Annotated in this window: 62 protein-coding genes and 2 pseudogenes (1 of these 64 cut by a window edge); 15 read left to right on the top strand and 49 right to left on the bottom strand. The window is 61.1% G+C overall.

Annotation, left to right across the window (positions count from 1 at the left end; translation table 11 throughout):
- Together L8U60_RS05210 and eccCa are read right to left on the bottom strand one after the other, a co-directional pair.
- Positions 1–908 carry the 5' portion of a type VII secretion-associated protein gene (locus L8U60_RS05210; RefSeq protein ID WP_269965311.1) on the bottom strand. The gene continues 13 nt to the left of window position 1, outside the view, so only the first 908 of its 921 coding nucleotides appear in the window; the start codon lies at positions 906–908; its stop codon lies beyond the left edge, outside the window.
- Positions 905–4,495 carry a type VII secretion protein EccCa gene (gene eccCa, locus L8U60_RS05205; RefSeq protein WP_269965310.1) on the bottom strand — a complete coding sequence of 1,197 codons (3,591 nt, stop codon included), beginning with the start codon at positions 4,493–4,495 and terminating at the stop codon, positions 905–907. Before eccCa ends, L8U60_RS05210 begins: the two co-directional genes overlap by 4 nt.
- A 207-nt stretch (positions 4,496–4,702) precedes the next feature.
- Here eccCa and eccD point away from each other — a divergent pair, with 207 nt between their 5' ends.
- Complete coding sequence (gene eccD, locus L8U60_RS05200; RefSeq protein ID WP_269965309.1) at positions 4,703–6,064, top strand: type VII secretion integral membrane protein EccD; 1,362 nt, start codon at positions 4,703–4,705, stop codon at positions 6,062–6,064.
- A 2-nt stretch (positions 6,065–6,066) separates the two neighbouring features.
- Entirely contained in the window at positions 6,067–7,251 is a 1,185-nt protein-coding gene (locus L8U60_RS05195) for a S8 family serine peptidase (RefSeq protein WP_269965308.1), read from the top strand.
- 23 nt (positions 7,252–7,274) lie between these two features.
- Here the strand turns inward: L8U60_RS05195 and eccB are convergent, their stop codons facing one another.
- From eccB to L8U60_RS05095, 20 genes are all read right to left on the bottom strand, one after another.
- A complete protein-coding gene (eccB, locus tag L8U60_RS05190) occupies positions 7,275–8,561 on the bottom strand; it encodes a type VII secretion protein EccB (RefSeq protein WP_269965307.1) in 1,287 nt (428 codons plus the stop codon).
- A 112-nt stretch (positions 8,562–8,673) separates the two neighbouring features.
- Complete coding sequence (locus L8U60_RS05185) at positions 8,674–10,806, bottom strand: DUF6541 family protein (RefSeq protein ID WP_338026472.1); 2,133 nt, start codon at positions 10,804–10,806, stop codon at positions 8,674–8,676.
- 19 nt (positions 10,807–10,825) lie between these two features.
- Positions 10,826–11,707, bottom strand: a complete 882-nt coding sequence (gene truA / locus L8U60_RS05180; protein WP_420840154.1) for a tRNA pseudouridine(38-40) synthase TruA — start codon at positions 11,705–11,707, stop codon at positions 10,826–10,828.
- Positions 11,708–11,959: 252 nt separating this feature from the next.
- Positions 11,960–12,484 carry a 50S ribosomal protein L17 gene (gene rplQ, locus L8U60_RS05175; RefSeq protein WP_269965304.1) on the bottom strand — a complete coding sequence of 175 codons (525 nt, stop codon included), beginning with the start codon at positions 12,482–12,484 and terminating at the stop codon, positions 11,960–11,962.
- Between the two features lie 52 nt (positions 12,485–12,536).
- On the bottom strand, positions 12,537–13,550 hold the full coding sequence (locus tag L8U60_RS05170) for a DNA-directed RNA polymerase subunit alpha (protein ID WP_269965303.1): 1,014 nt from the start codon (positions 13,548–13,550) through the stop codon (positions 12,537–12,539).
- A gap of 109 nt (positions 13,551–13,659) precedes the next feature.
- Positions 13,660–14,265 carry a 30S ribosomal protein S4 gene (gene rpsD / locus L8U60_RS05165; protein ID WP_034664218.1) on the bottom strand — a complete coding sequence of 202 codons (606 nt, stop codon included), beginning with the start codon at positions 14,263–14,265 and terminating at the stop codon, positions 13,660–13,662.
- 30 nt (positions 14,266–14,295) lie between these two features.
- Positions 14,296–14,700, bottom strand: coding sequence for a 30S ribosomal protein S11 (gene rpsK, locus L8U60_RS05160; RefSeq protein ID WP_269965302.1), 405 nt, complete (start codon positions 14,698–14,700; stop codon positions 14,296–14,298).
- A gap of 3 nt (positions 14,701–14,703) precedes the next feature.
- On the bottom strand, positions 14,704–15,072 hold the full coding sequence (rpsM, locus tag L8U60_RS05155) for a 30S ribosomal protein S13 (RefSeq protein ID WP_034664222.1): 369 nt from the start codon (positions 15,070–15,072) through the stop codon (positions 14,704–14,706).
- A 181-nt stretch (positions 15,073–15,253) separates the two neighbouring features.
- Positions 15,254–15,472 carry a translation initiation factor IF-1 gene (infA, locus tag L8U60_RS05150; RefSeq protein ID WP_034664224.1) on the bottom strand — a complete coding sequence of 73 codons (219 nt, stop codon included), beginning with the start codon at positions 15,470–15,472 and terminating at the stop codon, positions 15,254–15,256.
- A 202-nt stretch (positions 15,473–15,674) separates the two neighbouring features.
- Complete coding sequence (locus L8U60_RS05145) at positions 15,675–16,454, bottom strand: L,D-transpeptidase (RefSeq protein ID WP_269965301.1); 780 nt, start codon at positions 16,452–16,454, stop codon at positions 15,675–15,677.
- Positions 16,455–16,495: 41 nt separating this feature from the next.
- A complete protein-coding gene (gene map / locus L8U60_RS05140) occupies positions 16,496–17,293 on the bottom strand; it encodes a type I methionyl aminopeptidase (protein WP_269965300.1) in 798 nt (265 codons plus the stop codon).
- A 70-nt stretch (positions 17,294–17,363) separates the two neighbouring features.
- Positions 17,364–17,909: an adenylate kinase gene (locus L8U60_RS05135; protein WP_269965299.1), complete on the bottom strand. Its 546-nt coding sequence runs from the start codon at positions 17,907–17,909 to the stop codon at positions 17,364–17,366.
- On the bottom strand, positions 17,909–19,237 hold the full coding sequence (secY, locus tag L8U60_RS05130) for a preprotein translocase subunit SecY (RefSeq protein ID WP_269965298.1): 1,329 nt from the start codon (positions 19,235–19,237) through the stop codon (positions 17,909–17,911). Before secY ends, L8U60_RS05135 begins: the two co-directional genes overlap by 1 nt.
- A gap of 271 nt (positions 19,238–19,508) precedes the next feature.
- A complete protein-coding gene (rplO, locus tag L8U60_RS05125; protein WP_269965297.1) occupies positions 19,509–19,979 on the bottom strand; it encodes a 50S ribosomal protein L15 in 471 nt (156 codons plus the stop codon).
- Between the two features lie 7 nt (positions 19,980–19,986).
- Positions 19,987–20,172: a 50S ribosomal protein L30 gene (rpmD, locus tag L8U60_RS05120; RefSeq protein ID WP_269965296.1), complete on the bottom strand. Its 186-nt coding sequence runs from the start codon at positions 20,170–20,172 to the stop codon at positions 19,987–19,989.
- A 5-nt stretch (positions 20,173–20,177) separates the two neighbouring features.
- The gene (rpsE, locus tag L8U60_RS05115; RefSeq protein WP_269965295.1) at positions 20,178–20,867 is read right to left on the bottom strand and encodes a 30S ribosomal protein S5; all 690 of its coding nucleotides are present in this window, start codon (positions 20,865–20,867) and stop codon (positions 20,178–20,180) included.
- 46 nt (positions 20,868–20,913) lie between these two features.
- On the bottom strand, positions 20,914–21,315 hold the full coding sequence (rplR, locus tag L8U60_RS05110; RefSeq protein WP_269965294.1) for a 50S ribosomal protein L18: 402 nt from the start codon (positions 21,313–21,315) through the stop codon (positions 20,914–20,916).
- A 3-nt stretch (positions 21,316–21,318) separates the two neighbouring features.
- Positions 21,319–21,855, bottom strand: a complete 537-nt coding sequence (gene rplF, locus L8U60_RS05105; RefSeq protein ID WP_269965293.1) for a 50S ribosomal protein L6 — start codon at positions 21,853–21,855, stop codon at positions 21,319–21,321.
- Between the two features lie 14 nt (positions 21,856–21,869).
- A complete protein-coding gene (gene rpsH / locus L8U60_RS05100; protein WP_269965292.1) occupies positions 21,870–22,268 on the bottom strand; it encodes a 30S ribosomal protein S8 in 399 nt (132 codons plus the stop codon).
- Between the two features lie 347 nt (positions 22,269–22,615).
- Positions 22,616–24,202 carry a lipase family protein gene (locus L8U60_RS05095; protein WP_269965291.1) on the bottom strand — a complete coding sequence of 529 codons (1,587 nt, stop codon included), beginning with the start codon at positions 24,200–24,202 and terminating at the stop codon, positions 22,616–22,618.
- Positions 24,203–24,398: 196 nt separating this feature from the next.
- Here L8U60_RS05095 and L8U60_RS05090 point away from each other — a divergent pair, with 196 nt between their 5' ends.
- Positions 24,399–25,784, top strand: coding sequence for a family 1 glycosylhydrolase (locus tag L8U60_RS05090; protein WP_269965290.1), 1,386 nt, complete (start codon positions 24,399–24,401; stop codon positions 25,782–25,784).
- A complete protein-coding gene (locus L8U60_RS05085; RefSeq protein ID WP_269965289.1) occupies positions 25,781–27,091 on the top strand; it encodes an MFS transporter in 1,311 nt (436 codons plus the stop codon). Before L8U60_RS05090 ends, L8U60_RS05085 begins: the two co-directional genes overlap by 4 nt.
- Before the next feature lie 7 nt (positions 27,092–27,098).
- Here L8U60_RS05085 and L8U60_RS05080 read toward each other — a convergent pair whose 3' ends face one another.
- Positions 27,099–27,842, bottom strand: coding sequence for a DUF2786 domain-containing protein (locus tag L8U60_RS05080; protein ID WP_269965288.1), 744 nt, complete (start codon positions 27,840–27,842; stop codon positions 27,099–27,101).
- 166 nt (positions 27,843–28,008) lie between these two features.
- Here L8U60_RS05080 and L8U60_RS05075 point away from each other — a divergent pair, with 166 nt between their 5' ends.
- A complete protein-coding gene (locus L8U60_RS05075; protein ID WP_269965287.1) occupies positions 28,009–28,494 on the top strand; it encodes a carboxymuconolactone decarboxylase family protein in 486 nt (161 codons plus the stop codon).
- A 26-nt stretch (positions 28,495–28,520) separates the two neighbouring features.
- A complete protein-coding gene (locus tag L8U60_RS05070; protein ID WP_269965286.1) occupies positions 28,521–29,501 on the top strand; it encodes an L-lactate dehydrogenase in 981 nt (326 codons plus the stop codon).
- Here the strand turns inward: L8U60_RS05070 and L8U60_RS05065 are convergent, their stop codons facing one another.
- The 8 genes from L8U60_RS05065 to L8U60_RS05030 form a co-directional block, all read right to left on the bottom strand.
- A complete protein-coding gene (locus tag L8U60_RS05065; RefSeq protein ID WP_269965285.1) occupies positions 29,502–29,900 on the bottom strand; it encodes a type II toxin-antitoxin system VapC family toxin in 399 nt (132 codons plus the stop codon).
- Positions 29,900–30,154, bottom strand: a complete 255-nt coding sequence (locus tag L8U60_RS05060; RefSeq protein WP_269965284.1) for an antitoxin — start codon at positions 30,152–30,154, stop codon at positions 29,900–29,902. The genes L8U60_RS05065 and L8U60_RS05060 overlap by 1 nt, the downstream gene beginning before the upstream one ends.
- Positions 30,155–30,434: 280 nt before the next feature.
- The gene (gene rplE, locus L8U60_RS05055; protein ID WP_269965283.1) at positions 30,435–31,016 is read right to left on the bottom strand and encodes a 50S ribosomal protein L5; all 582 of its coding nucleotides are present in this window, start codon (positions 31,014–31,016) and stop codon (positions 30,435–30,437) included.
- Complete coding sequence (rplX, locus tag L8U60_RS05050) at positions 31,016–31,330, bottom strand: 50S ribosomal protein L24 (protein WP_269965282.1); 315 nt, start codon at positions 31,328–31,330, stop codon at positions 31,016–31,018. The genes rplE and rplX overlap by 1 nt, the downstream gene beginning before the upstream one ends.
- Complete coding sequence (gene rplN, locus L8U60_RS05045) at positions 31,331–31,699, bottom strand: 50S ribosomal protein L14 (protein ID WP_269965281.1); 369 nt, start codon at positions 31,697–31,699, stop codon at positions 31,331–31,333.
- Between the two features lie 380 nt (positions 31,700–32,079).
- Positions 32,080–32,763, bottom strand: a complete 684-nt coding sequence (locus L8U60_RS05040; protein WP_269965280.1) for a DNA methyltransferase — start codon at positions 32,761–32,763, stop codon at positions 32,080–32,082.
- Between the two features lie 10 nt (positions 32,764–32,773).
- On the bottom strand, positions 32,774–33,730 hold the full coding sequence (locus tag L8U60_RS05035; protein ID WP_269965279.1) for a hypothetical protein: 957 nt from the start codon (positions 33,728–33,730) through the stop codon (positions 32,774–32,776).
- A 10-nt stretch (positions 33,731–33,740) separates the two neighbouring features.
- Positions 33,741–34,559, bottom strand: a complete 819-nt coding sequence (locus L8U60_RS05030) for a hypothetical protein (protein ID WP_269965278.1) — start codon at positions 34,557–34,559, stop codon at positions 33,741–33,743.
- A 264-nt stretch (positions 34,560–34,823) separates the two neighbouring features.
- Here L8U60_RS05030 and L8U60_RS05025 point away from each other — a divergent pair.
- A pseudogene (locus tag L8U60_RS05025) lies at positions 34,824–35,867 on the top strand (IS1249 family transposase); the annotation flags it as partial.
- A 28-nt stretch (positions 35,868–35,895) separates the two neighbouring features.
- Here the strand turns inward: L8U60_RS05025 and L8U60_RS05020 are convergent.
- A protein-coding gene (locus L8U60_RS05020) for an IS3 family transposase (RefSeq protein ID WP_269965277.1) occupies positions 35,896–37,112 on the bottom strand; the annotation gives its coding sequence in 2 pieces (ribosomal slippage) (positions 35,896–36,851 and positions 36,851–37,112; 1,218 coding nt in all).
- Between the two features lie 61 nt (positions 37,113–37,173).
- Here L8U60_RS05020 and L8U60_RS05015 point away from each other — a divergent pair.
- Positions 37,174–37,341: pseudogene (locus L8U60_RS05015) on the top strand (IS1249 family transposase); the annotation flags it as partial.
- A 200-nt stretch (positions 37,342–37,541) separates the two neighbouring features.
- Here L8U60_RS05015 and rpsQ read toward each other — a convergent pair.
- Genes rpsQ through rpsJ form a run of 11 tightly spaced genes read right to left on the bottom strand, consistent with a single transcriptional unit; the run spans position 37,542 to position 42,702 of the window.
- Entirely contained in the window at positions 37,542–37,823 is a 282-nt protein-coding gene (gene rpsQ, locus L8U60_RS05010) for a 30S ribosomal protein S17 (RefSeq protein ID WP_269965276.1), read from the bottom strand.
- Positions 37,823–38,059, bottom strand: a complete 237-nt coding sequence (gene rpmC / locus L8U60_RS05005) for a 50S ribosomal protein L29 (protein ID WP_034664262.1) — start codon at positions 38,057–38,059, stop codon at positions 37,823–37,825. Before rpmC ends, rpsQ begins: the two co-directional genes overlap by 1 nt.
- Entirely contained in the window at positions 38,059–38,475 is a 417-nt protein-coding gene (rplP, locus tag L8U60_RS05000) for a 50S ribosomal protein L16 (RefSeq protein WP_034664264.1), read from the bottom strand. The genes rpmC and rplP overlap by 1 nt, the downstream gene beginning before the upstream one ends.
- Before the next feature lie 5 nt (positions 38,476–38,480).
- A complete protein-coding gene (gene rpsC, locus L8U60_RS04995; RefSeq protein WP_269965275.1) occupies positions 38,481–39,233 on the bottom strand; it encodes a 30S ribosomal protein S3 in 753 nt (250 codons plus the stop codon).
- 3 nt (positions 39,234–39,236) lie between these two features.
- Positions 39,237–39,593: a 50S ribosomal protein L22 gene (gene rplV / locus L8U60_RS04990; RefSeq protein ID WP_269965274.1), complete on the bottom strand. Its 357-nt coding sequence runs from the start codon at positions 39,591–39,593 to the stop codon at positions 39,237–39,239.
- A gap of 3 nt (positions 39,594–39,596) precedes the next feature.
- Positions 39,597–39,872 (bottom strand): 30S ribosomal protein S19, encoded by a 276-nt coding sequence (gene rpsS, locus L8U60_RS04985; RefSeq protein ID WP_034664270.1) that lies wholly within the window; start codon positions 39,870–39,872, stop codon positions 39,597–39,599.
- A gap of 16 nt (positions 39,873–39,888) precedes the next feature.
- Positions 39,889–40,725 carry a 50S ribosomal protein L2 gene (rplB, locus tag L8U60_RS04980; RefSeq protein ID WP_269965273.1) on the bottom strand — a complete coding sequence of 279 codons (837 nt, stop codon included), beginning with the start codon at positions 40,723–40,725 and terminating at the stop codon, positions 39,889–39,891.
- A gap of 42 nt (positions 40,726–40,767) precedes the next feature.
- On the bottom strand, positions 40,768–41,070 hold the full coding sequence (gene rplW / locus L8U60_RS04975) for a 50S ribosomal protein L23 (RefSeq protein ID WP_034664273.1): 303 nt from the start codon (positions 41,068–41,070) through the stop codon (positions 40,768–40,770).
- Positions 41,070–41,723, bottom strand: a complete 654-nt coding sequence (rplD, locus tag L8U60_RS04970; RefSeq protein ID WP_269965272.1) for a 50S ribosomal protein L4 — start codon at positions 41,721–41,723, stop codon at positions 41,070–41,072. Before rplD ends, rplW begins: the two co-directional genes overlap by 1 nt.
- Positions 41,720–42,373, bottom strand: coding sequence for a 50S ribosomal protein L3 (rplC, locus tag L8U60_RS04965; RefSeq protein WP_269965271.1), 654 nt, complete (start codon positions 42,371–42,373; stop codon positions 41,720–41,722). The genes rplD and rplC overlap by 4 nt, the downstream gene beginning before the upstream one ends.
- 23 nt (positions 42,374–42,396) lie before the next feature.
- Positions 42,397–42,702 carry a 30S ribosomal protein S10 gene (gene rpsJ, locus L8U60_RS04960; RefSeq protein WP_003848085.1) on the bottom strand — a complete coding sequence of 102 codons (306 nt, stop codon included), beginning with the start codon at positions 42,700–42,702 and terminating at the stop codon, positions 42,397–42,399.
- A 614-nt stretch (positions 42,703–43,316) separates the two neighbouring features.
- Between rpsJ and L8U60_RS04955 the strand changes: the two genes are divergently transcribed.
- From L8U60_RS04955 to L8U60_RS04930, 6 genes are read left to right on the top strand one after another with little or no spacing between them, the layout of a single operon-like run.
- Positions 43,317–43,817 (top strand): Asp23/Gls24 family envelope stress response protein, encoded by a 501-nt coding sequence (locus L8U60_RS04955; protein WP_269965270.1) that lies wholly within the window; start codon positions 43,317–43,319, stop codon positions 43,815–43,817.
- Entirely contained in the window at positions 43,818–44,159 is a 342-nt protein-coding gene (locus L8U60_RS04950; protein WP_269965269.1) for a hypothetical protein, read from the top strand.
- 15 nt (positions 44,160–44,174) lie between these two features.
- Positions 44,175–44,375, top strand: coding sequence for a hypothetical protein (locus L8U60_RS04945; RefSeq protein ID WP_269965268.1), 201 nt, complete (start codon positions 44,175–44,177; stop codon positions 44,373–44,375).
- Positions 44,375–45,259, top strand: a complete 885-nt coding sequence (locus L8U60_RS04940) for an Asp23/Gls24 family envelope stress response protein (protein ID WP_269965267.1) — start codon at positions 44,375–44,377, stop codon at positions 45,257–45,259. Before L8U60_RS04945 ends, L8U60_RS04940 begins: the two co-directional genes overlap by 1 nt.
- Positions 45,260–45,826 carry a DUF6286 domain-containing protein gene (locus L8U60_RS04935; protein WP_269965266.1) on the top strand — a complete coding sequence of 189 codons (567 nt, stop codon included), beginning with the start codon at positions 45,260–45,262 and terminating at the stop codon, positions 45,824–45,826.
- Positions 45,823–46,386, top strand: coding sequence for an Asp23/Gls24 family envelope stress response protein (locus L8U60_RS04930; RefSeq protein WP_269965265.1), 564 nt, complete (start codon positions 45,823–45,825; stop codon positions 46,384–46,386). The genes L8U60_RS04935 and L8U60_RS04930 overlap by 4 nt, the downstream gene beginning before the upstream one ends.
- On the opposite strand, the gene L8U60_RS04925 is transcribed toward L8U60_RS04930, so the two are convergent.
- The 6 genes from L8U60_RS04925 to rpsL all read right to left on the bottom strand — a co-directional run bounded on the left by L8U60_RS04925 (position 46,383) and on the right by rpsL (position 53,391).
- Positions 46,383–47,078, bottom strand: coding sequence for a hypothetical protein (locus L8U60_RS04925; protein WP_269965264.1), 696 nt, complete (start codon positions 47,076–47,078; stop codon positions 46,383–46,385). The genes L8U60_RS04930 and L8U60_RS04925 overlap by 4 nt on opposite strands.
- 220 nt (positions 47,079–47,298) lie before the next feature.
- Positions 47,299–48,390, bottom strand: coding sequence for an HNH endonuclease signature motif containing protein (locus L8U60_RS04920; protein WP_269965263.1), 1,092 nt, complete (start codon positions 48,388–48,390; stop codon positions 47,299–47,301).
- A gap of 321 nt (positions 48,391–48,711) precedes the next feature.
- The gene (gene tuf, locus L8U60_RS04915) at positions 48,712–49,902 is read right to left on the bottom strand and encodes an elongation factor Tu (RefSeq protein ID WP_269965262.1); all 1,191 of its coding nucleotides are present in this window, start codon (positions 49,900–49,902) and stop codon (positions 48,712–48,714) included.
- Positions 49,903–50,246: 344 nt separating this feature from the next.
- Positions 50,247–52,370, bottom strand: coding sequence for an elongation factor G (fusA, locus tag L8U60_RS04910; protein ID WP_269965261.1), 2,124 nt, complete (start codon positions 52,368–52,370; stop codon positions 50,247–50,249).
- A gap of 175 nt (positions 52,371–52,545) precedes the next feature.
- Positions 52,546–53,013 (bottom strand): 30S ribosomal protein S7, encoded by a 468-nt coding sequence (gene rpsG, locus L8U60_RS04905; protein WP_269965260.1) that lies wholly within the window; start codon positions 53,011–53,013, stop codon positions 52,546–52,548.
- A gap of 6 nt (positions 53,014–53,019) precedes the next feature.
- The gene (rpsL, locus tag L8U60_RS04900) at positions 53,020–53,391 is read right to left on the bottom strand and encodes a 30S ribosomal protein S12 (RefSeq protein WP_034665197.1); all 372 of its coding nucleotides are present in this window, start codon (positions 53,389–53,391) and stop codon (positions 53,020–53,022) included.
- A gap of 338 nt (positions 53,392–53,729) precedes the next feature.
- Here rpsL and L8U60_RS04895 point away from each other — a divergent pair, with 338 nt between their 5' ends.
- Positions 53,730–54,650 carry a hypothetical protein gene (locus L8U60_RS04895; protein WP_269965259.1) on the top strand — a complete coding sequence of 307 codons (921 nt, stop codon included), beginning with the start codon at positions 53,730–53,732 and terminating at the stop codon, positions 54,648–54,650.
- Positions 54,651–54,931: the final 281 nt, after the last annotated feature.

The raw sequence follows: 54,931 nt of genomic DNA, 5'->3' as shown, positions 1-54,931 counted from the left end.
AACCGCGCGGTGTTGTTAGCCATCGTGCAGGCGGTCAATTGAATGGTTGTTGGGGCTGTGCGTGTGTGGCAGCCGAGTGAAATCTGGTGGCCGTGTTCCGCCCACGCAGCCCAAAGGGCCTCCGACCCGTCGGGCAGCATGTGCCGGTAGCGGATCTTCCCGTCGGCGCGTTCCAGCAAAGTGAGTTCCGGGTCTTCGCTGATTTCCCTTTCCACTTGGTCCAAGACAGCGTCCGCCGGCACCCCATATAGAGGGTCAACGGCAAATTGGATGCGCAGGTCTGGGTCGGGGCCGGTAGCGCGCCACATGTCCTCATCCGGGGCGAGCGCAAAGCCCGCGGGCAGCTCAACGCTCAAGCCCGCTTGGCTCAACGTCACGGTCTCCGGCTCTGGCGCAGGAGCAGTCGGTGATGGTGCGCTGGTGCGCGTCGTCGAAGGAGTGCTTATCGACGTCTCCTGCACCGCCGCCACCTCCGGCTGCCCCGCCACGCGCCCCATGACAAACCAGATCGCCGCAGCACACAGCAGAATCACTGCACCGACAACACCGATGAGCATGAGGTTGATCTGCCGGCCTTTGTCCTCCACATCCAGGGTGGGCCGGGGCACCGTGATGGTCTCCCATTCGGAGGTGGGAGGGGCGGGCGGAGGGACGTCGATAAGCGAGGACGCCTCTACCGTGTACTCGGTGAGCAGCGCGCGAAGCTCAGCCACGAGCTCATCGTCGGCGGCGACCTCGATGTGCACGGAGGTGGGCTGATCAGCCAGCAGGCCGCGGACGGTGGTGGCGATGTCGGCAGCGGTCGGCTCATCGAAACGATGCAAACTCGCGGCTCCACTGAAGATCGCGCAGCCTTCGGACACATCGATGCGCAGCACCTGGCGCGGCTGGTGAAGCGTGTGGGTCATGGCGCCTCCTTACGTGTGGCAATTTGGATCGGGCCAGCATTGCTCCCGGCGCGGACAAGGATGCCGCGGCCCGGATCCAGTGGAATTGGCCGCACGCCGAAGAGTTCGCCTTCTTCGCGCGTGCCCGAGAAGATGACGGCATCCGGCAATTGATCGCGCAGGCTGGACATGAATTGGGACAGCATCGCCCGCGCAGCGCCACCGAATTTGCGCGCAACAACGATGTGCAGACCGATGTCGTGGGCGTGCGGCAACAAGGGCAGAAGGGGCTGGAGGTGTTCGGGCGGGAGGAGCTCGAGGTCGTCGATAAGCAGGTAAATATCCGGGCCACTCCACCAAGAGCGCGCGGCGAGCTGCTCCGCGGTGACCTCCGCGCCGGGCAGACGCGCGGTGAGCGTGGCCGCGGCATCCGCAATCGCGGTGCGCATCGCGTCGGTGGAACTGCCGTACGCCGCAACCATCGCATGCTCCGCATGAGCCAGGTGCGCGCGCCGCGGATCAAGCAGAACAATGCGCGCCTCCTCCCGCGGAAGCCCAGCGACCTGCACGAAGATCGTGTCGATGAGAGTGGTTTTGCCGGAGCCCGCCGCACCAATTGCCACGAGGTGCTGCGCTTCAAGGTGGATCGGGCCAAGATCGCGCCCGCCGAGACCGAGCAGAATGCTTGTCGACGTCTCCCCCAACCCCACAAACCTCGGCAACACCTTCAGCTTCGGCACCGGCACTTGGCCTGCCGCCTGCGCGGCAACGTGGGCGATGTCCTCTTTCGCGGTGGCTGCCACGAGCATGCTTTGCCCCTGCGGTGTGATGCCGCGGCCGGGCAGCGCGGGCAGTTTTTCTTGTGCTTTGCGGTCAATGACGGAATCCATCGGCTCCGTAAGCTTGAGCTCCAAACGCGTGCCCACGAGATCGCGCACATTCGGCCGGATCGCGTTCCAGCGCTGGGTAGTGATCACCAGGTGAATCCCGGCGGCAGGCCCATCAGAAGCGATACGCGCGAGGGAGTCCCGGAGATCCTCCAGCTTGGAATCGGGTGCGGTCAGCGAATGCCAGCCATCAATGACAAGGACGGTGTGGGCGGACCTATTGTCTGCGCCCGGATTATCGATGAAGCCTTCAATCTCATCGATGATCCTGCGCACCTTTTCTTCATCAGCGCGCTCAGCGACACCGGCTACGTGTGGCAAGGATTCAAGAGCTTCGTGCTCCCCGCTACCGGCATCAATGATGTAGAAGCCGATCTGGTTCGTCGTGTGCGTGGCCGCGAGTGCCGTGACCAGGGTGCGCACCGCCATCGATTTCCCGGTCTGCGGGCCACCCGCAATGGCAAGATGCCCACCCGCAGTGTTGAGATCGCAGATGAACGGATCCTGGCGTTGGCGGTACGGGTCATCCACCAGCCCAATTGATGCCGCAAGTTCCCCTACCGGCTCACACACCGCGGGCAGACTCACCCGCGCGGGCAGCGGTGGCAACCAGATCTTCCGGGCTTCTTCCCCACGAAGATCAGCGGCAACGCGGGCGGCGCTGACCACGGCGTCGAGCAGAGTGGTCGAATCATCCGCGGTCATCTCCGGGGCCACGTCTGCTTCCCACCCAGTGAACACCCGCACGCCGGTAGGTGCCGGGGCGTCGTGCATGCGCCGCATCAACGGACCAGAAACGTAGGCCGCCTTGAAGCGCATGACCTCACTCGATGCGGTTTTGAGGTAGCCCGAGCCTGGATCCGCTGGCAGCTCATAGGCATCCGGGACCCCCAGAACCTGGCGGGATTCCGCAGAAGAGAACGTGCGCAAACCAATCCGGTAGGACAGGTGCGAATCAAGGCCACGGAGCTTTCCTTCCTCCAGGCGCTGAGAGGCAAGCAGAAGATGCACGCCCAGCGAGCGCCCCAACCGACCCACCGCGACGAACAGCTCCGCAAAATTCGGGTGCTGCCCCAACAGTTCAGAAAACTCATCCACCACGATGAGCAGTGCCGGCAACGGCTCCAACTCCGGGCGCGTGCTCATCCGTGCGGCGTTGTAATCAGTGACATTGGCAAAATTACCGGCCGCACGCAGCAGCTCTTGGCGGCGGTTCATCTCACCGGAGATCGCATCAAACATGCGCTCCACCAGCACCGCTTCGTTTTCCAGGTTGGTGATCACGGCGGAGGTATGCGGCAAATCCTCACACCCCAAAAACGTCGCGCCACCTTTGAAATCCACCAGCACCAAGTTCAGTTCGTCCGGCGAATGAGTTGCGGCGAGTGCGGCAACGAGAGTCTTGAGTAATTCCGATTTTCCACTGCCCGTCGCCCCAATGCACAGCCCATGCGGACCCATCCCGCCGTGAGCGGATTCTTTGAGGTCAAGGTACACAGGAGCACCGCTGGCACCCGGCCCGTCCGTCCCAATCGGCACCATGAGTTTCAGGCGCGTCCCCTCCCGGCCCGGCCACATCGCGGCTGGTGTCAGGGAGTCCACATCACCCAGGCCCAACAGTTCCAACAGGTCGCCGTTGCCATGACCGGCTGCGGAATCGGGGCGGCGGTAAAAAGAGAGGTTGCGGGCGATGAATTCGGCGGCGGGGGTGGGCAGAACGTCGATAAGCCCCAGCTTTTCTTTTCCTGCGGCCGTGACGGCGTGCAGCTCCCCATCGCACACGAGGTGCAGCGAATCGTCCTGGATGAGCGAGGTTTCACCGTCGTGAACAGCGATAACGCAGTTATGTGAGGCGGCGATGGCCTCCGGCGAGCCTGCCTCCACCACGGCCACGGTGAACGCGGCGGATTCAGGGTCCTTGGTGTGCGGCAACCACTTCGCCCACTCGCAACCCTCCGCCGCGATGTGCAGCCCCACGAGCTCCGGCCCATGGAAGAACGCGAGCTGCGCGATGATGGATCGCGCCACGTTTCGCGCATCCGGCCCGGTCAACGTCACCGTGGGGAAGGCTTCTAGCTGCACGATCACCGGCACATGCGGCACGGTGCTCACGGCGGCGATCGTGCGGCGTAGACTCACCGCGCACACTGGGTCGAGGTCTTCGGGAGAGCCGGGATCAGGGACGTCGATAGGCGTGCTCATCCGCGTCATCCCCACTCCCACCCGGACCTCTAATGCCCGCGGGTGTTCGCGGCCACGCTCCCACACGCGCTGCGCATCCACCCCGTTGACCAGCGTCGTTGGGTGCGGGTGAAAGAACTCGATGTGTTCACGCTGCTGCGCACCATTTTCCCGGGCACGCGCCGCCAACGCGTCAAGGTGACGCAGATAGACCCGGCGCGATTCATCAATATCCCCCGCCTTCTCCGGCGGGTTCAGCATGGTCAGTAGCCCCATGACCATCATGAGTGGAAACACCATCATCATGGGGCTCACGCCACGGCCAGACAGCGCCATGATGGCCACCATCGCGCCGATCGCCGCAACCATGACGATGGGCATGACCACCTTCATCAACGGTTCCGGTGGCCGGCGCACTGCCTGTGGCACGGTCTCTGCCTCGAGCTTTCCCGACGGCAACGGTGGCGCTGCATCCAGCGCATACTCCGCGTGCTCCCCTGCGGGCACAACACGGATTGGGTCATTATCGAGCCCAAGCATGAAAGAATCCCCCCTTGCTTCACGATCCCCCCGGATCGTCTGGCAACAAGAAGATCACAGATCGCGCCGAAGCGCTAGTGCTTCGGGAAAATTCTTTTACCCCGGTGCGCGTGTCCGCCGCGTGCGGTACATTGTCCGCAACACAGTTTCTTATGGTTCTTACCTGCGCGCGGGGGTGCGCTTGTAGGACAGCACCAAGGGGGGTCTATGACTGCGCCAGCATTGCAGCAAGCTACAACACCAGCCACAACATCAACGCAGGTCGTGCGCGTATCTATCCGCGCGAATGCGCGTGAATTTTCGCGGGTTATCGACGTATCGGTGCCCACGTCCTCCACGTTCAGCGACGTCTTGCCGGAGATCGCCCGGCTCATTGATCTGCCTCACATTAATCGCCCGTGGGAGTTCACCACTGCCGCGGGTGCCCCGCTTGATCCGCACACAGCGCTCATGCACATGCGGCTGCGGGATGGCGCTGTGCTGACGCTTCGCCCACATGAACCGGTTGCGCCGCCGGTGGTGCGCGATGCCGCGGAATCACTCGCGGCCGACTCGGCGCACTCCACCCCGCGCGGGGGTATTGACGTCTTGTTCTCCCTCACCGGCGCCACCGGTGCGGGGCTCCTCGTGGGCGCACTCATCACACCGCTGGCCGGTGCCGCAATCGCATCATTGTTGCTGGTTACAGTGGGAATTGTTGCGCGTTCACGCGTGCTGTTCCCCATCGCTGCCACACTGGCCGGCCTCGCGTGTGGCGCGTGGGTCGCCGGCCTAGGCGCTGAGCAAGCATCCATACAGCCGCTCGATCCTGCCGCGGCGCTGGGGGCACTCTCCGCGGCGGCTGTCACGTGCGTTCTCCTTTCAGGTGGTGCCACACTCGGGGTTGTCGGCCCGCGTTCCGGGGCCGGCTTGGTCACGGCTAGTTTCCTCGTGATGGTTGGCGCGCTCGGCGCGTGGATGCCCTCACCGCATGCACCCGCCGCGCTCATTGTCCTCGCCGGTCTCGCTGCAGTGATGGGCACGCCGGCTGCCGCCACGCGCGCTGCCGGCCTGCGGATTCCTCGCGTGCCCACCGCTGGCCAGGAATTCTCCATCGCCGATGACTACCAGGATGATGTGGATGAGCGCACCACCCGTGCCCGCTTCGTCGCCGACGGCATCAGCATCGGTGTTGCTGTATGCACGATCCCCGCGCTCATCTCGCTCGCCTTCGCCGCCTCCGCATGGGTCTTCGCGCTGGGCATCACGCTCGCAGGAGCACTGCTTGTCCACGCTTCGCGCCACCATTCCAGCGCCCCACGCCTCAGCCTCGCGCTCACCGCCGCCGTGGCTGCAGGTGGTGCGATTCTCACTGTGTCGCTTGTCGACGTCCCCCATCCCGCCCTCATCACCCTAGCCACCCTCACCACCCTTGCCTGCGCCTCCGCTGCTCTGTGGGCCCGACGCGTCCCGGAGCTAGAACCCACAACATTGGTGTGGATTGAGCGCGCTGAGGCCGCCGCCATCATCGGTGTTATCCCAGTGGCTGTGTATCTCACCGGTATCTTTGACCTGATCCGGGGGCTGTAATCATGCGGCGCACTACTTATGCCGCTGGCGCGGTCGCGCTGTTTGTCGGCTGCCTCACGTACCAGCCGGCTGTTGCGCACGCCCAGGACATCGCCTGCGCGGTGCCTGCTCCAGCCACATCGGGGCCAGAGGATGTGCCGGGGGCGGAGGAGCGGACGGAGCTTCGTCGATTAGCAACGGGTGCTGGCGTCAAAGTAGCCGTCATCGATACAGGCGTAGCCACGAACCCGCAGCTCGATCAACTCGTGCCCGGCGCGGATTTTGTCACCCCGGAAGACCCCCAGCCGTTTCTTGACTGCGACGTCCACGGCACCGTCGTCGCCGGCATCATCGCTGGCACCGACATCGGCATCGCCCCTGATGCAGAGATCATGTCTATCCGGCAGTCCTCCGCGCACTACCGCACCCCGCGGGAACCTGGGGCTGACGGCGCAGAATTCACCGCGGCTGGATCGGTGGAGACCCTGACAGCCGCCATCCACAACGCCCTGGATGAAGGCGCGCGGGTGATCAACATGTCCGTCGTATCCTGCTTAGAACCTGCCATCGCACCGCGCGTGGATACCCGCGGGCTCGTCGAGGCTCTCAATCGTGCTGAGCATGACGGCGCTGTCGTCGTCGCTGCTGCCGGCAACGCGAATCCGGACTGCCCGCCCGGGTCCACTGTTTTTCCCGCGCACTTTCCCACGGTGCTCGCCGTGGGTGCGCGCGCTGATTCCCACACGCTGACGGACTACTCCTTGCCCGTCCCGGAGGGGCATCGTCTCCTGTCTGCGCCTGGCCGGCCAGCTCTTGGCTTATCCGCGGGCCACGACGTCTGGTCCGCCGGCATCACCGCCGACCGCGGCGCCGTCCGCCCTTTCGAGGGCACGAGTTTTGCAGCGCCCGTCCTCAGTGGCACCGCTGCCCTGCTGAAACAGCGCTATCCGGACGCCACTGCCGCGCAGATCCGCGACATCATCGCGGCTGCCGCTGAACCGTCCGGTGGTTTTGTGGATCCATTGCGGACGCTGACCTTCCTTGGCACCACACACGTGTTGCCCCAGTCTGAGCCGCTCACGCTCACGCCTGAGGTGAAAACCCACTCCCTAGCGCCATCGCGCGCCGCTGTGCTGCTCAGCGTGCTGGCAGTGGTGGGCCTGCTTACCGCCGCGGTTGCTTCGGTGGTTGCGATGCGGCGGCGCTAGTACGTCTAGTACGTCTAGTACGTCTAGTACGTCGCTGTGAGCGCCGCCTCCCGGTTCAGCTCTGGGCCCGCGGGCAGCAGCCGGACAATCGCCCAGGGCACTGTTTCCGTGTGGGTGGCCCCGACGATGTCCAACAGCTCCTTGGCCTTCACCTCATGGCGCTGGCCTTGCGCCGAAATGACGTGGTAACCGGCCCCGGTATCCACCGCGACAGCACCGGAATCCAATCCCTTAAACCATGCCGCGGGAGCATCACCGGATAGTTCCACGGCCCCGGCGGTATCCATCGCACCTGTCGTGGCCACACGGCCGTTTTCTGTTGCACACACTGACATGTCCGCCAGGTTCATCCACTGCGGGGTGGCTTCTGGGACGTCCAGTGGCATGGGAGGATTGGCGTCCGGATAGGTTGCGATAGCCGCAGCCGTCATCCGCTTCACCTGCGCACCCGCCTCCACGAGGACAGCACGCTGAGTGTCTGTCACCTGTTGGATTCCGCCGTGAGGTGTGAGGATCCATGCCTCCGTATCTGTCTCCAGCACCTCAGGCAATGGGTGTGGCAGTCGGATCGGCGGCAGTTCCCGCATCGCATTCAGTACGCCATCAGCGCTGCCGACCTCCCACCTAGGTGTGCCGGCATCAATACCGAGCGTGCGGCGCAGAACACGGGAAGCCGGATCGGTGGCAGCGGGCAGCTTGGCGCGCCCCGCACTGGTCAGCAGCCATTCTTCGCTCTCATAGTGCGCAACGATCCCCTGCCCCTTCTTGAGGTCGTGGGCGGGTGCACCGGCGGTGACCACCACTGCGCGCTCATCCGCACCGCTGTCCACGCACGCTGACCACGCCACATCGTCACTGTCGCCCGGCGCGAACATCGCTGGTGCGGTTGACAGTCCGACGGGGACGCCGCGGGGCATGGCGGCCAGGCGGTCGTCGCCAATGCGCTGCGGCTCTTCAGGCACACCGGCGATAAGCCGCGCTGACGTCAAATTGGTCACCGGGTGTACGGTTTCCCCGACGCGCACGTACAGCGCGCCATCCGTTGCCCGCAGAATCGCCGCAGCACCCGGATCAGGGTTTGGGCGCAACCAAGCAAAAAGACCGCATCCAGCAGCAATAAGAGCCACGGCGATCACACCAAAGATCGCAGACCGGCGCCGCGAGGCCAACGGATCATGAATCATCCGGATGTCCCCGTAGATCAGGCCATGCTCCACGCGCCGCCGCATGAAACGGTGGCCAGAGACCTGTGACCGTGTGGTGGGAAGCAGCCGTTGCGCTCCCGATTGTTTGTCATTGTTCGTGCCCACAGGCACATCCCCCCTTGCGGTGATATTCCCCCAGTACGCACCCACCCCGTGCGGGTGCGTATCTGGCCTGAAATTCTAAGGGCTGCGGGGTGCCACCACAACTGGTTTCCCCTTACTGGATTGGTTCCAGCTCCGGCAGGGTACTCGACCCGCCCTTAGCCACAGCATCACGCTGCAGCGCCTTCAGTTCGGCGGTGCTGAACTGCGAGTTGACCGCAAAGATGGTTACGTTGTGGCGCTGGTACACGGGAGTCACGCCGGGGCTTGTCCACAGCGCTTTGTGGACTTGCCAGTTAACAGGCGTGTTCCAGAAGGTGTTGCCGGAGGAGATGATGAAGCGGACGTCGATGTTCTTTGCCGCTGCGTCGATGGGGTTTTCGGCGCCAGGCTTGCCGTGTTCACCAGTGCCAAGGAGAGCGGCGTGGTCAACGAGCATGATCGAGTTCGAACCAATGCCGCCGCTCGGCCACAGGTAGTGGCGGGAGACGGTGGGTACGCCGTGGATCGCGTATATCCAGGAGTAGCCTTCAGTGGATTCACCAAGGACGAGGCCTTCCCGGGCTTCCGGGCGTGAGGCAAGCCAGGAGAAGGCGGTGAGGTGGTCGCGGTCGATCATGCGGTCGTCGTTACGCGAGCTATCGAACGCTACTTTCGCACCGCCGTCCGCGCGCGCGATGGCCCACGCACCGGTGCCCCACGCGAGAAGCACCGCCGCGATGGCTGAGGCCGCAGTTGTGCCCCAGATCCAGGGGGTTGAGCCATATCGCTTACCGACGGGCCCCAAACACAACACCCGCACCACCACCGCAGCCCCCACTGCCGCGGCACCATAGACGACAAGGGCGACGATGGTGACAATGCGATGCGCCGAGTTGTAATGCGCCGATCCGATGAACGTGAGCAGCGGCTCAAACACCCCGCCGAGCGGCTGAAGCGCGTTCGCGGTGGCAGCCACCAAGATTCCGTAGAAGATCGGTGCCCACGTTTGGCCACGCCACACCAGCATGGCCACGGCGCCGAAGCCAGCGAGCCACAGGAGGATCGTCGGGTCCTGGTCCGGGAAGAACTCGCTGACGTGGCGGGTGTCCATCATGAAGGCCTTCTGCCACGCCTCGGCAGTGGTCACGTCCTCGCGCGCGTCCCAGGTCTGCACTTCTTCGGCCTGGCTTGAACCCGCGAGCAGTTGCGGCACGAACGCGGCCGTCGCACCGAAGGCGGGGATAGCCATCCAGAACACGTCGCCGATCCGTGAACGATCCGGACGCCACACCAGATACGTCACCCAGTAGAGCGCCACGGCGAGCACCACCACGGTGACCGCCGCCGGATGCACCTGCATCACTCCGAGGAACGCGAACAAGGTAGGTAGCGCCAGCGCGCGGTACCGCGGAACCTGTATGAACAGGGCCACCACGATGCCCGACAGCCCAATGGACACGATGTAGGGGCGCATGCCCACGAAGTCGCTCACCCACACCACCGTCGGTGCGGCGAGAATGGCAATCGGGGCGAGGCCAGTAGCGATCTGCGCCACCATGCCCTGACCACGCGCGATCGCCCATGCGAAGCCCGCAGCACCGCCCGGCAACGCGAGGCCATAAAGAACGATGGTGGCCAGGTTCACCGCCGCGACCGGCTCCAGCGATGCGGCCGAGGCAAACAGTGCTGTCGCCGCGTGGAAGGCCGACGGATAGAACAAAGGCGTGTGGGTCTCAGGGCTTTGCAGCTCCCCCATCCTGGTCGGCGAAGCCACACCGGTCTCCATGATGAAGCGCACAGAGTTGGCATGCCACTGCATGTCCCAGCCTTGAACAATGTTGTCCATCTGCCCCGGCACGCCAGCCTGCAGACGCAGCAGCATGGAGATCAGCAGCCAAACTCCAGCCACGATGCCAGCCCCCGGCAGAAGCCACGACGGATCGAGGATGCTGCCCCGGCGCCACTGCCCTGGCCACAAGGAACGCCACCAGGACTCTTTACTGATCCGCCGGTGACGCCGCGCAAAGAGGTAGCGCCACAGGCCAGCCACAGCCAGCAACAGCAGCCCAATAACCACGAAGGACAACCACCCAAAACGGATGTCCATCGCGCCGAGCAACCAGCTGGTCAAGCCCACCATTCCGAAGGTGGTTGGCAATGCCGCGGCCACAGCAGCCGGGAACTTCGCCCCCGCCACCCACGAAAAGACGAAGCCCGGCACCATGAACACGGCTATCGCGAGCCACACTGCCACACCAACGTCCATGAAATTCACTCCGCAAAGTTTAGGCGCTCGCCCCGCCGTTGCGGAACTGCACCTCCGATGCGTCACGACGATCTCTCGTCACCGCAGCACGATCCGCTAACTCATCGTCCGCCGGGTAGTCCACGCGGACCAAGGTGAGGCCGCAGGCGGGGGCGAGGCGGACGTGGGGCGAGCGGGCGCGCATAAGCAAAAGGCCCTCGATCCAGTCGGCGGGCTGCTGACCCGCACCCACGTCGAGACAGCTGGCTACGAGCGCGCGCACCATGTGCCAGCAGAATGCGTCCGCGGTGATCGTGGCCTCGAAGAGCTCTGGCTCTTCCGGCGTGGACACATCGGACCAGGTGAACGAGTGGACGTCGCGGATCGTCGTCGCGTGCGGGCGCGGCTTGCAGAACGCCGCGAAGTCGTGGAGGCCCACCAGCGCCGTCGCAGCTTCTTGCACCGCGTCCAGGTCGACCTTCTTCGGCCACACCGCGGTATCGCGCACCCGCAGCGGCGACGCGCCCGCCTCCGCCGTGGTCACGCGGTAGCGATACGTGCGGGTCAGCGCCGAAAAACGCGCATCGAAACCGTCCGGGGCCTCCGTCACGCGAGTCACGCGCACATCAGGGTCCAGCAGCTTTGCTAATCGACGCACCAACCTCCCCGCATCCCCCTCAATCGACCGCTGCTCCAAGCTCGCGCGGGGGACGTCCGCGTGCGCAACCTGCCCGGCCGCATGCACGCCTGCATCCGTGCGCCCTGCGACCGTGAGCTCCACCGGATGGCGCAGGATCAAGCTCAGCGCATCCTCCAAGACACCCTGGACAGTGCGCACCTCCTGGCCATCGACCTGCTTCTGGCGGGCCCAACCATGAAAATCGGTGCCGTCATAGGCAACGTCAAACCGGAGTCGCACCATCTCGCCCGCCTGCTCCGAGGGCACACCAGGTTCTTGATCACCTGCAGATGCACCTGTCCCTGTGTTCATGGCTTCCACCATAAAGCCCCCGGTTAGTCGCGTTTGACATCGCCCGATAAACCTGCAGGTCGCGTGTTAACTATGTGGCGTATGTGTTCAGGAACTCATACGCGACTAACCCCACACACACACAAAAGCACCCGCTCCCCCATGAAAGGGAACGGGTGATTGGCGCTGAAAAGTACGGGAACTTTAGTTCTCGTCCTCAGCCTTCTCTTCAGCCGGGGTCTCCTCAACCGGAGTCTCCTCGACCTTCTCCTCGGACTCAGCCTCAGCCTTAGCTTCCTCAGCCTTAGCCTCTTCAGCCTTCTCCTTGGATGCAGCAGCGCGGGTAGCGCGAGTTGCCTCGGCGGTCACCGTCTCCTCGAGAACGAGGGAGATGTTGGCCATCGGGGCGTTGTCGCCCTTGCGGTTCTCCAGCTTGATGATGCGGGTGTAGCCACCATCGCGGTTCTCAAACTTCGGTGCGAGCTCGTTGAACAGGTAGGCAACGACGTCCTTGTTCGGGATGTCAGCAGCCACTGCACGACGGTCGTTGACCGAGCCGGACTTAGCCTTGGTGATCAGCTTCTCTGCGTACGGGCGCAGAACCTTCGCCTTAGCGTGGGTGGTGTTGATGGAGCCGTGCGTGAACAGCTGGCTAGCCAGGTTGGACAGAATGTGCTTCTGGTGCCCAGCCGAGCCGCCGAGACGCGGGCCCTTCTTCGGGGTAGGCATTGTTACTCCTCGTGTGGTTTAAAAGTGTGTGCTCGAGCGATTGCTCAGCGCTTTACTCGGCGTCATCCATTCCGCCGTCGACAAAGTCGCCGGTTTCTGCGTCGTAGCCTTCAATCTGCGTCGGATCAAAGTCTTCCGGTGCATCCTTGAGGGTGAGCCCCAGGGAAGCCAGCTTGATCTTGACCTCGTTGATGGACTTCTGACCGAAGTTGCGGATATCCAGCAGATCCGACTCGGAGCACTCAGCGAGCTCACCGACGGTGTGGATTTCCTGGCGCTTCAGGCAGTTGTAGGAGCGCACGGAGAAGTTCAGGTCCTCGATCGGCATGTTGTATGCCGCGATGAACTCCGTCTCCTGCGGGGACGGGCCGATCTCAATGCCCTCGGCCGCGGTGTTCAGCTCGCGTGCGAGGCCGAACAGCTCAACCAGGGTGGAGCCAGCGGACGCGAGAGCGTCGCGGGCGGTCATGGAGTTCTTGGTCTCCACATCGATGATCAGCTTGTCAAAGTCGGTGCGCTGCTCAACACGCGTTGCCTCAACCTTGTAGGACACCTTCAGCACCGGCGAGTAGATCTGGTCAACCGGGATACGGCCGATCTCGCCGCCAGAGTTGGGCATTGCCGGAACGTAGCCGCGGCCACGCTCAACGACGAGTTCCATCTCCAGACGTGCGTTCTCGTTCAGAGACGCGATGTGCAGGTCCGGGTTGTGCACGGTGACATCTGCCGGCAGATCGATGTCTGCTGCAGTGACGTCAGCCGGGCCTTCCTTGGACAGGTACATGACAACCGGCTCGTCAGAGTCGGAGGACAGAACCAGGTCCTTGACGTTAAGGATGATCTCCGAAACGTTCTCCTTCACACCATTGATCGTGGTGAACTCGTGGAGCACACCGTCAATCTTGATGGAGGTCACTGCTGCGCCCGGGATGGACGACAGCAGCGTACGACGAAGCGAGTTGCCCAGGGTGTAGCCGAAACCAGGCTCGAGAGGCTCGATGACGAACTTCGAACGGTTGGTATCGATGTACTCCTCGGACAGTTGAGGACGCTGTGAGATGAGCATTGAACTTCTCCTTTATCGGCGACCGCTATATGACGCCGGTAGGTTCTGGCGGCATACACCGCCAAAACGGGAAAGTGGATGGATGCGCCGGGTAGCGAATCCTGTTGTTTTACTTCGAGTAAAGCTCGACGATGAGCTGCTCCTGCAGCGGAACGTCGATCTGAGCGCGCTCGGGCAGCTGGTGCACGAGGATGCGCAGGGTCTCAGGGACGACCTGCAGCCACGCCGGGACGACAGCATCGACCAGGTTGTCCTGTGCCTCTTCGAACCACAGCATGTTGCGGGACTTCTCACGGACATCGATGATGTCGTACTGGGTCACGCGGTAAGAAGGCACGTTGGTCTTCTTGCCGTTCACGGTGAAGTGACCGTGGGAGACCAGCTGGCGAGCCTGGCGGCGGGTGCGTGCCAGACCAGCGCGGTACACAACGTTGTCCAGACGGGACTCCAGGAGAACCAGCAGGTTGTCACCAGTCTTACCCGGAAGGCGGTTAGCCTCCTCGTAGTAACGACGGAACTGCTTCTCCATCACGCCGTAGGTGAAGCGAGCCTTCTGCTTCTCCTGCAGCTGGAGCAGGTACTCGGATTCCTTGATGCGAGCGCGGCCAGCCTGCCCCGGAGGGTACGGGCGACGCTCGAAGGACATGTCGCCGCCGACGAGGTCGACGCGGAGGCGACGGGACTTACGGGTAGCAGGGCCGGTATAACGAGCCATGATGTGTTACCTCTATTCCTTTCTGCCTAGTTAAACGCGACGACGCTTCGGCGGACGGCAACCGTTGAACGGCTGCGGCGTCACGTCGGAGATCGAGGACACCTCCAGGCCGGCGGCCTGAAGGGAACGGATTGCGGTCTCGCGGCCGGAGCCCGGACCCTTGACAAAGATGTCAACCTTCTTCATGCCGTGATCCATTGCCTTGCGTGCAGCATTCTCAGCAGCCATCTGCGCAGCGAACGGAGTGGACTTACGGGAACCCTTGAAGCCGACGTGGCCGGAGGATGCCCAGGAGATAACAGCACCGTTCGGATCCGTGATGGTCACGATGGTGTTGTTGAAGGTGGACTTGATGTACGCGTGGCCGTTGGCCACGTTCTTCTTTACGACGCGACGACCAGTGCGGCGCGCGCCGGAACGAGTCTTAGGAGCCATGAATTACTTCTTCTTTCCTGCGATGGTCTTCTTCGGTCCCTTACGGGTGCGCGCATTGGTCTTGGTGCGCTGGCCACGGACGGGGAGGCCGCGACGGTGGCGCAGGCCCTGGTAAGAGCCAATTTCGATCTTGCGACGGATGTCAGCCTGAACTTCACGGCGGAGGTCACCCTCTACCTTCCAGGAGCTCTCGATGACATCACGAAGAGCAGCAACCTGATCATCGGTCAGGTTGTCGGTGCGCAGGTCAGGAGAAATACCAGTCTTCTCCAGCAGTTCCTTGGAACGGGCAGGGCCGATTCCGTAAATGTAGGTGAGTGCGACCTCCATGCGCTTGTTGCGCGGCAGGTCAACACCAGCTAGACGTGCCATGTGGTACGTACCTTTCAGGTTGTTTCGGTGGTTTTCTCCCTACTCGTCCGCGCCACGCGACGCTTGTGTCCGGACCGTACCGGACTATTGGGTCGTGATTCACGCGGCTCCAGCCACCGCAGCCGGAGGTGAAAAGACATACCCACCTTGGGGTATGCCGTGAATAAGGAGGCTTAAAGGTTTACTTGTAGCGGTAGACGATACGCCCGCGTTCCAGGTCGTACGGGGAAAGTTCCACGACGACTCGGTCCTCAGGGAGGATGCGGATGTAGTGCTGGCGCATCTTGCCGCTGATGTGAGCGAGAACCTCGTGCCCGTTGTCGAGCTCGACACGGAACATCGCGTTCTTCAAGGGCTCGACAATACGGCCCTCAACCTCGATTGCGCCTTCTTTAGCCATACACTCCGCTTTCCCGGCACCATTTTTATGCGGCAAAACCGCTGGTACCTCACGTATTTGGTCAACTACTAACAGTGTGCAGCATGAATGCAACACACCGTTTGACAACTATAGCCATCTACCTGCGGTAAGGCAAAACCAAAGACCCGGGAACGACCAATCTGATTGGTCGCTCACCGGGCCTAAAAGTCAGTGGGTGCGTTTAGAAAACGTGCACCTGGTCGCCGATGCGCAAGTTGTTGAAGTAGTGCTGCGCATCATTCCGGTACATACGGATGCAGCCGGCGGACTTGATCGACGGATCACCCTGGTGGAACGCAATGCCGTTGTAGGTGAAGTAGGTAGCAAACGGCATGGGTGCGTTGTTGAATTCGTAGGAGATCTCGTCCTTCACCTTGCGGTTGACGCGGTGGAAGCCCTTCGGGGTCTCCTGCCCCGGCTTGCCGGAGGACATACGGACCGGGCCGTAGGTGACCTTGCCGTTTTCCTGCAGCCAGGTGCGCTGGTTGGCAATGTCCACGCATGCGCGGGCGGTCGGTGCACAGCCAGCCGGCTGGTTCGGTGCCGGAGCGGGCTTCGGCGCAGGCGCAGGAGCAGGAGCCGGCTTCGGGGTGCGCTCTGCAATCAGGCCGGGAGCCATGCCCTCAACCATGCGGTCAATGCTGTCGTGAAACTGCTTCTCCTGAGCCTTGTTGCCGCCGGACAGTGCGGTGGCCTGGGCACGCAGTGCGTTGCGAGCATCCCACACGGCGTTGCGTGCGTTGTTGTTCAGCGTCATCGACGCAGCCTGGAGGCTGCGCTCAGCCTGCTGCAGGAACGGGCTGCTGCTGCTCACGTTGGAGGAGAGGTTCGGCTGCGCGTTAGCAACAGCCGGTGCAGCGATGAGGCCCACGGCCAGGCCAGCGGCCGCTACGAAGGAGCCGAATCGGCGGGTAGTGCGGTGGGCGCGCGTGTGCTTCGGGGGCAGGTTGTTTCCAAACATGCGGAAAGTATAACTGCCCAATGCCAAAATGCTGGTTTCGACTACTCAGCGCGAGGCGTAAGAATGCGCGGACCATCCTCCGTTGCCGCGACGGTGTGTTCCCAGTGGGAGGCCGGTGAACCGTCAGCAGTCACGACAGTCCAGTCATCTTCGAGCACGTAGGAATCGGTTTCTCCACCCAGGATGAGCATCGGTTCGATCGCCAGCACAGAACCGGCCTGGATGTACGGGCCACGGCCCGGGCGCCCCTCATTTTCCAGATACGGGTCCTCATGCATCGTGCGACCAATGCCATGCCCGCCGTAGCCAGCCAGAATGCCGAGCTTCACGCCATACGTTGCCTCAGCCGCGCGGGTGGCCTGCTCGAGGGCGTGGGAGACGTCGGTAAGCCGGTTACCGGGGATCATTGCCTGGAGCCCGTCGAGAAGCACGGCGCGTGTTGCGCGATTGAGCTTATCGACGCCCTCTGCAATCTCCCCCACCCCAAAACTCCACGCCGAGTCCCCCACCCAGCCGTCAAGCGTCGCACCACAGTCAATGGAGACGAGATCGCCTTCCTTGAGCACCACATCGGTAGACGGGATGCCGTGAACGACAACCTCATTGACGGAGGCGCACACGGAACCCGGGAAGCCTTGGTAGCCCTTGAAGGTCGGGATAGCGCCGTGATCGCGGATGACCTGTTCGCCGATCTCATCAAGTTCCAGCGTGGTCACCCCCGGGGCGGCGGCATCGCGCACAGCTTTGAGCGCAAGGCCAACGATTCGGCCTGCGGCCTCCATCGCATCGAGTTCGCCGGGGGTTTTCGCGGCAATGGTCTTCTTACGTCCGAACAGCATCTTCTGGTCCCTTCCTTCAAAAAGAGAAGCGCTGGCCTGATTGCGGCCAGCGCTCATGCATGGGGCACGTTTACTTACCCAGCTTCTCCATCGTGCGGGCGTTAACCTGCTCGACTTCACCGTCAGCGTCAATGTTGATCAGTGCCTCGCCGTAGTGGTCAATCAGCGGAGCAGTCTCATCGCGGTAAACCTGCAGGCGGGTGCGGATCGTGTCCTCATTGTCATCAGCACGGCCGCGGGCCAGCATGCGGCCGACAACCGTGTCCTCGTCCACCTGGAAGTTGATCACGCCGTCGAGCTTCTGGCCCTTCGAGTTGAGCAGCGCCTCAAGGATCTCTGCCTGCTCGACGGTGCGCGGGAAGCCGTCGAGAAGCCAGCCGTTTGCAGCATCAGCTTCAGCCAGACGCTCCTCCACCATGCGAGCGGTCACCGAGGTGGGCACCAGCTTGCCGGCGTCGATGTACTCCTTCGCCTCTACACCCAGCGGGGTTCCCTCACCAATGTTGGCGCGGAACAGGTCACCGGTGGAGATGTGCGGAATACCGAGCTTCTCCGAAATGATCGCTGCCTGGGTGCCCTTACCGGCACCGGGAGGGCCGAGGAGTACAAGTCGCATTATTTCAACAGTCCTTCGTAGTTGGATTGCAGGAGTTGGGATTCAATTTGCTTCACCGTGGTCAGGGCCACGGACACCATAATCAGGATAGCCGTACCACCGAACGCGGACATACCGCCACCACCGGCACCGCCAACACCCAAGTCAAGGGCAATGTTCGGCAGGATGGCAATGAGGCCAAGGTAGATCGCACCGACGAACAGCAGACGGTTCATCACAAAAGCGAGGTACTGCGCAGTCGGACGGCCCGGGCGAATACCCGGGATGAAGCCGCCGTACTTCTTCATGTTGTCTGCCTGCTCATACGGGTCGTACTGAATGGACACGTAGAAGTACGCGAAGAAGATGATCAGCGTGAAGTAGGTCAGGATGTACTGCCACGAAGCCGGGTTCTGCAGCCACGCCATGACTGTGGACATCCACCAGTTGTCCGGCGGGGTGGCCTTGTTGGAGTTCACAATCTGAGTGATCAGAACCGGAACATACATGAGGGAGGACGCGAAGATCACCGGAATAACGCCGGCCTGGTTGACCTTCAGCGGCAGGTAGGTGGACGTGCCACCGTACTGGCGGCGGCCCACCATGCGCTTGGCGTACTGGACCGGGATACGGCGCTGGCCCTGCTCAATGAACACGATGCCCACGACCAGCAGGATCACTGCAGCAGCAACCACAGCGAACACCAGCGGGCCGGACTGGCGGAAGATGTTCGCACCATCCGTTGGCAGACGAGTAGCAATACCGGCGAAGATGAGCAGGGACATACCGTTGCCCACACCCTTCTCCGTGATGATCTCACCGAGCCACATGATGAGCACGGCACCAGAGGTCATCACAATGACCATCATCACGAGGGTCCAGATCGTGCGGTCCTCCACGAGCACCGGCACACCCTGGCCGAGGAGCTGCTCACGGTCAGCCAGCGCCACAATGCCAGCGGACTGCAGCAGTGCCAGCGCAACCGTCAGATAACGCGTGTACTGCGTCATCTTGTTTTGGCCGGCTTGGCCCTCCTTCTTCAATTCCTCAAAACGAGGAATCACCACGGTGAGCAGCTGCGTAATAATGGACGCCGTAATGTACGGCATGATGCCGATGGCAAACACCGACAACTGCAGCAAGGCACCGCCTGAGAACAGGCTGATCACCGAGAAGATATTGCCCTGATCACCCTGGGTCAGTGCGCGAAGACGCTCGGCAATGATGCCGTAATCAACTCCCGGCGTGGGGATCTGAGCGCCAATGCGGTAGAGGATGACAAGAGCTAGCGTGATCAGGATCTTCTTGCGAAGATCGGCATCCTTGAACGCCTGGACAATGGTGGACACGTGGCCTCCTGGCTCATCGCCGCAAGGTAGTCACCCCGCGGTGATAGCGGACAGTAGATAACGTTTATGCCGTTTCATAAATGCTTGACGCAAACACGAAACGTAAATGACTCGTCTACCCTAGCAGGTTCGCCTGAGAAACCATGATTCCGGTGGCAGTTCAAACGAGCGTCGAAAAGCATGCTTTGGCATGGAATGCGAAAACTCCCCGTATGAGAAGAGCAGATGCCCTCTCACGCGGGGAGTTCTCAAGAAAACTAGGAGTGAGAAATTACTTCTCCTCGCCAGCCTTCACAGTTGCCTCCGTGGTGGAACCACCAGCTGCGGCGATCTTCTCAGCCGCAGACTTGGAGAACTTCTCGGCGGTGATGTCCAGCTTGACGCTGATCTCGCCATCGCCCAGGACCTTCACCGGCTGGTTCTTGCGAACAAGGCCAGCAGCGACGAGGTCTGCAACGGCGACGGTGCCACCCTCCGGGAACGCCTTTGCCAGGTCGGAAACGTTGACCACCTGGTAGACGATCTTGTTCGGGTTCTTGAAGCCCTTGAGCTTCGGCAGACGCATGTGCAGCGGCATCTGGCCACCCTCGAAAGCAGCGGAAACCTGCTTACGAGCCTTGGTGCCCTTCGTACCGCGACCTGCGGTCTTACCCTTGGAAGCCTCACCGCGGCCGACGCGGGTCTTGGCCTTGTTAGCGCCCTCAGCCGGGCGCAGATCATGGAGCTTGATTACTTCAGCCATGGTTTATCTACTCCCCTGCTACTTCTTCGACGGTGACCAGGTGGGCCACCTTGAGGATCTGACCGCGCGTAGCATCGTTGTCCTTCTTAATGACGGACTGGCCGATCTTGCGCAGGCCCAGAGCCTCGAGGTTCTTACGGGTGACCGGCTTCTCGCCGACCTTGCCGTGGTGCAGCGTAATCTTCAGAGCCATTGTGCTTAAGCCTCCTGTCCTGCGCGTGCGCGCAGCATACGGGCCGGTGCCACTTCCTCGATGGACTTGCCGCGACGTGCAGCAACTTCCTCGGGGCGGACGAGCTCCTTCAGGCCAGCAACGGTGGCCTGAACCACGTTGAGGGCGTTGTCGGAGCCAAGGGACTTCGCCAGGATGTCCTGGACACCAGCGCACTCAAGCACCGGACGGACTGCGCCACCGGCGATGACACCGGTACCAGGAGCAGCCGGACGGAGCATAACGATGCCCGCTGCAGCTTCAGCCTGAACCGGGTGAGGGATGGTGCCGCCGATCATCGGGACGCGGAAGAAGTTCTTGCGAGCTTCCTCTGCACCCTTCTGAATAGCAGCCGGGACTTCCTTTGCCTTGCCGTAGCCGACGCCAACCATGCCCTGGCCATCGCCAACCACAACGAGTGCGGTGAAGGACATGTTGCGGCCGCCCTTAACGGTCTTGGCAACACGGTTGATGGTGACGACGCGCTCGATGTACTTATCGCGCTCGTCCTGTGCACCGCCACGGCGGTCGTCGCGGCGGCCGCGGCCACCACGCTCATTGCGGTCGCCTCGGCCACCACGTTCGTTGCGGCCACCGCGCTCGCCACGCTGCTCGGTGCTGTTGTTCTTCTGGTCTTCGGCGGATGCTCCGCCGTCACGCCGTTCACGCTCGGCCATTACGCGATCCTTCCGTTGATGTTTACGTACTTAGCTGCGATGGTCATTAGAACTTCAGACCACCTTCACGTGCGGCGTCAGCCAGAGCGGCGACGCGGCCGTGGTACTTGTATCCGCCGCGGTCAAAGACGATCTCTTCGATGCCAGCAGCCTTGGCGCGCTCAGCGATGAGCTGGCCAACCTTGGCTGCCTTGGCCTTCTTGTCGCCCTCGAGGGTGCGCACTGCGTCTTCCATGGAGGAAGCGGAGACCAGGGTGTGGCCTGCCAGGTCGTCGATGACCTGAACGTGCACGTGGCGGGAGCTGCGGTGGACAACGAGACGCGGGGTCTCCGGGGTGCCACGCAGCGTCTTGCGGATGCGGTTGTGGCGGCGGACGCGTGCTTCGCGGCGGCGGGTTGCAATGTCCCGGCCGACCGGGGTGCGCTTCTGCTTTGCTTCAGTGCTCATTGTTTACTTACCCGTCTTTCCGACCTTGCGGCGAACCTGCTCGCCCGCGTAACGGATGCCCTTACCCTTGTACGGGTCATCCTTGCGGAGGCGGCGGATGTTCGCAGCGATCTGGCCAACCTGCTGCTTGTTGATACCTTCGATGGACAGCTTCGTGTTGCCGTCAACGGCGAACGTGACGCCCTCCGGAGCCTCAATGAGGATCGGGTGGGAGTAGCCGAGGGAGAACTCGAGGTCCTTGCCCTTGAGCTGAACACGGTAGCCAACACCGAAGATCTCCATGTTGATCTTGTAACCCTCGGTCACACCAACAACGCAGTTGTTGATCAGCGAGCGGCTCAGACCGTGCAGGGAGCGGTTGTCACGGTGGTCATCCGGACGGGAGACCACAATCTGGTTGTCCTCAACGACAGCGGAGATCGGTGCCGGAACGTCGACGGAGAGGGTGCCCTTCGGGCCCTTCACCTCAACGTGCTGGCCGTCGATCTTGGTCTCTACACCGTTGGGGATAGCGATGGGTGCGTTTCCTACGCGAGACATGTACTACTCCTCCCTTACCAGACGTAGGCGAGGACTTCCCCACCTACACCCTTCTCTTGGGCCTGGCGGTCCGTGAGCAGACCCTGGGACGTGGAGATGATTGCCACACCCAGGCCGCCGAGAACCTGCGGCAGGTCAGTCGACTTGGCGTACACACGCAGGCCCGGCTTGGACACGCGGCGCAGGCCAGCGATGGAAGTCTGACGGGACGGGCCGTACTTCAGGTCGAGGGAGAGGGTCTTGCCGACCTTTGCATCCTCAACCTTGTAGTCAGCGATGTAGCCCTCCTGCTTGAGGATCTCCGCGATGTTGACCTTCAACTTCGAGGAGGGCATGGACACGGTCTCGTGGTGCGCGTTGTTTGCGTTGCGCACGCGAGACAGCATGTCCGCAATGGGATCTGTCATGGTCATAGTTGACCGCTTACCTTTCTCGTTGCGGTTCCTCTCCACCCATATGTCCGCCGCATTAAAGCGGCTGACTGCGTTTTCCGTGTGATGTGTCGGGGGCTACTTTTGCCCGCACACGCTGTGTGAACGAGCAGTTGGGGCGCTCCCCAGCGCTTAGTAACGCCAGGTGCTCGCCGCCACCCTCCATACGGTCCGCATTGAGGCGGGGGGCCTGCAACAAAGTTGGATTCTTACGTTCTTACGGCTCTGACGCGCACGAAATGCACACTACGTGCCATGCGCGCAGGTCCGTCGGTCAACCCTACAGGTCAGCGCAGATAATGCACAAATCGCTTATTCGCGCTGCCCCGCTAGAACTTGAGCATCTGGCTCAGCATCGGCCATCCCGCACCGATGCCGGCGCCAATAATGCCCAACACCGCCAAGATGATCGTGGCCAGAATGCCTTCTTGGTTGGAGATACCGGAGCCGTCCACACCGGAGCTCGGGCCACTTTCAGGCGCGTTATTCGGCACAAGCTTGCTGCTCAGCGGCATGGAGGACAGGTGCGAACTCATGGACACCCCGGAGCCGTACTTGTCCGTTTCCTTATTGCCACCGAAGTTCTTGCACACCTGGTCTTCCGGCAGCGGCTTGCCGTTGAAGCGGTCAAGCATGAAGCCGAAGCCGTACAGCGGACCACTCATCGCCTGGACGAGGTGGTTCGGCATGCCGTCCTCAATCTCCGGAACAATGTCATCGCGGTAGATCACCTGGGCACCATCGACCGTGCACCACTTCATAGCCAGGTTGCGTGCCTGCTTGAATTCCACCTGACGGTCGTAGCGGCCACTGATCACCATGACGGGCGCAACGGGAGAACCCTGGCCAATCTCCTGCTCATCCATACGCTCGAGCGCCTTGGCCATGTCCGGTTCTTTGAGGATTTCTTCCAGGGAGCGCCCATCCTTCGTCCACTCACGCGTGGTCATGAAAGCATAGGGCTCCTCAGTGATGTCGTTGGTGCAGGTGTTCTTGAACGACTCCAGTACCTCTTTACCCTTTTCACTCAGGTACTTATCCAGGACATCTTCGAATCCGTCATAGCGCTCAACCATGCCGTTGATGGTGTAGCCGATCGCGCCGGAGAGATCCGAGCCATCAATATTGCGCTGAACCTCGCGCAGGTTCGCCGGCGGTGCCGACGCGTAGGCGCCAGCAATGTTCGCCTGCTCATCAGCGCTGTAGTAATTGCGCGCCTCCTCGACGGCTGCCGCCGATGCGCCACCGCCCTGGGAGTGGCCATAGAAGCCGATCTTGCCAAAGTTCTCCTCACCCACGAGGTGCTTCACAGCACGTGCCGCATCGAGCATCGCGTGCGCCTGGTCCAAGCGGTTCATGTAGGTATGCACACCCTCGGTGCCCATTCCCACCAGGTCAGTCACAACGACGCGCACGCCGTACCGAGACATGGCGAAGTCATAGAGACCCTCAAGGTTCACAGTGCGTTTCGACGAAATCGGGTCCGGCTGCCCATCCAGCGGCCAGTTCCGCGACGGCGCACAGTGGTCACCCTGCCCCACCGTGCCACGGCCAACCACCAGCGTGGGGCGCGGACCCTTGCCACGCCACGGCACGGTCGGCTCCACCATGTAGCCCGTCACCGGGACGAGCTGACCATTCGCGTCGGTGGTGGTGTACATGATCTTCGTGGCTTCCGGCGGGAGCTCAGAATCCGTAGAGCCAAGGATGTTTGAGTAGGACGTCTTCATCTGCTTGAGAATTTCACCCGGCGTGGACGGGGCAACGTCTGCCGTGTTGTAGAACCCATCTGCAGTCGCAGCCACTTCACCTGCCACTTCATCTGCCGCAGCAAACCCCACTCCACCTGGCGCAACAACCGTGGAGGTCACTGCCAGTGTCGCCGCGAGAAGCACCCCGCTCAGTTTCTTGGCCATAAGGATTATCCTTTCCCCTCAAAAAACAATGTGTCCCGCGTCACGTTAAAACGCGATTATGGCGTTCGCTGCAAAATCATTATTTGCCCCAAAAGTTCCACTTGTTTTACCCCCAAAAGCAGGTGCTGGAACGCGTCGATAAGCGAACATGCGCAAACCGCAACATCAAGACCACATGACCTTTAGGGTGACTTTCATGTCCAAAAACACCACCGATATCCCACTGAACGGAATGCGCATCGGCACAGCTTCGGCTGGCCTGCAGATCGAGGGCTCCCCCTGCCCCAGCAACTGGTCTGAATGGGCCGATGGCGGAAACATTACCGACGGCACAACGCTTGAGCCGACCACCGGCCACTGGTTGAAGTGGCGCGAGGACAACGAGCTCATGGCGGAATTGGAATTCCCCATCGCCCGCGTGGGTGTGGAGTGGTCCCGCATTGAGCCTGCCCCCGGCCAGTACGACACCGCTGCGCTGGAGCGCTACGCCGAGGAGTACCGCGACCTGAAGGCCAAGGGCATCGAACCGCTGGTGACCTTGCACCACTTCGGACAGCCGCTCTGGCTAGAGCGTCGCGGCGGGTGGACGAACCCGGAGATCGTACCGGCTTTCCTGGATTTTGTTGACGTGGTGCTCGACCACCTCGGGGACTTCATCGACGACTGGATCACCATCAACGAACCCAACGTCTACGCCTCCGAAGCTTTCCTCTTCGGCTCCCAGCCACCCGGAAAGGGTGGCTACCTGCCCGTACGCAAGGTGCTGCAGAACATGGCTGCTGCTCACCTGCTCGCCTACGAGCGCATCCACGCCCGCCTGGACGCACCCGACCGGGAGATCAAGGTCACCTTCGCCCACCACAAGCGCGTGTTTGATCCGATGAATCCTTCCAACCCAATTCACCGGGCGCTGACTCCGCTGGTGGAATACCTCTTCCAGGGCGCCATGGAAAAGGCCTTCTACCGCGGGAAATTCGATCCCGTCCTTGGCCGCCCTGAGTCTCTGCCGCGTGGTTTCGGCAACGGTGCGGGCTCCAAAACCTACTACGCCGATGCGATTGCGATTAATTACTACTCCCGCACCGCCGTCAAGGGTTTTGATGACGCCACCTTCCCCGGCCGCCCCACCAACGACCTGGGCTGGGAGATCTACCCGCGCGGAATCGTGGAGGTCTCCGCTCCCCTGGCCAAGGAATATGACCTGCCCATCTGGATCACGGAAAATGGCACCGCCGACAACACCGAGTCCTTCCGCTGCGGCTTCGTCTACGACCACTTGGAGGAGCTCGCCCGCCTTAACGCTGGCATGCCTGCTCCCGATGGCACCCCGCAGGAAGCCATCCCGGTGGAGCGCTATTACCACTGGTGCTTCGTGGATAACTGGGAGTGGTCCGAGGGCATGGCCCAGCACTTCGGCGTGGTGGCCCTTGACGACGACCTTGGCCGCGACCCGAAGCCCGCGGCCTACATGCTGCGCGATATCAACCGCGCTGGTGCGTTGACCACCGCGATCGACGAACAGTACCGCGAGCCCACCGCCAAGGACGCCCGCATCAGCACTCCCGGCAGAGGTCTGAAGTGACACACGCACAGCACCACACCCCAGCGACCGCCGACACAACGGCCGGCACAACGATCGCGGAGCGCCAACCGCGCGCGTTCTTCTGGAAGTTCGCACTGGCCTACATTGGCACCTGCCTTGTCTGGGCCGGACCATCGCAGCTCCTGCTGGCCAACCAGATGATTGCGGTGCGGCCGGATAGCTATGAAAACGCGCTCGCACTGCTCATGATGTGCGGTGGCGCCACCGCCGTAGCAAGCAGCCTCATCGTGGGAGTGATCTCTGACCGCTCCCGCCTATCCAATCATTCGGCGTGGGCGCGGCGTTGGGGCAAGCGCTTCCCGTGGATCATGCTGGCGGTCCCACTGGCATCGTTGGGCATGTTGGCGTTGTCCTTCACGCCTCCTTACTGGTCGCTCGTGGTGCTGTGGTGTCTCATCCAATGCTTCGTCGCGTTCATGACGAACAACCTGTTCACCATCACCGCTGATGTTGTGCCCCAAAAACGCTTCGGGGCGATCTCCAGTGTCCTCGGCGTCACGTACGTCCTTGGTCTTGTGGGCGGCACCGCGATTGCGAGCTTGTTCCCACTGAACTGGGCCTACATCATCATCGCCGGCTTGGCTTTGGGCTTGGTCATCCAGCTGGGCTTCGGTCCTGGCGCGATTGACCCGGCGGTCAACCAATCAACCGTGGACGAGCAGGCAGAGTTCGGGGCCATCGTCCTCGGCAGTGACAGCGAGACTGAGAAACTGCCTCTGTCGGCCTACCGCAATTACTGGACTGTCTTCCTGGCGCGCTTTGTCATGCACGCCACCCAGTACACCGCGTTGTTCTACCTCCTCTACTACTTGCGCGATTACATCGGTGTGGGCGATCCGGACACGTGGGTGCTCATCCTCACCGTCGTGTTTGCGGTGGTCACTATGGTCACAGCTGCGGTGTCTGGCACCTTGTCCGACAAACTGGAACGCCGCCGCATCTTCCTCATCCTGGCGGCACTGACCATGGCTGGGGCGACCGTCATCATGACCTTCGTGGACGCCGTGACCTTCGTCGTTGTCGCCGCGGTATTCCTCGGTGCTGCGTGGGGTATGTTCTCCGCCGTCGAACAAGCCATGATCAACGAGTCACTCCCCTCGAAGATCAACCGCGCCCGGGACGTGTCCATCATGACCTTGGCGCAAGGCACAGCGAACATGGTCGCCGGGCTGTTCGCCGCCGCGGGTTTGAAGTACCTCGGCGGCTACCCGGGGCTGTACCAAGCCTGCGCGATCGCGTGCATTGTCGCTGCAGTCTTGGCCTTCACCATCCGGTCTTCCCGCTAGGCGCTGTCTAACACGGCAGCGCTGGCCGGGCTCTCACGCGGGTTTGACCGAGGTCGCTGTTCTCCCCATCGCTCATGCCTTGCCAGTACGAAGCCACATCCGTTTGGCGCTTGGTCTTCGACGAGACCAAGTACAGGCCTTGGGCGCGGATGAAGTCGTCGCGGGCGGATTCGGCCTTCCCCACATCGTCAATAAGCGCGAGTGCATATCTTTCTTGTCCAGTGGCTACGTTGGTCTCCGCGGCGCTGAGGCGTTCATAGATAGTGGCGGCGAAACCGTGCATATATGAGCGGCGCGCCACCACCGTAGACACCCCGCGCAGGCTATCGCCCTTCACCCGGCGCGCACCCGCGGCCATCTGTGGGTTGAGGATGGCAAAGAGTAATTCCACGCGCTCCACGTGTCTGCGCACACCGAAGACCATGGTTGATTCCACTTTGGTGGAGTTCCTTTTGCCGTGCCTAAATGCCACGCAGTGGAGTGCGGCGACGAGATAACTGAGCAACTGTGACTGCATGTCCGTATATGCACCGGCAAAGCGGAACTCGCGCGTAACCACCTCATCATCCGCACCCGGACTATCTAAGTCACGCTCTTCAAAACCGTACGTGGCCATGAGGTCAAAGGCCTTGCGATAAAAAGCATCACCCTCAGCCGTGCCGGCTTGATCCGCAGCTTGATTGAGGAGTTTCTGCACGCGTTCTTTAATTTTGTCGATGTTTCCGTAAGTCCCGATTGTTCCTGTACCCATGTTGTCCCCCTTGTGGTGTGTTGTTGAAAGGTACGAACCCACATCTATCGCGCCACCAGGACACGCCCTCACCACTCCGCGCGCCAGCCTGTGGATAACCGTTCGAATGTGCAGCTCAGGAACTTTTACCAAGCACGATCCGCGGGACTGGACTACCGTCGGAGGCATGGCCGACACAGGCAGCACCTCAACCTCCCGCGCCCAACTGCGCGGTGAGGCAATTCGGTCAATCTTGCCGATGGTCAAGTACTCCTCCCAGCACGTCAGCGCCGATCACCGCCACCTCATCGCGTTGCGGGCATCCGCGCTCAACGGCTGCCGTGCATGCACCGTCACGCACCGCCGCGACGCGCGCCTGGATAACTGGAGTACGCAGCGCATTCTCGCCGCGGAAAAGTGGGAGGAGCATGAGGAGCTTTTCGACGTTACCGAGACCCTCCTCCTCCGCTTCACCGACGCCGTCACCCGCCTGGATGGGGAACAATCCGTCCCGGATGAGCTGTGGGATGCGCTGGTGGACCGATTCGGCCAGCAGGGGACGCACGATGTGTTGGTGAGCATCCTTGCCATCAACACGTTCAACCGCGTCAGCATTGTCACCCGCACCGACCCGAACAGCATCGGCGGCACAACCGCCTTTGACCTCAGTTAGAAAACGTGAAAGGACACTCTTCCGCCATGACAACCACGACTAACAAACCCACCCCCGGCAACAAGATCGTGCTCATCGGCGCCGGTGATGTCGGCGTTGCTTATGCCTACGCACTGGTCAACCAGGGTCTGTGCGACCACCTGGCCATCATTGACATCAATGAGGAAAAGACGTGGGGCCACGTAGAGGACCTCAACCACTCGGTGCCGTGGTCCGGCCACAACACCCGCGTCACCGTGGGCACCTACGAGGATTGCCGTGATGCCGCCATGGTGATCAACTGCGCCGGTGTTGCCCAGCGCCCAGGCGAGACCCGCCTGGATCTGGTGGCCCGCAACCTGAAGATCTTCAAGAGCATTGTCGACGAGGTCATGGCCCACGGCTTCAACGGTATCTTCCTCGTGGCCACCAACCCGGTGGATGTTCTGTCCTACGCCACCTGGAAGTTCTCCGGTCTCCCCTCGTCCCGCGTGATCGGCTCCGGCACGATCCTGGACACGGCCCGCTACCGCCACTCACTTGGCGAATACTTCGACATGAGCTCCACCTCCGTCCACGCCTACGTCATCGGCGAGCACGGCGACACGGAACTGCCTGTCGTTTCCACCGGAAGCGTGGCTGGTGTTCCCCTGCCGGAGAAGCTCAAGAAAGCCGCGGAGCACAATCCAGATGCGTCCTCCGACATGGACACCATCTTCGAAGAAACCCGCGATGCCGCCTACAAGATCATCCAGGCCAAGGGCTCCACGTCCTACGGCATCGGTGGTGGCCTGGCCCGCATTACCCGCGCTGTCCTGCGCAACGAGGATGTTGTGCTGCCGGTCAGTGCCCTGCTGGAGGGCCACTACGGCCTCGATGACATCTACATCGGCACCCCAGCCGTGATCAACCGCGATGGCATCCGCGACGTCGTCGAGCTCGCCCTCGACGACACGGAGACCAAGCAGTTCCACCACTCCGCAGAGGTGCTGCGCCAGGTGATGGTCGACGGCGGGCTCGTCGAGTAGCTACGACTCCCAGTTTTCAACCCTCAAACCCGGCACGCGAGCGAACTCACGCTCGTTTGCCGTAACGAGGGTCAGATTGTTGGCCCTCGCTTGGGCCGCAATCCACAGATCGTTCGGCCCGATGAGTTGACCGCGTTGCTCCAAATCAACCCGAATAGAGGCATACTCCGCCGCCTCGGCCTGATTGATTCCCACGAGCGGCATCTGGCGGGAGACATCCCGGATTCTCCGTTCCTGCTCTTCGAGCCCGGCTTTTCTCACCCCGACGAGTAATTCACCAAGAACAACCGAGGACATAACCAGATCGTCCGCGGCCAACGACCCGAGCTGTCCAATAACCGACACACTTGATCCCCGCAGAGCGCTGATCCACACGTTCGTATCCAGCAGGTACTTCACTACTTCTCCCAGGATGGGATGTCTTCGAGTGGCAATTCCTGGGGTTCTTCAAGGCACTCAGCCCACCCTTCGGGCGCACCTTCATTGATGAAGGCAATAAGGTCAAGTGCGCCTTTCGGGTCAGGAGTAAGCACCAAACTGTTCCCGCTTCTCCTGATCACCACACGGTCACTATCGAAGCGAAACTCCTTCGGAATTCGCACTGCCTGACTGTTCCCAGACATAAAAACGGTGGTTCGCGCAAGATCCGTCATGGCCCTTCTCCTTTCCAGCGCCCTCAAGTAAAGGAAAGTATATACCCTGACCATACACGGCCAAAGAGAAAGTCGGCGCCCAGCGAGCAACCAACTCGCGCGACGAACTCCCGGGAGTTCTACAGGATTTTAGAAAAACCGCAGGACGCGCGACGAACTCCGGGGAGTTGATCGCCGAGGACCCAAAAGCAACACACCCACACAACGCCAAAGCCCCCACCACCCAGCACAATGGCTGGGATGGTGGGGGGCGGGGGATGAGACGTCGATAAGCAAAAGCTTACGGACGCTGCATCTTGCCATCCTTGTCCTTGAACGGGAAGCCGAAGTGGCGCAGGAGCGCGCGGCCTTCCTCGTCGTTGGTGGCGGTGGTGACAACGGTGATGTCCATACCGCGCGGACGGTCAATCTTGTCCACGTCGATCTCGTAGAACATGGTCTGCTCGGAGAGACCGAAAGTGTAGTTACCGTTGCCGTCGAACTGCTTGTCGGACAGGCCACGGAAGTCACGAATACGCGGGAGAGCAACCGTCAGCAGACGGTCGAGGAACTCCCACATGCGGTCGCCGCGGAGGGTGACTTTCGCGCCGATCGGCATGCCTTCGCGCAGCTTGAAGTTAGCAATCGAGCTCTTCGCGCGACGCAGCTGCGGCTTCTGGCCGGTGATAGCGGTGAGGTCCTCGAGAGCACCGTTGATCACCTTGGAGTCACGAGCAGCGTCGCCGACACCCATGTTGACCACGATCTTGGTCAGACCCGGGATCTGCATGACGTTGTCGTAGCCGAACTCCTCAGAGAGCTTGCCACGGATCTCGTCCTTGTAGCGCGTCTTCAGACGCGGGGTGTAGTTAGCCTCGCTCATTAGATGTCCTTCCCGTTCGACTTGGCAACGCGAACCTTCTTGCCGTTCTCATCGAAGCGGAAGCCCACGCGGGTCGGCTTGCCGTCGGAATCAACGAGCATCACGTTAGACACGTGGATCGGAGCTTCCTGGGTGACAATGCCGCCGGACTCAGCGCCGCGCTCATTGTAGGAGTTGGCCACGTGCTTCTTCACACGGTTGACGCCCTCAACGAGGACGCGCTCACGCTTCGGGTAAGCCTCAATGACGCGACCCTGCGCGCCCTTGTCCTTACCAGCGATGACCTGGACCATATCGCCCTTCTTGATCTTCAACTAGATCACCTCCGGAGCGAGAGAAACAATCTTCATGAACTTCTTGTCGCGCAGCTCACGTGCCACCGGGCCGAAGATGCGGGTACCGCGCGGCTCGGTGTCGTTCTTGATCAGAACTGCAGCGTTCTCGTCGAAAGCAATGTAGGAGCCGTCCGGGCGACGGGTTTCCTTCTTTGCACGCACCACAACAGCGCGGACAACCTCGCCTTCCTTGACGTTGCCGCCAGGGGCAGCTTCCTTCACGGTGGCGACAATCGTGTCGCCGATACCGGCGAAGCGTCGAACAGAGCCGCCGAGCACCTGGATGCACAGAATTTCGCGTGCACCAGTGTTGTCGGCGACCTTCAGACGCGATTCTTTCTGAATCACTTTTGGTCTCCTGACCTGGATCAATGTGCGCCAGATTTCCGTCCTGTACGCACGTGGTCAATGTCTTTGTGCCTTTTCGCTTATCGACGAACAGTGGAACCCACCGTCGAAGGGTCTCGCAGCTTCAACTCGGAAACGCGCATCGGCTACGACCAGCGTTTAGACAACTGTGGTATTAAACCACGCTCAGCGGGCGAAACCCAAATCCGTGGTGGGGTTCCAAAGGTTTCGAGGAAGCCATCCGAGATTTCTGACACCAAAAAATTTCGACCTGGGGAAATAGTCGAGCATTTTTGGGGAAGTTGCGAGATTTATCGACACGCCGCCGCATGCAACCCCCGTCCATCGGTGCACGCGTCACCTGGTTTATTTGAATGCGTTTATTGGGGTTCATAGTTTTGGTCTCTCCGGAAGACAAGCAGGGCATCGCGGGTGATGTCGTGCGGGTACTCGTCCCACTGAATGTCGGTGACTGTGATGCGCTCCAGGTGTTGGGCGAGCAGGGCGGCGCAGTCATCGATGAGTGGGGTGTATACGCCCCCGTGTTGAATGTCGCCGACGTTCCATACCATGTGTCCGCCGGGACGGACGAGGCGTGAGCATGCGCGAGCCACGTCGTTGAGTTCGGCAAGATAACGCTGGTAGTCACCGCTCCCCTGCTCGTAGGCTTCGAGAGGATCGGTGTCTGTCTCTGTCTCGGCCATGTAGGGCGGGGATGTGAGAATCAGGTTCACCGCCGGTGGTGGCTGCGACGATGCCAGTTGTGGCAGGAAGCGCCGCGCATCGCCCTCGACCACGTGTGCTTCCGGTGTGGTTGCATGAATCTGAGCCACGCGACCTGGGAGGAGCTCGACGCCTGCTGCACGGCGGCCAAGCGCGACGGCTCGTGACAGCGTTGTTCCGAAGCCTGCGAAGGGATCGAAGACAAGATCGCCTGGTGCCGAATACGCATTGATCACGTGGTCCACGATGGCGGTGCACATGTGCACGTCCTCATCCGCGCCGGCGGGGCGGTCCGCGTGAAATTCTGCGAGGGTCGCTTGCAGGGGCTGGGCAGGGGCCATGACCAGCAGTTTAGCCAGCGAAGGCCTTGGCCATGCGGTCGCCCCACGGTCCAGTGTCCTCGGGCTGTTCGGACATAGGTGCCCCGACGATGGCCTCGCCCAGGCGGCCGTCAGGGCCCTTAATCTGCACCCCGACCGGAGCGCCGGCCGCCGGGCTGGAAAGCAACGACCTCAGCTGCTTCATTGCCTCCTCGCTGTACTCATCCTCGGTGTAAAAATCCCAGTGGTAGAAACCTTCAAAGCTCCAGACAGACCGAACTGCGTAGGGGGTGGCGGCATCCACCTTGTCCGCCAGAGCGGCAGTGGCGGCATAGCCTTGGGGGAATTCTGAGAGACGAAGCACCGGCGAGATACGGCGGGAAGCCCCCTCCTCATCAGTAAGTGTGGGGCGCGCCAGCGGGAATCCGATGAGTTCGATGCTGCCGGACGGTTGTACGCCGTCAAGGTGGCGGAGCAACATGTCCCGGTAGGCATGCGCGTCCTCGTCGCTGATCTCAAAATCGCGGTAAACCTCGGCCCGCAGTCCGCGTGAGAAATCCTCCATCAAGACCGTACGCACTTCGGGCGTGGCGAAAGGCTCGAAAACCGCTGTTAGTTCCTTGTCCCGGCCAGGTTCCCAGTTGCTCCCTTTCCAGGTGAACGGTGTGCCTTCGATATCGGCGTTGACGTTCAAGTCCAACCCGAGACGATCCCCATCAGGCATCTCCGCAAGCCTCGCATACAGCTGATCCAAGGAGGAAAAGAACTCAGCCACGCTGCCCACATGCACGTCGCCGACGACGTCAATGCTGTTGGTCGGGATACCGCCTGCCAGGGCAGCTGAAAACTTCAGATCAACCAGTGCGGGCTGAGTGGCAGCCCACTGCGCAAATTCCGGGGCGAGCTCGCGCGTGATCTTTGATGACACACATCCAGCGAGAGCAAGGCTGGCCAACGCGGCTACGACGGCAGTGATTTTCCGGAACATGACAGCCATTCTAGAAGCCGAAAAACACCCGCTCCATGTCCTCCTGCCACTTCCCAGGATGTTTAGGAAGCTTCTCTGGCGTTGGGCTCGTATCCACCGTGCCCAGAATCCTCTTGCGGCTTGTGATCTCGACTTTGATGGGGCTGCCGGCTTCCGGCTGTGAAAGCAACTCCTTGAGCTGCTTCATCACTTCTTCGTCGTACTCATCCTCGGTGAAAAACCTCCATGAATACGAAATCTCATTACTCCACACACTTCGCACCGCATAGGGGATTGCAGCGTCTACTTTCTCCGCGAAAGCTGCTGTGGCTACATACCCCTGGGGGAACCCCGAGAGACGAAGCGACGGAGAAGCAGCCCCACCATCTGGCTCGGTGGGATGCACCAGTGGGAATCCAAACAGATCGATTGTTTCCGTAGCCTTCGTGTCGTCTAAGTGGTGGAACAGCCTGTCACGGTAGGCTCGCGCATCATCGTCGCTGACCTGAAAGTCCCGTTCCGCTGCGACCCAGAGGACGTCATCGTCATGCCGGACATTCACAGTGCGAACCTCAGGGGCGGCGAAGAGCTCAAGAAGTTCTATCAACCTCTCTCGCCAGCCCGGCTCCCACCTGAACCCTTCCCACGTGAACTCCGTCCCCTGGATATCAGCCTTGACGTCGACCTTCAACAATCGGTGTTCTCTAAACGGAAGATCATCGAACTTAGCGTTCAGCTGATCCAAGGCAGTAACGAACTCGACAACGCTTGTCACATGCAGCGCGCCTTGCGCCTGAAGGGTGTCAGAAAGCGTGCTTCCGAAAGGCCCCGTCTCCTTCACACGCGACACACTCAGACTATCCAAGGCAGGCTGGGTGCCAACCCACTCCGCCAACTCATTGAGGCGATACTGCGCCGACCACCCACCTACACATCCACCGAGGGCGAAGGTGGGTTAAGTAGCAAAATGTGTGTCTGATTTTCGGCATATCTGCTGATCAAGCTATGCAAATCGGGCTTGAATAAGGTTCCAGACCTTATTCGGGCCCGTTTCTCGTTCAATCCACCGGAACGGCGTCCCAGTGTGGTAGGCGGATGCTGGTTAGCTTTGCCGGTGACAACAAACAGACCTCAATGCCCCGTATGTGCTGGGCAAATGAAGAAAAACGGCACCACCACGAAAGGGACAACCAGATGGCGATGTAAAAACCCTGACTGCGGAACCTCCACCACGCACCGCCGGCCTGACCTGACTAAAGCCCGCGACTTCAAAGCGTTTCACCGCTACGTGACCTCCACGACGTCACTGACCACCATCGCCTGCGATGCCGGAGTCAGCAGATGGACCCTCGACCGCCGCTTCGAACCGCTGTGGCTCATCGATGTTCCCAACACCCCAGACCCGAACCGGGTCTACGATCAGATCTTCATCGACGGCACCTATACCGACGCCGGATGCTTGCTTGTGGCGGCCAGCCGTGACCACGTCATCGCCTGGCACTGGGCCACACGCGAGTCAGCCCACGCCTACACACAACTACTCGGCGGTATCGCCGAACCGTTATGCGTCGTCCTCGACGGCGGCCAAGGCGCCTACTCAGCAATCAAAGCCTGCTGGCCCAACACACGCATTCAACGCTGCCTTGTCCACGCCCAACGCGTCATCCGCCGCTACACCACCTCACGCCCACGCACCGACGCCGGCAAAACCATCTACGCCCTAGCGCTGAAACTAACCAAGATCACCACACTTGACCAAGCACGCGAATGGACCCTACGCCTGCACGACTTCGGGGTGGTCTACAAGGACTTTCTAAATGAGAAGACACCCGTGCCCAAAGAGCGCCGCACCCTCAACCACCAATGGGAATGGACACACCTGCGGGTCCGCAAGGCCTACAACTCACTTCTACACCTATCGCGCCATAACTGGCTGTTTACCTACCTCCAACCCCCACCAGAAGCACTCGAACCAGCCCGCTGGGCATCAACAACAAACAGTCTCGAAGGCGGCATCAACGCCCAACTCAAACGCATCGCCGATGCCCACCGCGGCAGATCCGGGGAACGCCAACGCAAAATGCTCGAGTGGCACCTGCACTCAAAAACGCAACTGCCTGACGACCCCCTCAAGATCGCCTGGGGTTGCCCGCAAATGGTGGACACGTAGTGGAGCTACCTCATAGTTAGGCAGCTGTTTCTTCTTCGTTGGTGGTCTGGGTGATGTGGTGCTCGAAGTCGACGGGGCTGAGCATCCCGAGTGCGGAGTGCCGCCGGCGACGGTTGTAGACCACTTCAATCCAGCGCGCGACACCCGCGCGTGCAGCATCCCTGGTAGGCCAGCGTTGCCGGTCGTAGAACTCGGTCTTCAGTGTCGACCAGAACGATTCAGCCATCGCGTTGTCAAAGCACACCCCGGTACGCCCAACGGACTGGGCAATGCCCAGGCCACGGCAGACGTCCCAGAGCTGCTCGCTTGTAAACTGTGCGCCACGGTCGGCGTGAAACACCAAGCCATCAGCAACGTCACCGCGTAGCGTATGCGCCATCCGCAAGGCCCGCTCGACCAGGGAAGTATCTTGCACGCTATCCATAGCCCAGCCCAGCACACGGCGGGAATGACCGTCACGGACCGCGCACAAGTACAACCAGCCCTCCCCGGTGCGCAGATAGGTAATATCCGACATCCACACCCGGTTCAGCCTACCGGCATCAAACATGCGCTTGACCAGGTCAGGAAGCGTGGACGTACGCTTGGACTGAATCGTGGTCACCGGGGCGAAGGCACGCGGTGAAATCCCTTCGATCCCCATCAGGCGCATCCGCTTAGCCACAGTCTTACGGTTGAGCGCAATGCCGAAGCGCTCGGCGAGCTCTGCGGTGATCCGCGGGGCACCGTAGACGTGATCAGACTCTGACCAGATCTGGTGAATCTTGCGGTCAACATCGTCGTAGAATGCTGCCCGATCATCGTTTCCGGATAACCGTTGTTCCTGCTTATTGACCCATTTGTAGTACCCGGACCGTGACACTTTTAACAAGCGTGCCATGCGGTTGATGCTGTAGTTCGCCTTCTCCTGTCGCATTAGCTCGAACTTTTCTGTTCGCGTTGCTTCGCGGCGAAGAAGGCTGTCGCTTTTGACAAGAACTCGTTGTCCATCCGGGCCTCTGCCAGCTCACGGCGCAGGCGCGCATTCTCAGCCCGAAGATCCGCCTCGCTCATCCCATCAGCAGCACCGCGTCGCTCCCGCTCGTTTTTGACCCACTTGCCCAAAAGCCCCGGGGCGACACCGATCTCTCGGGCCACCTGGGCGATCGGGCGCTGCGACTCAATCACCAGATTCGCGGCTTCACGCCGGTACTCCGGCGTGTACTTCTTGCGTTGTTGGCTCACAATGAACATCCTCTCCTACGGACACAACATCCGTACAAGTTGGGTGTCCACTAAACGAGGGTAACCTCACGCCAGGCAGTGCAATTACGGACAAGATCAACTCGCCAAAGTCAACGACCTCGTCCCAGAAGACCACAACAAAGCCGACCACGAAACAGGACGACCAGCCTTCTACGACAACGCTATCCCAACCGAATACCAACACAACATAGGAATCCGGAAAGGACCCATGCAATAAAAAGGGCCCACCCGGCGACACGCCGAGCGGACACACTTTTTGCTACTTAACCCGCGAAGGTAGACAGCACCGCCACCACGGCGACAATCTTCCGAAACATGGGAGCCAGTCTAAAGATAAGCGGCACAAAAGAACCCGCCCCTCCCCCGATCCAGTAAGGATTGGGTGGAGGGGCGGGTAAGAGAATCGTCGATAAGTGCTTAACGAGCCTTCTCGATGATCTCGACGAGACGGAAGTGCTTGTCCTTAGACAGCGGACGCGTCTCCTCGATGCGGACGAGGTCGCCGATACCAGCGGTGTTCTCCTCGTCGTGTGCCTTCACACGCTTGGTGGTACGGACAATCTTGCCGTACAGAGCGTGGGACTTGCGGTCCTCGAGCTCAACAACGATGGTCTTATCCATCTTGTCGGACACGACGTAACCGCGACGGCGCTTCTGCAGACCCTTCTCCTTCGGGGCCTTTGCGGTGGTGTCAGCCATTAGTTCGCTCCTTCAGCACCAGGGACGGTGGACAGGCCAAGCTCGCGCTCGCGCAGCACGGTGTAGATGCGTGCGATGTCGCGCTTCACCGCCGAGATACGACGGTTGTTGGTCAGCTGACCGGTAGCCAGCTGGAAGCGCAGGTTGAACAGCTCTTCCTTGGCTGCGGACAGACGATCGTTGAGCTCGGAATCGTTCAGCTCACGGAACTCGTGTGCGGGGGTTCCAACTGCCATTAGAACAGGTCCTCCTTCGAGATAACGCGGGTCTTGCAGGGAAGCTTCGCACCTGCGCGGCGCAGAGCCTCCTGAGCCACTGCCTCGTTCGGGTAGGACATCTCAAACAGGATGCGGCCAGGCTTAACGTTGGCCACCCACTTCTCCACCGGGCCCTTACCGGAACCCATACGCACGCCGAGCGGCTTCTGGGTCAACGGACGGTCCGGGAAGATGTTGATCCACACCTTGCCACCACGCTTGACGTGGCGGTTGATGGCAATACGAGCGGACTCGATCTGGCGGTTGGTGATGTACGCCGGCTCGAGAGCCTGCAGAGCGTAGTCACCAAAGTTGATGGTATTGCCGCCCTTGGACACGCCGGAACGGCCCGGACGGTGCTGACGACGGAACTTAACGCGCTTAGGGATAAGCATGTGTCTTAGCCCTCCTTATTCTGCTGTTCGGCGCGCTGGCGGCGCTGGCCACCACGGCGCGGGCGACGATCGCGGTCACCGCGGCCACGGCGGTCGTTGCCCGGAGCGTTCAGCTCGGACTCGCGGACACCGCCGACAACGTCGCCCTTGTAGATCCATACCTTGACACCGATGATGCCGAAGGTGGTGTCTGCCTCGGCGAGACCGTAGTCGATCTCAGCGCGGAGGGTGTGCAGGGGAACGCGGCCTTCGTGGTAGCGCTCGACGCGGGACATTTCAGCGCCACCGAGACGGCCAGAGCACTGAATCTTGATGCCCTTGACCTGCGGCTGACGCATTGCGGACTGGATTGCCTTGCGCATTGCGCGGCGGAAAGCGACGCGGTTGACCAGCTGCTCAGCTACAGACTGTGCAACGAGTGCAGCGTTAGCGTCGACGTTCTTGACCTCGAGGATGTTGAGGGCGACCATCTTGCCGGTGAGCTTCTCCAGCTCACGACGGATGCGGTCTGCCTCAGCACCACGACGACCGATGACGATGCCCGGACGTGCCGTGTGGATGTCCACTCGGACGCGGTCGCGGGTGCGCTCGATCACCACGTCGGCGATGCCGGCGCGCTCGAGGTTGTTCTTGAAGAACTCGCGGATCTTGATGTCCTCAGCGACGTAGTCGGAGTAGGACTTGTCGGCGTACCAGTGGGACTTCCAGTCGGAAGTGATACCCAGCCGGAGGCCGTGCGGGTGAATTTTCTGACCCATTGTTTAAGCCTCCTTCTGGCTTTCCACTACCACGGTGATGTGGCAGGTGCGCTTACGGATCTGGAATGCGCGGCCCTGAGCACGCGGCTGGTAGCGGCGCATGGTCGGACCCTCGTTGGCGTAAGCCTCGGAGATAACCAGCGTGCGCGGATCCAGGCCGAAGTTGTTCTCAGCGTTGGCTGCAGCGGACGCGACGACCTTTGCCACCTGGGTGGAAACGGCCTGCGGCGCGTACTTCAGGATGGCCAGGGCCTCGGACACGGACTTGCCGCGGACGAGGTCCAGGACGCGGTTCGCCTTCATCTGGGACGTACGCACGTACTTAGCGGTCGCGCGTGCGGAGGTGATGGTGTCGCTCATGATTTATCGACGCCCCTTCTCTTCCTTAACGTGACCCTTGAAGGTCTTGGTCGGTGCGAACTCGCCGAGCTTGTGGCCGACCATGGACTCATCCACGAACACCGGCACGTGCTTGCGTCCATCGTGGACGGCAAAGGTGTGACCGATGAAATCGGGGAGAATGGTCGAGCGGCGAGACCAGGTCTTGATGACCTGCTTGGTGCCAGCCTCGTTCTGAGCGTCCACCTTGTTGAGGAGGTGCTCGTCGACGAACGGGCCTTTCTTCAGGCTGCGTGGCATATGAAGTTACCTCCTCTTAACGCTTCTTGTTCGGGCGACGACGGCGCACGATCATGTTGTTGGAATAACGGTTCGGGTTGCGGGTACGGCCTTCCTTCTGGCCCCACGGGGACACCGGGTGACGACCACCGGAAGTCTTACCCTCACCACCACCGTGCGGGTGGTCAACCGGGTTCATGACAACACCGCGGACAGTGGGCCTCCAGCCCTTCCAGCGCATACGGCCGGCCTTGCCCCAACGGATGTTGATCTGCTCGGCGTTGCCGACCTCACCAACGGTTGCTCGGCAACGGATGTCCACACGACGGATCTCGGAGGACGGCATACGCAGAACTGCGTAGGAGCCTTCCTTACCCAGAAGCTGGATGGAAGCACCAGCGGAACGAGCCAGCTTGGCGCCAGCGCCCGGCTTGAGCTCCACAGCGTGGATCGTCGTACCAGTCGGGATGTTGCGCAGTGGCAGGTTGTTGCCAACCTTGATGTCGGCGTTCGGGCCTGCCTCAACGATCGTGCCCTGGGTCAGTCCCTTCGGCGCGATGATGTAGCGCTTTTCACCGTCTGCGTAGTGCAGCAGAGCAATGTTGGCGGTGCGGTTCGGGTCGTACTCGATGTGAGCAACCTTTGCCGGCACGCCGTCCTTGTCGGTGCGGCGGAAGTCAATCACACGGTACTGGCGCTTGTGGCCACCTCCGCGGTGACGAGTAGTGATGTGACCGTGGGTGTTACGGCCACCCTTCTTCGGGAGCGGGCGCAGCAGGGACTTTTCCGGGGTGGAACGGGTAAGTTCCTGGAACTCGGAAACAGAGCTGTTGCGGCGACCCGGGGTTGTCGGCTTGTACTTACGAATAGCCATAATTTTCCTCTTTCGTATCGAACTCTTTTTGGTTCGTTGCCGTTAGGCGACGCCGCCAAAAATGTCGATGGAGTCGCTGCCCTCGCGGAGAGTCACGTAAGCGCGCTTGGTGTCCTTCCGCTTACCCCAACCGGTGCGGGAGCGCTTGCGCTTGCCCTCACGGTTAACGGTGTTCACGGAGGCGACCTTCACGCCGAAGATCTCTTCCACGGCAATCTTGATCTGGGTCTTGTTTGCGTCAGTGTCGACGTAGAACGTGTAGGTGTTCTGCTCCATCAGCGCGTAGGTCTTCTCGGAGACGACCGGGGCGATGATGATGTCGCGCGGGTTAGCAATCTTGGCCATTATTTCTCATCCTCCACTGCTGCAGTGGCGCGGTTGACAAAGTCGTGCAGAGCTTCCACAGAGAAGACGACATCGTCTGCGTTGAGCACGTCGTAGGTGTTCAGCTGACCCGGCTCAAGGATCGTGATACCCGGCAGGTTCCGTGCGGAAAGACGGGAGTTCACGTCCTCACGGCCGATGACCAGCAGGACCGACTTGCGGTCCGTGAGGCGCTCGACGAAGGTGCGTGCAGACTTGGTGGACGGCTTCTGACCCGGGACGAGCTCCTCGACCACGTGGATGCGGTCGTTCTGAGCACGGTTGGTCAAAGCGCCAGCAAGAGCAGCCTTGATCATCTTCTTAGGGGTGCGCTGCGCGTAGTTACGCGGCTGCGGGCCGTGCACCGTGCCACCGCCGGTGTAGTGCGGTGCGCGGATGGAGCCCTGGCGTGCGCGGCCGGTGCCCTTCTGGCGGAACGGCTTACGGCCACCACCGGCAACCTCGCCACGAGTCTTCGTCTTGTGGGTGCCCTGGCGTGCGGCTGCGAGCTGAGCGTTCACAACCTGGTGCATCAGCGGCACAGACGCTTCGCGGTCGAAGAGTTCAGCCGGGAGCTCAACGGTGCCCTTGGTGGCTCCGTCAGCGGTGTGGACATCAAGTGTCAGGTTTGTCATGCGTGAGCACCGCCCTTCACTGCGGTCTTGACGGTAACCAGGCTGCCCTTAACACCAGGGATAGCACCCTTGATGAGGAGCAGGTTGGAGTCGCCGTCGATCCTTTGAATCTTCAGGTTCTGGGTGGTCACACGGTTGCCGCCCATGCGGCCAGCCATGCGGGTGCCCTTGAACACGCGGCCCGGGGTGGAGCAACCACCGATGGAGCCGACGCGGCGGTGAGCAGCCTGGTTACCGTGGGAGGCACCCTGGCCAGCGAAGCCGTGGCGCTTCATAGCGCCTGCGTAGCCCTTGCCCTTGGTGGTGCCAACAACGTCAACGTAGGTGTCACCCTCGAAGATATTGACGGACACTTCCTGGCCGAGCTCGTACGCCGAGGTGTCATCCATACGGATCTCAGCGACGTGGCGGCGCGGGTTCTGGCCAGCCTTCTTGTAGTGGCCAGCCTGCGGCTTCTTTGCCTTACGGGGATCAATCTCACCGTAAGCAATCTGGATGGCGGAGTAGCCATCGGTCTCTTCAGTGCGAATCTGGGTGACAACGCACGGCCCAGCCTCGACGACGGTCACCGGAACAACCCGGTTCTCCTCGTCGAAGATCTGGGTCATGCCGAGCTTGCGGCCCAGAATGCCCTTGATCTCATTAGTCATGTGTCAGTTCTCCCTACTACGACCTACTGGATGTTCACGTCGACGCTGGCCGGCAGGTCAATGCGCATGAGGGCATCAACTGTCTTAGGCGTCGGGTCGAGGATGTCGATGAGGCGCTTGTGCGTGCGCATCTCAAAGTGCTCGCGCGAGTCCTTGTACTTGTGGGGAGAACGAATAACGGCGTACACGTTCTTTTCGGTAGGCAACGGCACCGGTCCAACGACGCGGGCACCCGTGCGGGTGACCGTCTCAACGATCTTCTTCGCGGATGCGTCGATCGCTTCGTGGTCGTAGGCCTTCAGCCGAATGCGGATCTTCTGTCCCGCCACGTCAACCTCTTCCTCGCTGTCCCACGTTTTGCGCCTTGCTTTCGCTCGTCACAAAAGAGGTGGAAACTTAGCTGTCTTTTAGTTTCTCTATAACGTTGTCCGGTGTGGGCCGGCACCAACGCCAGTGTCTTTTCTTATGAATGACTGCCATGACATCTTCGGAAGGTGCGCAAGCGCATAAACAACGCTTGTCAGTGCTTCCGCCGGGATATTCCCAGTGTCAGGCTCGGAAGGAGGTACGCGCACCATAAAAATGGCGCTGACGTGGCCTTCGCGTACTGCCGCTGTTTATTTGCCATGCCCCTTCTCCGGTACCCGGTCTCGAGAGTGCCTACTCTTTGGTGGCCTGTGCTCGATCGCAGGTCCTTCGTCGATAAGCAAAAGCTCATCGTGCAAAGGTGTCATGTTCGCCCTACCAGCGACACACCCTGCGGATTCCACAGAAATGCGCCGTGTTAAAGCAACCCGAGTATTCAAACACACCCCGCTGCACAATTGCAAACTGCATTTTTGCTTATCGACGTGCCCCAAGCTCTAGCCGTGAGCCCAACTTCTCCCTAGGATGGTCAGGTGTTGTATCAAGGATGCTTATAAGAACGGCGAAAGGACCAACAATGGCAACGAACACCCCGGAGAACACCAGCAACGAGGGTGCTGACTCTGCAGCGTCGGAGGCAAACGTCCAGAAGCGCAATGACGTATTGGAGACGGAGCACGGCTCCACCGTCATCGATGACAATGTGGTGGGCAAGATCGCTGGCATCGCGGCCCGTGAGGTCTCCGGCGTGTACAACTTGGGCGGTGGCGCTGCCCGCATGTGGGGTGCTGTGCGCGAGTCCCTGACGTCTTCCACCAACGTTCAGCAGGGCGTCAACGTGGCGGTGGAGAACGGCCACGCGAGCGTTGCTGTGGCGATCATCGCGGAGTACGGCGTGGCTATTCATGAGCTGGCTAATGCGATCCGTGAGAACATCACCATCGCGGTCACCCGCATGACCGGCCTGATCGTGGACCGCGTGGACGTCACGGTCCACGATGTGCACCTGCCGGAGGACAACTCCGACAACGAGGCTGCCCAGGCAGTGCCGAACAACGGCCAGGTGTTGGAACAGTAAATGGGCTCACTGACCGTCACCAAGGACATCGCGGATGCAATCTGCGCTGCTGTCCTATCCGTTGATGGCGTGGCGGGGTTGACCAGCGGCCGCATGGCGCATGCTGTGCTCCGAATCCCCGGCGCACTCATTGAGGGACTTCAGGTCTTTGACACGGACGGGCCAGACGTGCACATCGCTGTGCACCTCATCTATGACTTGTCCTCGCGCCGCGAGATTCCTCAACTGGTGCGGGACGTGCAAGCAGCCGTCCTCGCCGTTCCCGCAGTGGCCCAAGCCCCCGGTTCCACCCGCGTGGACGTCATCGTGGCCGATGCCGTTCGGCACAGCCCCACAAAGTAGAAACGTGGATCTAGCATGAATATCTTCTCCAACAAGACAGCACTCGGCGCCATTATCGGCGTGGTTTTGGCCTTCGCCTTGATCTTCGGTGGCTGGCTCGGGTTCTTTATCACCCTCTTGCTCGGCGGCATCGGCGGCCTCATCGGCGCTCAGCTCGATGGCCGTATTGATGTAGCCACGATCCTCAGCGCAACATCTGGCCGAGGCCGTGGATAATGGATCATTCCTCCTACCGCATCAGTGAGAAGACAGTCGCGCGTGTTGCAAGCGCGGCTATCCTCTCCGTGCCCGGAACGCGCGCCGTGGACGCCAAACTCGCGGGCCTCGCTGGTCGCAGTTTCCCGCGCGTGGATGCACGCATTGATCGCCCAGCTAGTTCGGTGGCGTTGGACATTGAGATTGTCACCGACTACCCAGCTCCCGTTGGTGCAATCACGGATGAGGTGCGCCAAACCGTGGGCACCCACGTGGAAATGCTGACGGGCCTTGCTGTCAGCCGTGTCAATATCGCTGTGGCTGACGCTGAGCTTCCCAGCACCGGCGGTCGCATCACCCGCGATGATCTGGCCCGGCACCCAGTGGGTCTCACTCCTACTCCCCTACGGATCTCACGGTCGCGCGTGACCTCCCCCGTGACAAAGCCAGCCAAGGAACTCACTTCGATCACGGTGGATTCCTCCACCTATGACAAGATCCGGCACGTGGACGTGCCTGCCCCGCCGAAGGTCGCCTCGATCCACGCTCCGAAGCCAGTGCGTCCCGCTTCCGTGGTCACTCCGCCCCCGGTTGAGCCTCGCCGGGTTGCGGTGCCGGAGCAGGTGGGGTTGAGGCCGGTGGACGTCGAAAAGCAAAAGGCCCTGCGTCCTGTCTCTTTGCCTTATCGACGCCGCCTGGACCCCGTCCATGCACACCGCCCCACGTACGTACCGGTCGAGCGCCCCATGCCGCAACCGCTGCGCCAGATTACGGTGACTCCGTCCCAGGTGACCGCCCCGCAGATGCCCGCACCGAAGCCGCTCAGCGAGGTCCGCATCGACCCGGATCGGGTGGACGAGGATTCTTACACCGAGACGGCTGCAAGCAGGAAGGACAAGCGCTAAATGGCAGACAACCCCAAGACCCCTGCCCCCGGCGCAGAGCCGAAGGGCAACCCCTTCGTGCGGTGGCTCACTGTTCTACTTGGCCTGTTCTTTCTTGGTTTAGCCAGCGTGATCGGCCGGGACCTGTGGTACCGCTACCAGGGGGACATCCCCCACAACGCCTGGATGCGCTCGGTCTTCGCATGGATTGGCTCCGCCAATGTTGATGGCACGGGTGCGGCTGTGGGCATTCTCATGGTGCTCGTGGGCCTGTGGTTCATCGTTTCTGCGTGCAAGCCGCGACCGCGGCGCCACGTACAGGTGGTCTCCCCTACGTCCTCCATTTGGGTACGTCCGGTGGACATTGCCCGCAAGTCCACCGCCGCTGTGCGCTCCGAACTCGGACAAACCAGCATCACCTCGCGCGCCAGTCGCCGGAAGCTCACGGTCAACGTTGTGGACGACGGTTCGGAGAACCTCGCTGGCCGTCTTGTTTCCGCGCTCAACCGCGAAGTCCAGCGCCTCAACCCCACCCCTCGGGTGAAAGTGAACGTGCTGCCCGCACCCCCGGCAAAGGAGATGCCATGACCAAAGGCCTCGCGTTCTTCGACCGCCTGATCATCTTCCTGCTCGGGCTTGTTCTCATCGCTGGCGGACTCATTCCCGTTGCCCTGTTCTGGGAGATCCCCTACCTCTCCCCCTTCGTGCGCGAGCTCAACCGCTCCGCGCTCACGGGCGTGCCTGGGATGACCTGGTACACGGGTGCGCTCATTGCGGCGCTCGTGGTGTCCCTCATCTTGGGCTTGCTGATGATCCTGCCCAACATCCGTAGCCGCGCCTTCAGCAACCGTAACCTGATGCCGGCTCAGCCTGAGCTTGGCAAAACACGCATCAACGTGGCCCGCGTGGCGCAAGCAGCGTGCAATCATGCGGAGACCACTGAGGTAGTGAACAAAGCAACGCAGTCCGTTGCATACGTGGGCAAACGCCCGACCGTGACGTTTACCATCAACGCGAACCCGGACTATGAGCTGGAAACCATCATCAGCTTTGTCGAGCAGATGGACGCTGACTTCTGCGACGCGGTGGACACCATGGACATTGACACTGTGTTCAAGCTGCACCTGGACAAGGTGAAAGCGGCCTAGTCTTCGAGGAGCAGGATCTGGGTGACCTCCCCCAGAGCGACCGGCTCCCCGCCGCCCGCCGGCGCGAAACGGAACTCCTCTCCGGGCTGTGCGCATTCGATGCGATCCCACGCAAGGGTGGACTTCTGAACCGTGCGCCGGTCTACCCGCCACAGGTGAATACGTTGCGTCACGAGAGCGCGCGCACCATCTGCGAGCGCGATGAGCCACACCGAATTGCCGACTTCTTGTCGCTCCAGACCTTCAAGCGTCTCAGCGGCCCCCACGCGGCTGATGAGTGTAACCACGCCTAGGCGGTGTTCCACCCCATCCGCGTCGGCGACCACGAGCATTCGTCCCGGACCAGTGGGACGGATTGACGAATAGCGCCACACGCTCGGCTGCCGGTCCCGTTCAGTGCCTGAACGGACCACCGCATCCCCCGCCACTGTCAGCGTGACGCAATGATCTGGCGATGTCGTTTCCACGAGGATGTCCACGGCCGCAAGCCTCTCATCCGTGCGGGGCAGTTCGGCGGGATGGTCTTCGGCTTCGCTGCGAAGCAGCTCCTCCAGCTCCTCATCCGACGTACCCCACCCCGCTCCTTGGTTAGCCAGAATGCCAAACAACGTGGCCAGCGGAAGGTCCGGTTGGCCTTCCCACGCCTCACGCAGGCGATCTAGAACTCGGGGAATTCGCGTTGGGTCTTGCACGCCCACTGAGCTTAGGGACAAACAAGAAAAAGTGTGCGCTGGGTCGGTGGCGTGCCGTGGCAGACATGCCCCACGCGGTGGTCTTGGGTATCTATGGATCAGTTTGACTATCGCACCTTCCAGCGATCCCCGACCTGGGGTTTTGCCGCTCACGGATCGCCATAGTCAAACGGGCATGCCGAAAGACCAGCTGTCGCTGGCTTTCGGCATGAGGTGTCGTTTATCTCCCGTACAGGAGTGTCATTGCCCCAAAGGGGTGGACGGTGTTGGGGATGAGGTATCCGCGTGGTGATCTCCACATCGGGGCTCCCCGGATGTTTTCTACCCGGCCCCGGTAGCTACGTTCAGGGTCATCATCGTTGGTGCGGTTGTGATACCTACACAACATCGCCAGGTTGTCCATGTTGGTGAGCCCGCCTTGTGACCAGGCTTTGATGTGGTGGACTTCGCAGTTATCGGCCGCATGCCTGCAGTCCGGTACAGGACACGTCGGCATGGTGGCCCGGGCTAGGTCGCGTTGCTTCCGGTTGGCGAAACGTTGCGTGTCATAGAGATTGACTGGGCCTTCTTGGGGGTGGAACATCGCTACTTCTAGCACGTCCCCAAAGTTCTGGGCCAAAAACTCCGCACCGGTCATCGTCGTGCCATCGGTGAGCCCCAGGATGACTTCGTCGCCGTCGCCGCCCATGATTGTGATGTGCTCGTCCAGTGGGATGAGGATCAGCGGGCGGGGCACAGCAGGAGCGATTCGGGTTGGGGTCTCGTCTTCAGCGTCGGGGCGAAGGCCCAGGAGGCGCATGAGCTTCTCATACATCTGCGGGCCGGCGGGGCCGTCTTTGAGGTCTTGGCGTAGTGCGTATTCGATGGCTGCCATGTCTCGTTCTGGGCCCATGACGTTCATCGGGCGGGACTCATTATCCGAGCCCCCGAACCCTACTGATGGTTCCCGTGCAGGCTTGTCCACCTCCGGCACGATGTCTTTTGAGCGGCGCTTGAGCGTGTCGTAATTCCCCGGAATGGACAGCAGTGCCAGGCGTAGGCGCCACTTCTCGGCGGGGTCGGTGAAAGGTGCTACTCGGGATTCGATGTAGACGAGTTGATCCATGGACTTCTGGGTCGACCGTGCGACCGCAACAGCGTTGGCTTGTTTGCGGGTGAACTTGGTTTTCCCGTAGTAAGCCTTGTGGACTTTGGCCCACTCGCGCATGAGGGCAGGTTTGCAGCCATGGCTGATGAGCTCCTGGGCATCGAAGGATGCCAGGGTCTCAATGGGGTTGGTCAACCCCGCTACGGAAGCTGCAAACGATGTCATGCCATGCACGCTAAACCGAAACGCAACAACGCGCGAGAAGGGCCCCAAAAACCTGTGGATAACCCAAAAATCTATCCACAGGCAGTGCGCGCTAAAACACGCGTAGGAAGCGGAGGACCAGCGGAAACAGGCCGGTTCCCTCAAAACCCAAAAAAGATTTAGACGCTTACCGCGGAATCAACCGGTCGGTCGATGTTGGGGGTCCAGAACCAGAAGCGGAACTACAAGTCAGTTGGAATGAAAAAGCCGCACCCCCTGCGAACAGGAAGTGCGGCTTTATGGAGCTGTTCTGGCGGAACCAGAACCTGGTTTAGCTAGAGACTAGTCCAGGATCTTGGTAACGCGGCCAGCGCCGACGGTACGGGAGCCCTCGCGGATAGCGAAGCGCAGGCCCTCGTCCATAGCGACCGGCTGGATGAGCTCAACGGTCATGTCGACGTTGTCGCCCGGCATAACCATCTCGGTGCCCTCCGGCAGCTTCACAACACCGGTCACGTCAGTAGTACGGAAGTAGAACTGCGGACGGTAGTTGTCGAAGAACGGGGTGTGGCGGCCGCCCTCGTCCTTGGACAGGACGTAGACAGAGCCCTCGAACTTGGTGTGCGGGGTGTAAGCGCCCGGCTTGATGATGACCTGGCCACGCTCAACGTCCTCACGCTTCAGACCACGGAGCAGCAGAGCAGCGTTGTCGCCAGCCTCAGCGGTGTCGAGAAGCTTGTTGAACATCTCGATGGAGGTGACGGTGGTCTTCTGGGACTTCTCGCGGATACCGATGATCTCGACCTCGTCGTTGAGGTTCAGGACACCACGCTCAACACGGCCGGTAACAACGGTACCGCGGCCGGAAATGGTGAAGATGTCCTCGATCGGCATCAGGAAGTCGCGGTCGGTCTCGCGGACCGGGTCCGGGATGGAGTCGTCGCAAGCCTGCATGAGGTCGACGATGGACTGAACCCACTTCTCCTCGCCCTCGATAGCCTTGAGCGCGGAGATGTGGATGATCGGAGCCTCTTCGTCGTAGTCCTGCTCACCGAGCAGCTCGCGGATCTCCATCTCGACGAGCTCGATGATCTCCTCGTCATCAACCATGTCGCACTTGTTCAGTGCAACGAGGATGTACGGAACGCCAACCTGGCGAGCGAGCAGAACGTGCTCGCGGGTCTGCGGCATCGGGCCGTCAGTAGCAGCAACAACGAGGATTGCGCCGTCCATCTGAGCAGCACCGGTAATCATGTTCTTGATGTAGTCGGCGTGGCCCGGGGCGTCAACGTGTGCGTAGTGGCGCTTCGGGGTGTTGTACTCCACGTGGGAGATGTTGATGGTAATACCGCGCTCGCGCTCTTCCGGAGCCTTATCGATCGCTGCGTAGTCGAAGGCCTTGTTCTCCTCCGGGTACTGGTCAGCCAGCACCTTGGTGATAGCAGCGGTCGTGGTGGTCTTGCCGTGGTCGACGTGACCGATGGTACCGATGTTCACGTGCGGCTTAGTGCGCTCGAACTTTTCCTTTGCCACTGTTAGTCCTCCTGGACGTACATGTGACTACGACTTTCGCAGCCACGTGGATTTACTTTGCCTTGTTTGCATTTCCTAGCACTCGATCCACGCAGTCCACGTAATCGAACGGTGAACCGGTGCGAGGGCATGGAAACAATGGCCATTTCACAATGTGCCAGTTACTTGATCCTAGATTTGTCGTGGCCGATTTTCAAACCACAACGGGGGTTCCCGGTGGTAACGGCCGACTCAAGCTGGGCATGTACTGTGACCTGCACCAACCTCAGCCCGACCATTACCACTTGGGGGTGAACTCCCCGCTTCCCCCGAACTGGCGTGGGCGAAGCGGGGACAGCTGGGCGTTATGCCCGGCCGTTGCGCTCGTCGATGATCTCCTGAGCGATGGACGACGGGACCTCGCCGTAGGAGTCAAAGACCATGGTGAAGTTTGCGCGGCCGGCGGTTGCGGAACGCAGGTCGCCGATGTAGCCGAACATCTCGGACAGCGGAACCTTCGCCTTGACAACCTTGGCGCCGGAGCGGTCTTCCATGGCGTACACCTGGCCACGACGGGAGCTGATGTCACCGTTGACGGTGCCCATGTACTCCTCCGGAGTGACAACCTCGACAGCCATGAGCGGCTCGAGCAGGACCGGCTTTGCCTTAGCAACAGCTTCCTTCAGGGCCTGGGAACCAGCGAGCTTGAAGGCCATCTCAGAGGAGTCGACCTCGTGGTAAGCACCGTCTTCTAGGGTGGCCTTGATGTTCACCAGCGGGTAGCCAGCGAGGTAGCCGTACTGCATTGCGTCCTGGATACCAGCGTCGACGGACGGGATGTACTCCTTCGGCACGCGACCACCGGTGACGGCGTTCTCGAAGGTGTAGATCGCGGACTCGCCTTCCTCGAGGGTCTCCGGGTCCGGGTTGTACGGCTCGATGGAGATGATGACCTTCGCGAACTGACCGGAACCACCGGTCTGCTTCTTGTGGGTGTAGTCGAGGTGCTCGACTGCCTTGCGAATGGTCTCGCGGTAAGCAACCTGCGGGGAACCGATGTTTGCCTCAACCTTGAACTCGCGCTTCATGCGGTCCACAAGAACGTCGAGGTGAAGCTCGCCCATACCGCCGATGACGGTCTGGCCGGACTCCTCGTCGAGGTGGACGGTGAAGGTCGGGTCCTCTTCAGCAAGCTTCTGAATAGCGGTACCCAGCTTCTCCTGGTCAGCCTTGGTCTTCGGCTCAATAGCCACCTGGATAACCGGATCCGGGAAGTCCATGGACTCCAGGATGATCGGGTTGTCCGGGTTGCAGAGGGTGTCACCCGTGGTGGTTTCCTTCAGACCGATGAACGCGTAGATGTTGCCAGCGTCAGCGTGCTCGACCGGGTTCTCCTTGTTCGCGTGCATCTGGAAGAGCTTGCCCACGCGCTCCTTCTTGTTCTTCGTGGAGTTGAGCATCTGCTCGCCCGGGATGGCCTGGCCGGAGTAGACGCGCACGTAGGTGAGCTTGCCGAAGAACGGGTGAACAGCAATCTTGAATGCCAGTGCGGAGAACGGATCATCCACGGACGGCTTACGGGTCAGCTTGTCGTTGCCGTCGATGGAGGTACCGGTGACCTCGCCGATGTCCAGTGGGTTCGGCAGGTAGTCCACAATCGCGTCGAGAAGCGGCTGAACGCCCTTGTTGCGGTATGCGGTACCGCAGAAGACCGGGTAGATCTCGGAGTTGACGGTCATCTTGCGGATGGCGCCCTTGATCTCGTCGATAGTCAGCTCTTCGCCGCCGAAGTACTTCTCCATGAGCTCTTCGTCGGACTCAGCAACAGCCTCGAGCAGCTTCTCGCGGTACTCCTCGGCCTTCTCCTGAAGGTCAGCCGGGATCTCCTCGATGGTGCCCTCGGTACCAATCTCGGTCTTGCCGCGCCAGGTGATGGCCTGCATGTTGATCAGGTCAACAACACCGTCGAAGTCATCCTCAGCGCCGATCGGCAGCTGCATGACCAACGGCTTAGCGCCAAGGCGGTCGATGATGGTCTGGACGGTGTAGTAGAAGTCAGCGCCCATCTTGTCCATCTTGTTAACAAAGCAGACACGCGGGACGTCGTACTTAGCAGCCTGACGCCACACCTGCTCGGACTGCGGCTCCACACCTTCCTTGCCGTCGAACACGGCAACAGCGCCGTCGAGAACGCGCAGGGAGCGCTCAACCTCAACGGTGAAGTCGACGTGGCCCGGGGTGTCGATGATGTTGATCTGGTTGTTGTTCCAGAAACAGGTAACAGCAGCGGACGTAATGGTGATGCCGCGCTCCTTCTCCTGCTCCATCCAGTCAGTGGTTGCGCCACCGTCGTGGGTCTCACCCACGCGACGGTTGATACCCGTGTAGAACAGGATGCGCTCGGTCGTGGTGGTCTTACCAGCATCGATGTGGGCCATGATGCCGATGTTGCGGACCTTATTCAGATCCTTAAGCACTTCTTGTGCCACGTTGTGTACCCCAACTTAAATGTCGTCGACGCCTGAGAGCCGCATCCCCGCCTAGACGGGGCGACTGCGAGACGCCTTTGCGGATATTTTCCTTGGTCAATTCTGCCACGTTATCGCCGATCTGGCATGAGCACGTCTGAAAAGACGGCATGCCAGATACAGCGAAGCGGGGAAACTACCAGCGGTAGTGAGCGAAGGCGCGGTTCGCCTCAGCCATCTTGTGGGTGTCCTCGCGGCGCTTCACGGATGCGCCGAGACCGTTGGATGCATCCAGGATCTCGTTGGCGAGACGCTCGGTCATGGAGTTCTCACGACGCTGACGGGTAAAGGTAACCATCCAACGCAGTGCGAGGGTGGTGGAACGGCCCGGACGGACCTCCACCGGAACCTGGTAGGTTGCGCCACCAACACGGCGGGAACGAACCTCGAGGTCCGGGCGGATGTTGCCCAGTGCCTTCTCCAGGGTGCCAACCGGATCGGTGCCGGTCTTCTCGCGGCAGATCTCCAGCGCGTCGTAGACAATGCGCTGTGCGGTGGACTTCTTGCCGTCCTTGAGGATCTTGTTGATCAGCTGGGTGACCAGCTCGGAGCCGTAAACCGGATCCTTAACGACGGGACGCTTCGGTGCTTGCTGCTTACGCATTTTTGATTACTGTCCCTTCTTCGCGCCGTAACGGGAGCGAGCCTGCTTGCGGTCCTTGACGCCCTGGGTATCCAGTGCGCCACGGACGATCTTGTAGCGGACACCCGGGAGGTCCTTCACACGACCACCGCGGACGAGCACCATGGAGTGCTCCTGCAGGTTGTGGCCCTCGCCCGGGATGTATGCGGAAACCTCAATGCCGGAGGTCAGACGAACACGCGCAACCTTACGGAGAGCGGAGTTCGGCTTCTTCGGGGTGGTGGTGTACACGCGGGTGCACACACCGCGGCGCTGCGGGGAGCCCTTCAGGGCTGCCGTAGCGACCTTCTTGCTCTTATCGTGGCGGCCCTTGCGGACCAGCTGCTGAATAGTTGGCATACCAACACTTTCTTGTCGTCTTATCGCTCCCCCAAACGGAACCATGCCCGAACACGCAAAAATGGGGGCTCTTTTCCGGGGCCCTTCCGCGTGCGCGAACATCGAACCGTTCGAGGTGAACGGGGAGTTCATTTTCCACATCCGACGAACGCAGTGCTCGTCAGTGGAATCGCACTAAAACATACACAAGGAAAGCGTCGTCAAGCAAATTGCTTATCGACGCCCTCCTCTGAAAACTTCTTCCCCATTTTGCTTTTGCCCACGAAACGGTCATGTTAGTTTTAGTTTTGCCCCAGAAACCTCTGATGGGTTCCGATACGAGAGTTAAGGATGGCCCGATGAAAAGCCTTCGCATTAACCGCACTGTCGCCGCTGGCGCAGCCGCAGCATCCCTCCTTTTCACCGCTACCGCAGTAGCAATCCCGCACGCAGGCGCTGAAGCCGCGAGCAAGGACCTGGCGCTGAAGTGTGAGTACACCGCACCTGTGGTGGGAACAAAGAGTGTTGAGACCACCGCTAAGGTCACCGTTGACATGCCCAAAGAGGTCGACGCTGGCGCAGACATCCCGGTGAAGGTCACCACCGGTGACGCGAGAATCTCGTCTCTCGCTTTTGGTGCCGTTAAAGTCAACGGCGCGAAGAAGAGCACCGTCCGCCTGAACGTCTCCCCCAACGCGGAGCTCGTTGGCACACCTGCGGGCGTCACCCTGAATAACGGCGTGCTGAGCGTCTCAAATGCCCTCTCTGCTTCTAAGACCGCAAAGCAGGTGATCACCGTCACCGCGAAGGATGCCGAGTTCACTCTTCGCTCCAAGGATGGTGAGAAGGTCACCGTCTCCGCCCCTGCCAACATCATCGAGCTAACGATGGACACCTCGCTCGGCGACGTTCCCACCAAGTGCGCAACCACCGGCACCGCGCTGAACGAAACCACCGTCAAGGCAGCCCCGGCCCCGGAGCCACAGCCCGAACCGAACCCCGAGGACCCCGCACCGGGCGACAACGAGGAACCGGGCGAGAACCCTGGTGGCAACCCAGATACTGGCGGCAACCCAGGCACTGGCGACACCCCTGACGGTGACAATCCCGAGCCAGAACCGCAGGGCTCCTCGAAGGAAGACTTCCTGGCATTTATCTTCCAGATCTTCGGAATCAACAAGTCCGATGAAGCCAAGCAGACCGCTATTTCTTTCTGGTCTGCCCTCATCGGTGGCGGAATCTTGGGCGCTCTCATCGCAGCTCTGACGAAGCACCTCTAAGAGGACTACAAGGCAGCACTAAAACTGCGGATGCCTTTAGGCCCGGACCGGGCTGACTCCGACGACTAAGGGGCCTCATCCAACACGGATGAGGCCCCTTAGCTTATGCGCCACTCAGATGGCCTAGTCCTTCCTGCGCACTGACCTTCTGGCAAAGTACTGTTATGTCCATAGGGTTTTTGGACACGGAGTCCGGTGTCTTTCTGGACACGGGCTCCATGGTGTTTTTGGACACACTTCTAGTGGCTCATGGTTGTAGCCTGCGTTTCGGCCGGGGCTTG

It is taken from the genome of Corynebacterium meitnerae, assembly GCF_027570075.1.
Taxonomy (GTDB): domain Bacteria; phylum Actinomycetota; class Actinomycetes; order Mycobacteriales; family Mycobacteriaceae; genus Corynebacterium; species Corynebacterium meitnerae.
This window is presented reverse-complemented; position numbering and strand designations above follow the sequence as displayed.

Excerpts from the sequence above, each read along its gene's own strand:
- eccCa (WP_269965310.1), bottom strand. The coding sequence starts at position 4,495 with ATGCTTGGGCTCGATAATGACCCAATCCGTGTTGTGCCCGCAGGGGAG.
- eccD (WP_269965309.1), top strand. The coding sequence starts at position 4,703 with ATGACTGCGCCAGCATTGCAGCAAGCTACAACACCAGCCACAACATCA.
- L8U60_RS05195 (WP_269965308.1), top strand. The coding sequence starts at position 6,067 with ATGCGGCGCACTACTTATGCCGCTGGCGCGGTCGCGCTGTTTGTCGGC.
- L8U60_RS05185 (WP_338026472.1), bottom strand. The coding sequence starts at position 10,806 with ATGGACGTTGGTGTGGCAGTGTGGCTCGCGATAGCCGTGTTCATGGTG.
- truA (WP_420840154.1), bottom strand. The coding sequence starts at position 11,707 with ATGGTGCGACTCCGGTTTGACGTTGCCTATGACGGCACCGATTTTCAT.
- rplQ (WP_269965304.1), bottom strand. The coding sequence starts at position 12,484 with ATGCCTACCCCGAAGAAGGGCCCGCGTCTCGGCGGCTCGGCTGGGCAC.
- L8U60_RS05170 (WP_269965303.1), bottom strand. The coding sequence starts at position 13,550 with ATGCTCATCTCACAGCGTCCTCAACTGTCCGAGGAGTACATCGATACC.
- rpsD (WP_034664218.1), bottom strand. The coding sequence starts at position 14,265 with ATGGCTCGTTATACCGGCCCTGCTACCCGTAAGTCCCGTCGCCTCCGC.
- rpsK (WP_269965302.1), bottom strand. The coding sequence starts at position 14,700 with ATGGCTCCTAAGACTCGTTCCGGCGCGCGCCGCACTGGTCGTCGCGTC.
- rpsM (WP_034664222.1), bottom strand. The coding sequence starts at position 15,072 with ATGGCACGTCTAGCTGGTGTTGACCTGCCGCGCAACAAGCGCATGGAG.
- infA (WP_034664224.1), bottom strand. The coding sequence starts at position 15,472 with ATGGCTAAAGAAGGCGCAATCGAGGTTGAGGGCCGTATTGTCGAGCCC.
- L8U60_RS05145 (WP_269965301.1), bottom strand. The coding sequence starts at position 16,454 with ATGTTTGGAAACAACCTGCCCCCGAAGCACACGCGCGCCCACCGCACT.
- map (WP_269965300.1), bottom strand. The coding sequence starts at position 17,293 with ATGCTGTTCGGACGTAAGAAGACCATTGCCGCGAAAACCCCCGGCGAA.
- L8U60_RS05135 (WP_269965299.1), bottom strand. The coding sequence starts at position 17,909 with ATGCGACTTGTACTCCTCGGCCCTCCCGGTGCCGGTAAGGGCACCCAG.
- rplO (WP_269965297.1), bottom strand. The coding sequence starts at position 19,979 with ATGGCTGAAGTAATCAAGCTCCATGATCTGCGCCCGGCTGAGGGCGCT.
- rpmD (WP_269965296.1), bottom strand. The coding sequence starts at position 20,172 with ATGGCTCTGAAGATTACGCTGCACCACGGCAAGGTCGGCGAGAAGCCG.
- rpsE (WP_269965295.1), bottom strand. The coding sequence starts at position 20,867 with ATGGCCGAGCGTGAACGGCGTGACGGCGGAGCATCCGCCGAAGACCAG.
- rplR (WP_269965294.1), bottom strand. The coding sequence starts at position 21,315 with ATGAGCACTGAAGCAAAGCAGAAGCGCACCCCGGTCGGCCGGGACATT.
- rplF (WP_269965293.1), bottom strand. The coding sequence starts at position 21,855 with ATGTCTCGCGTAGGAAACGCACCCATCGCTATCCCCAACGGTGTAGAG.
- rpsH (WP_269965292.1), bottom strand. The coding sequence starts at position 22,268 with ATGACCATGACAGATCCCATTGCGGACATGCTGTCTCGCGTGCGCAAC.
- L8U60_RS05095 (WP_269965291.1), bottom strand. The coding sequence starts at position 24,202 with ATGGCCAAGAAACTGAGCGGGGTGCTTCTCGCGGCGACACTGGCAGTG.
- L8U60_RS05090 (WP_269965290.1), top strand. The coding sequence starts at position 24,399 with ATGTCCAAAAACACCACCGATATCCCACTGAACGGAATGCGCATCGGC.
- L8U60_RS05080 (WP_269965288.1), bottom strand. The coding sequence starts at position 27,842 with ATGGGTACAGGAACAATCGGGACTTACGGAAACATCGACAAAATTAAA.
- L8U60_RS05075 (WP_269965287.1), top strand. The coding sequence starts at position 28,009 with ATGGCCGACACAGGCAGCACCTCAACCTCCCGCGCCCAACTGCGCGGT.
- L8U60_RS05070 (WP_269965286.1), top strand. The coding sequence starts at position 28,521 with ATGACAACCACGACTAACAAACCCACCCCCGGCAACAAGATCGTGCTC.
- L8U60_RS05060 (WP_269965284.1), bottom strand. The coding sequence starts at position 30,154 with ATGACGGATCTTGCGCGAACCACCGTTTTTATGTCTGGGAACAGTCAG.
- rplE (WP_269965283.1), bottom strand. The coding sequence starts at position 31,016 with ATGAGCGAGGCTAACTACACCCCGCGTCTGAAGACGCGCTACAAGGAC.
- L8U60_RS05040 (WP_269965280.1), bottom strand. The coding sequence starts at position 32,763 with ATGGCCCCTGCCCAGCCCCTGCAAGCGACCCTCGCAGAATTTCACGCG.
- L8U60_RS05035 (WP_269965279.1), bottom strand. The coding sequence starts at position 33,730 with ATGTTCCGGAAAATCACTGCCGTCGTAGCCGCGTTGGCCAGCCTTGCT.
- rpsQ (WP_269965276.1), bottom strand. The coding sequence starts at position 37,823 with ATGGCTGACACCACCGCAAAGGCCCCGAAGGAGAAGGGTCTGCAGAAG.
- rpmC (WP_034664262.1), bottom strand. The coding sequence starts at position 38,059 with ATGGCAGTTGGAACCCCCGCACACGAGTTCCGTGAGCTGAACGATTCC.
- rplP (WP_034664264.1), bottom strand. The coding sequence starts at position 38,475 with ATGCTTATCCCTAAGCGCGTTAAGTTCCGTCGTCAGCACCGTCCGGGC.
- rpsC (WP_269965275.1), bottom strand. The coding sequence starts at position 39,233 with ATGGGTCAGAAAATTCACCCGCACGGCCTCCGGCTGGGTATCACTTCC.
- rplV (WP_269965274.1), bottom strand. The coding sequence starts at position 39,593 with ATGAGCGACACCATCACCTCCGCACGCGCGACCGCTAAGTACGTGCGT.
- rpsS (WP_034664270.1), bottom strand. The coding sequence starts at position 39,872 with ATGCCACGCAGCCTGAAGAAAGGCCCGTTCGTCGACGAGCACCTCCTC.
- rplB (WP_269965273.1), bottom strand. The coding sequence starts at position 40,725 with ATGGCTATTCGTAAGTACAAGCCGACAACCCCGGGTCGCCGCAACAGC.
- rplW (WP_034664273.1), bottom strand. The coding sequence starts at position 41,070 with ATGGCCAAGATTGCTAACCCGCGCGACATCATCATCGCCCCGGTCGTC.
- rplD (WP_269965272.1), bottom strand. The coding sequence starts at position 41,723 with ATGACAAACCTGACACTTGATGTCCACACCGCTGACGGAGCCACCAAG.
- rplC (WP_269965271.1), bottom strand. The coding sequence starts at position 42,373 with ATGACTAATGAGATCAAGGGCATTCTGGGCCGCAAGCTCGGCATGACC.
- L8U60_RS04955 (WP_269965270.1), top strand. The coding sequence starts at position 43,317 with ATGGCAACGAACACCCCGGAGAACACCAGCAACGAGGGTGCTGACTCT.
- L8U60_RS04950 (WP_269965269.1), top strand. The coding sequence starts at position 43,818 with ATGGGCTCACTGACCGTCACCAAGGACATCGCGGATGCAATCTGCGCT.
- L8U60_RS04945 (WP_269965268.1), top strand. The coding sequence starts at position 44,175 with ATGAATATCTTCTCCAACAAGACAGCACTCGGCGCCATTATCGGCGTG.
- L8U60_RS04940 (WP_269965267.1), top strand. The coding sequence starts at position 44,375 with ATGGATCATTCCTCCTACCGCATCAGTGAGAAGACAGTCGCGCGTGTT.
- L8U60_RS04935 (WP_269965266.1), top strand. The coding sequence starts at position 45,260 with ATGGCAGACAACCCCAAGACCCCTGCCCCCGGCGCAGAGCCGAAGGGC.
- L8U60_RS04930 (WP_269965265.1), top strand. The coding sequence starts at position 45,823 with ATGACCAAAGGCCTCGCGTTCTTCGACCGCCTGATCATCTTCCTGCTC.
- L8U60_RS04920 (WP_269965263.1), bottom strand. The coding sequence starts at position 48,390 with ATGACATCGTTTGCAGCTTCCGTAGCGGGGTTGACCAACCCCATTGAG.
- rpsG (WP_269965260.1), bottom strand. The coding sequence starts at position 53,013 with ATGCGTAAGCAGCAAGCACCGAAGCGTCCCGTCGTTAAGGATCCGGTT.
- rpsL (WP_034665197.1), bottom strand. The coding sequence starts at position 53,391 with ATGCCAACTATTCAGCAGCTGGTCCGCAAGGGCCGCCACGATAAGAGC.
- L8U60_RS04895 (WP_269965259.1), top strand. The coding sequence starts at position 53,730 with ATGAAAAGCCTTCGCATTAACCGCACTGTCGCCGCTGGCGCAGCCGCA.